General features: G+C 40.0%; 46 protein-coding genes (1 of these 46 running past the window's edge). 13 read left to right on the top strand and 33 right to left on the bottom strand.

Translation table 11 applies throughout. From position 1 onward, the window contains the following. The 10 genes from rnr to IW510_RS18820 form a co-directional block, all read right to left on the bottom strand. Positions 1-2,325, bottom strand: partial view of a ribonuclease R gene (rnr, locus tag IW510_RS18865; protein ID WP_202062297.1) — the 5' portion only. Its footprint begins 69 nt before the window's first position; the window shows 2,325 of its 2,394 coding nt (coding positions 1-2,325); the start codon lies at positions 2,323-2,325; its stop codon lies off the left edge, out of view. Beyond that, positions 2,325-3,089, bottom strand: coding sequence for an alpha/beta hydrolase (locus IW510_RS18860; RefSeq protein ID WP_202062295.1), 765 nt, complete (start codon positions 3,087-3,089; stop codon positions 2,325-2,327). Before IW510_RS18860 ends, rnr begins: the two co-directional genes overlap by 1 nt. 225 nt (positions 3,090-3,314) lie before the next feature. After that, on the bottom strand, positions 3,315-3,551 hold the full coding sequence (gene secG / locus IW510_RS18855; protein WP_202062293.1) for a preprotein translocase subunit SecG: 237 nt from the start codon (positions 3,549-3,551) through the stop codon (positions 3,315-3,317). 146 nt (positions 3,552-3,697) lie between these two features. After that, positions 3,698-6,742, bottom strand: a complete 3,045-nt coding sequence (locus IW510_RS18850; protein ID WP_202062292.1) for a pectate lyase-like adhesive domain-containing protein — start codon at positions 6,740-6,742, stop codon at positions 3,698-3,700. A gap of 345 nt (positions 6,743-7,087) precedes the next feature. Next, positions 7,088-7,363 carry a GNAT family N-acetyltransferase gene (locus IW510_RS18845; protein WP_202062290.1) on the bottom strand — a complete coding sequence of 92 codons (276 nt, stop codon included), beginning with the start codon at positions 7,361-7,363 and terminating at the stop codon, positions 7,088-7,090. A gap of 2 nt (positions 7,364-7,365) precedes the next feature. Beyond that, positions 7,366-7,638 (bottom strand): (4Fe-4S)-binding protein, encoded by a 273-nt coding sequence (locus tag IW510_RS18840; RefSeq protein WP_202062288.1) that lies wholly within the window; start codon positions 7,636-7,638, stop codon positions 7,366-7,368. A gap of 225 nt (positions 7,639-7,863) precedes the next feature. Next, on the bottom strand, positions 7,864-8,691 hold the full coding sequence (gene nadE / locus IW510_RS18835) for an ammonia-dependent NAD(+) synthetase (protein ID WP_202062286.1): 828 nt from the start codon (positions 8,689-8,691) through the stop codon (positions 7,864-7,866). A 14-nt stretch (positions 8,692-8,705) separates the two neighbouring features. Continuing rightward, complete coding sequence (locus tag IW510_RS18830) at positions 8,706-10,178, bottom strand: nicotinate phosphoribosyltransferase (RefSeq protein ID WP_202062284.1); 1,473 nt, start codon at positions 10,176-10,178, stop codon at positions 8,706-8,708. Positions 10,179-10,435: 257 nt separating this feature from the next. Next, positions 10,436-11,062 carry a response regulator gene (locus tag IW510_RS18825; RefSeq protein WP_202062282.1) on the bottom strand — a complete coding sequence of 209 codons (627 nt, stop codon included), beginning with the start codon at positions 11,060-11,062 and terminating at the stop codon, positions 10,436-10,438. Continuing rightward, positions 11,059-12,168 carry a sensor histidine kinase gene (locus IW510_RS18820; RefSeq protein WP_202062280.1) on the bottom strand — a complete coding sequence of 370 codons (1,110 nt, stop codon included), beginning with the start codon at positions 12,166-12,168 and terminating at the stop codon, positions 11,059-11,061. Before IW510_RS18820 ends, IW510_RS18825 begins: the two co-directional genes overlap by 4 nt. 440 nt (positions 12,169-12,608) lie before the next feature. On the opposite strand from IW510_RS18820, the gene IW510_RS18815 reads away from it, so the two are divergent. The 3 genes from IW510_RS18815 to IW510_RS18805 are packed head-to-tail and all read left to right on the top strand — an operon-like array spanning position 12,609 to position 15,918. Continuing rightward, positions 12,609-13,544: an ABC transporter ATP-binding protein gene (locus IW510_RS18815; protein WP_202062278.1), complete on the top strand. Its 936-nt coding sequence runs from the start codon at positions 12,609-12,611 to the stop codon at positions 13,542-13,544. A gap of 60 nt (positions 13,545-13,604) precedes the next feature. Continuing rightward, the gene (locus IW510_RS18810; protein ID WP_202062276.1) at positions 13,605-14,744 is read left to right on the top strand and encodes an ABC transporter permease; all 1,140 of its coding nucleotides are present in this window, start codon (positions 13,605-13,607) and stop codon (positions 14,742-14,744) included. Continuing rightward, complete coding sequence (locus IW510_RS18805) at positions 14,731-15,918, top strand: ABC transporter permease (protein ID WP_202062274.1); 1,188 nt, start codon at positions 14,731-14,733, stop codon at positions 15,916-15,918. Before IW510_RS18810 ends, IW510_RS18805 begins: the two co-directional genes overlap by 14 nt. 117 nt (positions 15,919-16,035) lie before the next feature. Here IW510_RS18805 and IW510_RS18800 read toward each other — a convergent pair whose 3' ends face one another. Together IW510_RS18800 and IW510_RS18795 are read right to left on the bottom strand one after the other, a co-directional pair. Further along, positions 16,036-17,709 carry a hypothetical protein gene (locus tag IW510_RS18800; RefSeq protein ID WP_202062272.1) on the bottom strand — a complete coding sequence of 558 codons (1,674 nt, stop codon included), beginning with the start codon at positions 17,707-17,709 and terminating at the stop codon, positions 16,036-16,038. A 235-nt stretch (positions 17,710-17,944) separates the two neighbouring features. Continuing rightward, positions 17,945-18,298, bottom strand: coding sequence for a DUF1827 family protein (locus IW510_RS18795; RefSeq protein ID WP_202062270.1), 354 nt, complete (start codon positions 18,296-18,298; stop codon positions 17,945-17,947). A 159-nt stretch (positions 18,299-18,457) separates the two neighbouring features. On the opposite strand from IW510_RS18795, the gene IW510_RS18790 reads away from it, so the two are divergent. Continuing rightward, a complete protein-coding gene (locus IW510_RS18790) occupies positions 18,458-19,216 on the top strand; it encodes a MerR family transcriptional regulator (protein WP_202062268.1) in 759 nt (252 codons plus the stop codon). Between the two features lie 253 nt (positions 19,217-19,469). Here IW510_RS18790 and IW510_RS18785 read toward each other — a convergent pair whose 3' ends face one another. Further along, on the bottom strand, positions 19,470-21,479 hold the full coding sequence (locus tag IW510_RS18785; RefSeq protein WP_202062266.1) for a HelD family protein: 2,010 nt from the start codon (positions 21,477-21,479) through the stop codon (positions 19,470-19,472). 129 nt (positions 21,480-21,608) lie between these two features. Between IW510_RS18785 and IW510_RS18780 the strand changes: the two genes are divergently transcribed. Further along, positions 21,609-22,370, top strand: coding sequence for a MerR family transcriptional regulator (locus IW510_RS18780; protein WP_330932672.1), 762 nt, complete (start codon positions 21,609-21,611; stop codon positions 22,368-22,370). Positions 22,371-22,466: 96 nt separating this feature from the next. Here the strand turns inward: IW510_RS18780 and IW510_RS18775 are convergent, their stop codons facing one another. After that, a complete protein-coding gene (locus tag IW510_RS18775) occupies positions 22,467-23,324 on the bottom strand; it encodes an HAD-IIB family hydrolase (RefSeq protein ID WP_202062264.1) in 858 nt (285 codons plus the stop codon). 199 nt (positions 23,325-23,523) lie between these two features. Between IW510_RS18775 and IW510_RS18770 the strand changes: the two genes are divergently transcribed. Both IW510_RS18770 and IW510_RS18765 read left to right on the top strand, forming a co-directional pair. After that, positions 23,524-24,282 (top strand): TraX family protein, encoded by a 759-nt coding sequence (locus IW510_RS18770; protein WP_202062262.1) that lies wholly within the window; start codon positions 23,524-23,526, stop codon positions 24,280-24,282. Between the two features lie 96 nt (positions 24,283-24,378). Continuing rightward, on the top strand, positions 24,379-24,606 hold the full coding sequence (locus IW510_RS18765; protein WP_202062260.1) for a hypothetical protein: 228 nt from the start codon (positions 24,379-24,381) through the stop codon (positions 24,604-24,606). A gap of 151 nt (positions 24,607-24,757) precedes the next feature. Here IW510_RS18765 and IW510_RS18760 read toward each other — a convergent pair whose 3' ends face one another. The 12 genes from IW510_RS18760 to IW510_RS18705 all read right to left on the bottom strand — a co-directional run bounded on the left by IW510_RS18760 (position 24,758) and on the right by IW510_RS18705 (position 41,698). Continuing rightward, complete coding sequence (locus IW510_RS18760) at positions 24,758-25,723, bottom strand: D-2-hydroxyacid dehydrogenase (RefSeq protein ID WP_202062258.1); 966 nt, start codon at positions 25,721-25,723, stop codon at positions 24,758-24,760. Position 25,724: 1 nt separating this feature from the next. Beyond that, positions 25,725-27,041: an APC family permease gene (locus tag IW510_RS18755; RefSeq protein WP_202062257.1), complete on the bottom strand. Its 1,317-nt coding sequence runs from the start codon at positions 27,039-27,041 to the stop codon at positions 25,725-25,727. A gap of 513 nt (positions 27,042-27,554) precedes the next feature. After that, the gene (locus IW510_RS18750) at positions 27,555-29,021 is read right to left on the bottom strand and encodes a response regulator transcription factor (RefSeq protein WP_202062321.1); all 1,467 of its coding nucleotides are present in this window, start codon (positions 29,019-29,021) and stop codon (positions 27,555-27,557) included. Positions 29,022-29,035: 14 nt separating this feature from the next. Then, on the bottom strand, positions 29,036-30,772 hold the full coding sequence (locus IW510_RS18745; RefSeq protein ID WP_202062255.1) for a sensor histidine kinase: 1,737 nt from the start codon (positions 30,770-30,772) through the stop codon (positions 29,036-29,038). Continuing rightward, entirely contained in the window at positions 30,762-31,379 is a 618-nt protein-coding gene (locus IW510_RS18740) for a YesL family protein (protein WP_202062253.1), read from the bottom strand. The genes IW510_RS18745 and IW510_RS18740 overlap by 11 nt, the downstream gene beginning before the upstream one ends. 174 nt (positions 31,380-31,553) lie before the next feature. Next, entirely contained in the window at positions 31,554-33,026 is a 1,473-nt protein-coding gene (locus IW510_RS18735) for an ABC transporter substrate-binding protein (protein ID WP_202062251.1), read from the bottom strand. 32 nt (positions 33,027-33,058) lie between these two features. Beyond that, positions 33,059-33,982, bottom strand: a complete 924-nt coding sequence (locus IW510_RS18730; protein WP_202062249.1) for a carbohydrate ABC transporter permease — start codon at positions 33,980-33,982, stop codon at positions 33,059-33,061. 13 nt (positions 33,983-33,995) lie between these two features. Beyond that, positions 33,996-34,937, bottom strand: a complete 942-nt coding sequence (locus tag IW510_RS18725) for an ABC transporter permease (protein ID WP_202062247.1) — start codon at positions 34,935-34,937, stop codon at positions 33,996-33,998. A gap of 409 nt (positions 34,938-35,346) precedes the next feature. Then, positions 35,347-36,747, bottom strand: coding sequence for a glycoside hydrolase family 1 protein (locus IW510_RS18720; RefSeq protein ID WP_202062246.1), 1,401 nt, complete (start codon positions 36,745-36,747; stop codon positions 35,347-35,349). Positions 36,748-36,837: 90 nt separating this feature from the next. Continuing rightward, the gene (locus IW510_RS18715) at positions 36,838-37,698 is read right to left on the bottom strand and encodes an ROK family protein (RefSeq protein WP_202062244.1); all 861 of its coding nucleotides are present in this window, start codon (positions 37,696-37,698) and stop codon (positions 36,838-36,840) included. Then, on the bottom strand, positions 37,698-40,379 hold the full coding sequence (locus IW510_RS18710) for an alpha-mannosidase (protein ID WP_202062241.1): 2,682 nt from the start codon (positions 40,377-40,379) through the stop codon (positions 37,698-37,700). Before IW510_RS18710 ends, IW510_RS18715 begins: the two co-directional genes overlap by 1 nt. A 29-nt stretch (positions 40,380-40,408) precedes the next feature. After that, a complete protein-coding gene (locus tag IW510_RS18705) occupies positions 40,409-41,698 on the bottom strand; it encodes a glycoside hydrolase family 125 protein (protein ID WP_202062239.1) in 1,290 nt (429 codons plus the stop codon). A gap of 166 nt (positions 41,699-41,864) precedes the next feature. Between IW510_RS18705 and IW510_RS18700 the strand changes: the two genes are divergently transcribed. Next, positions 41,865-42,893: a GntR family transcriptional regulator gene (locus tag IW510_RS18700; RefSeq protein WP_202062237.1), complete on the top strand. Its 1,029-nt coding sequence runs from the start codon at positions 41,865-41,867 to the stop codon at positions 42,891-42,893. Between the two features lie 15 nt (positions 42,894-42,908). Next, positions 42,909-45,047 (top strand): GH92 family glycosyl hydrolase, encoded by a 2,139-nt coding sequence (locus IW510_RS18695; protein WP_202062235.1) that lies wholly within the window; start codon positions 42,909-42,911, stop codon positions 45,045-45,047. Between the two features lie 119 nt (positions 45,048-45,166). Here the strand turns inward: IW510_RS18695 and IW510_RS18690 are convergent, their stop codons facing one another. Both IW510_RS18690 and IW510_RS18685 read right to left on the bottom strand, forming a co-directional pair. Beyond that, on the bottom strand, positions 45,167-45,811 hold the full coding sequence (locus IW510_RS18690) for a hypothetical protein (RefSeq protein WP_202062233.1): 645 nt from the start codon (positions 45,809-45,811) through the stop codon (positions 45,167-45,169). Positions 45,812-46,210: 399 nt separating this feature from the next. After that, a complete protein-coding gene (locus tag IW510_RS18685; RefSeq protein ID WP_202062231.1) occupies positions 46,211-47,737 on the bottom strand; it encodes an immunoglobulin-like domain-containing protein in 1,527 nt (508 codons plus the stop codon). 293 nt (positions 47,738-48,030) lie between these two features. Here IW510_RS18685 and IW510_RS18680 point away from each other — a divergent pair, with 293 nt between their 5' ends. Continuing rightward, positions 48,031-48,234, top strand: a complete 204-nt coding sequence (locus IW510_RS18680; protein ID WP_236674819.1) for a hypothetical protein — start codon at positions 48,031-48,033, stop codon at positions 48,232-48,234. Between the two features lie 116 nt (positions 48,235-48,350). Here IW510_RS18680 and IW510_RS18675 read toward each other — a convergent pair whose 3' ends face one another. From IW510_RS18675 to groES, 3 genes are all read right to left on the bottom strand, one after another. Next, entirely contained in the window at positions 48,351-48,794 is a 444-nt protein-coding gene (locus tag IW510_RS18675) for a hypothetical protein (RefSeq protein WP_202062229.1), read from the bottom strand. A 321-nt stretch (positions 48,795-49,115) separates the two neighbouring features. Further along, positions 49,116-50,744, bottom strand: a complete 1,629-nt coding sequence (gene groL / locus IW510_RS18670) for a chaperonin GroEL (RefSeq protein WP_202062226.1) — start codon at positions 50,742-50,744, stop codon at positions 49,116-49,118. A gap of 57 nt (positions 50,745-50,801) precedes the next feature. Then, positions 50,802-51,086, bottom strand: a complete 285-nt coding sequence (groES, locus tag IW510_RS18665) for a co-chaperone GroES (protein WP_202062224.1) — start codon at positions 51,084-51,086, stop codon at positions 50,802-50,804. Positions 51,087-51,348: 262 nt separating this feature from the next. Here groES and IW510_RS18660 point away from each other — a divergent pair, with 262 nt between their 5' ends. Further along, complete coding sequence (locus IW510_RS18660) at positions 51,349-51,522, top strand: hypothetical protein (RefSeq protein ID WP_202062222.1); 174 nt, start codon at positions 51,349-51,351, stop codon at positions 51,520-51,522. A 170-nt stretch (positions 51,523-51,692) separates the two neighbouring features. Continuing rightward, positions 51,693-52,358, top strand: a complete 666-nt coding sequence (locus IW510_RS18655; RefSeq protein WP_202062220.1) for a CPBP family intramembrane glutamic endopeptidase — start codon at positions 51,693-51,695, stop codon at positions 52,356-52,358. An 86-nt stretch (positions 52,359-52,444) separates the two neighbouring features. Here the strand turns inward: IW510_RS18655 and IW510_RS18650 are convergent, their stop codons facing one another. Next, positions 52,445-53,098: a redox-sensing transcriptional repressor Rex gene (locus IW510_RS18650; protein ID WP_202062218.1), complete on the bottom strand. Its 654-nt coding sequence runs from the start codon at positions 53,096-53,098 to the stop codon at positions 52,445-52,447. A gap of 197 nt (positions 53,099-53,295) precedes the next feature. Between IW510_RS18650 and abc-f the strand changes: the two genes are divergently transcribed. After that, entirely contained in the window at positions 53,296-55,233 is a 1,938-nt protein-coding gene (gene abc-f, locus IW510_RS18645) for a ribosomal protection-like ABC-F family protein (RefSeq protein ID WP_202062216.1), read from the top strand. A gap of 218 nt (positions 55,234-55,451) precedes the next feature. On the opposite strand, the gene IW510_RS18640 is transcribed toward abc-f, so the two are convergent. Then, on the bottom strand, positions 55,452-57,203 hold the full coding sequence (locus IW510_RS18640; RefSeq protein WP_202062214.1) for a choline/carnitine O-acyltransferase: 1,752 nt from the start codon (positions 57,201-57,203) through the stop codon (positions 55,452-55,454). Positions 57,204-57,671: the final 468 nt, after the last annotated feature.

Raw genomic sequence — 57,671 nt, 5'->3', positions numbered from 1 at the left:
ACCGCCTTTTTTATTGGCAACTTTCAATTTTTTTCCTGAAGAAGACTTCTGCGTTTCCTTTTCTTGCTGTTGATTTGGCTTTGCCCGTCCCTTATCTTTTCTTCTTCGGCTCTTTCGATTGTTTCCGTTTTTCGGACGTTGAATTTCCAGTCGTTCAAGCTCTTCAGCTTCAATAAGCTCAAAATCAATTTCTCTCGTTTCCGGATCAGATTTCATTACTCGTATCACGACTTTCTGACCAATTTTGAGCGTTAAGCCTGTTCGTTCTCCAACTAAGGCCAAGTGATTCTCCACAAAATGGAAATAATCTTGCTTCAGGTTATTGATATGAACGAGACCTTCGATTGTATTTGGTAATTCCACAAATATCCCAAATTTCGTTACAGAACTGATGATTCCATCGTACTCCTCACCAATCTTATCAGCCATAAATTCTGCTTTCTTCATACTATCTACTTCACGCTCGGTTTCTACTGCCCGACGTTCCATTTTCGAGCTGTGGTCAGCAATATCAGGCAGCTGACTGTTCCATTTCTCCTGCATCGCTTCAGAACGATCATTCTCATAGCTGCGAATCAGTCGATGCACAATCAAATCGGGATAACGACGAATTGGCGAAGTGAAATGTGTATAATACTCTGCCGCCAATCCATAGTGTCCGTAGTTGTCTTCTGAATAACGAGCCTGTTGCATACTGCGTAAAAGCATCGTATTAATAACTGCTTCTTCAGGCTTTCCGTCAATCTGGTGAAGCACACGCTGTAAATCCTTGGGCGTGATATCTGCCTTTGTTCCCTTAACTAAAATCCCCAGCATTGCAGCAAAATCAAAGAAGCGCTGCATTTTTTCTTCCTTCGGCTGCTCATGAATTCGGTAGATAAACGGCAGCTTCAAATCCGTGTAATGCTTGGCCACTGTTTCATTGGCTGCCAACATAAAGGATTCAATCAGGCGTTCTCCGACACCACGAGTTCGCATCAGAATATCCTGCGGATGTCCATCTTCATTAACAACTACTCGGGCTTCTCGATCTTCAAAGGAGATTGCTCCTCGACGCTCACGCATTTTTTCTAAAATTTCGTGCAGCTCCGCCATTTCCTGAAACATCGGAACCAGTGCTTCATAGCGAGCCATCGTTTCCGGGTTTTGCTCTTCTAAAATCTCATTTACAGCAGTGTAGGTCATACGCTCTGTTGTTTGAATCACACTTTGGAAAATATCATGACTCAGAACTGTTCCCTCCGGAGAAATCTCCATCTCACAGCTCATCGTCAATCTTGGAACCTTAGGATTCAGCGAACAGATGCCATTAGATAAACGCTGCGGCAGCATTGGAATCACTCGATCCGTCAGATACACACTTGTTCCCCGTTCATAGGCTTCCTGATTCATTTGGCTTTCCTCAGTGACATAATAGGAAACATCAGCGATATGAACACCTAAAAAATAGTTCCCATTATTCAGCTTTTCTACTGTAACCGCATCATCCAAATCCTTGGCATCTTCCCCATCAATCGTTACGATGACCGAATCACGTAAATCTCTCCGTCCTTTTAAATCGGCTTCAGAGATTGTATCCGGTACCCGATCCGCTTCGTCCATTACTTCATCGGGAAAAACGGTAGGAATGCCATGGGCTACGATAATTGACATGATATCCATGCCTGGATCATTTTTATGACCAACAACCTTTTTAACCAGCCCTTCCAAGCTCTTCGCATAGCCCTGCTCAGGATAATGTGTCACCTCAGCAATAACAATACTCCCATCAACCGGTCGAATTCCCTCTGATGCGATGAATACAGTCAAACCTGTCAGTTTTTTGTCCTTTGGTAAAACATAGCCGTACAAATCTGTTTCAGCAATCTCCTCTTCGTTGTAAGCCGTAAACTCGCCGACTACTTGAGTGATTGCCCGCTCTTTGATTTCCAGAACCTTCCCCTCTGCTACACGATCAGAAAAAGGATCGCCTGGTTGAATAATATCAATCAGCACTGTGTCGCCATTCATTGCAAAATTTGTATTTTCTTTAGAAATATACACATCTGGTTCTTCTTCATCAATGGTGACAAAGCCGAAGCCTCGTTCGTTTCCTCGGAAAATTCCTTCAACTGAAATTCCTGCCTCGACCAGCTTAATCTTACCTTTTTTACTAAACTCAATAAGCCCTTCTCTTTCCAAAGCAGCCGTCGTCTGCACTAAAAGCTTAAAATCTGCGCTCTTTTGCAGCTTCAAGCCCTCTGCCAGCTCCTCCATAGAAAAACTTTTCTTGCTTTGATCCTTGATATAGGAAAGGATCGTTTCCTTAATTGTTTGTTTTGTCATTATATCTCCTCATTCCAAAGCAGCGTGTCCAAATAATTGGCAACATCTTGCTCCAGTTCTTTATGTTCCGGTCCGACAGTTAGGACATGCCCGCTGTTCGGATACCAGTTAAATGTAATTTTGGTTGTTGTCAACGCTTCAATCGTCTGAAAAACACCAGCAGCATCAATCATTTCGTCTTTGCCGGCCTGTGCAGCGAAAACCGGCACATCAATATCCGACAACTTCTCTGCTGTACGAGCCGCGTATGCTTCAATTTGCCCCAACTGCTTCACCGACTGTTGTTCAATTTGCGGCATTCGACGATTGATTTCCGACTCTTCGATTTCAGCCATCTTTAGCACTGATTGCGCGTACAAAGCAAAATTCTCCGGTACGTGATTTTTTACCGGAAAAATCGGTGAACAGAAAAATCCGCCGCCAATGATTTCCTTACGCTTTTTCGTCAGTAGATTCATTGCAAAAACGCCGCCCATTGAAAGTCCTAATACAGCTATTTTGCTATAGCCACGAGCTTTTAGAAATTCAACTGCCTGCAAAGCATCCTGCTCCCATTGGGTAACAGACTCGCTCAAAATATCTTCCGGTGACAAGGTAGCATGCCCCGAGAAAATTGGCGTATAAACAGTGTACTTCCTTTTTTCTAAAAAACGGCACATCATGCGCACATCATTGCTGCTACCGGAATATGCATGGAATAAGATAACGGCCTTTTCTCCGTTTTCAACAAATAACGGCTCTGGTAGTTTGATTTTTCTTTCCACTGTCTTTCACCTCGTTTTCATTTTATCATATTCTGACAGTCTTGCCTTGTGAAAGAGAAGGTAAAAATTTCAACAAAAAAAGTCTGAAACGATTCTGTAATGAATACGTCCAGACTTAAAACTCAAAACACATCCTCTATGGGTTCCGTCAGCCTTTCAAGAATCAGAATCTTCTTGCACACCAAACGGAAAAATAGCCATAGAATGTCGATTGCTTTTTAGTGCTTATTTTGATGACATGATTGTTAAAACAAACAATAAAATCATCCATACAGCGCCGATAACCGTCGTTGCACGTTGCATTACGGCTTCGAATCCACGAGCTTTTTGCTTACCGAAAAGCTTATCAGCTCCACCGGTAAAAGCACTTGCTGCACTATTTTGCTTGCTAGGCTGCATTAAAATCGAAATAACCATAACTACTGAAAGAACGATTACAGTCGTTAAAATAAAATTATACATCTATCCAGACTCCCTTATTTACAAATTACATCTATTATACTTTAGCATAATTTGAGGTCAATTACTAGTTGTAATTTACTTTTTACTTCGATTAGAAAAATCAGCTCACCCAAATAAATTTTGTCTAATTTCTCTATTTGATGAGCTTATGGAACACTCTCCAACACCCAAGTCAGCTCGCCCTGATATTCTCCCATTTTAGGAATCATCGAAGCGTCCACTTCTATACCCAATCCACGTCCATCTGCTTCCCACTTTTCGCTGACATCATATTCTCCTGATGATAGATGGGTATGGGTTTCAACAACAATTCCGTGATTCGTTACTATATGCTCTGTTGAACCATCATCAAATTTGATGCTGTCTCTTAACACTTTGGTTGTATCTGAACTATTTGTCAGAGGTTTCGTTAGGTAGACCTTCAATGTCCATTCATTCCGATCTGCACGATTATCCCAGACCTTGATAGAACTTGAAAACTTTGGTGTATCATTTTTTATTTTCTCAACTCCTACCTCATGATAACCAAAATCCACATTATCCGGAGCTGAAAGTCCAAGTGTTCCTTTGAATAGGTAGTACACATCAGAATCAGTTGAATATACCTCTACTGCTGCCTCATTATCCGGACGTCGTACTATCGCATACCGTCTACTCAATATATTTTGAATTCCTGAAGTAACCTCTTGATTCCCTGTTAAGTCAACAGTGCTCCCTACATCTCCATTGATTGTAACTGTTTCATAAACTTTTTGATTATGCTCATCTTGGAAATGAACATGGATGTTTGCCTTTGCAGGGACAATTTTTGCTGTTATCGTTCTGGAAACCGCTGCTTGCCCTGCTCCATATGTTACCGTTACCGGATATTCCCCAACGATTGGCATTCCAACTGACGGCAACAAGCTCTTGTCGATTCCTATAGCAGTTACCGGCAGCTTTTGTCCTGTTTGAATATCCCAAAGAGCCAATTCTCCTTGACTTTGAATAAGTGCAGTTAACGCTTCTTCCGTTGTAGGGTACTGAGTAGTGATAACCGTAAAATCGACTGCCCGTAAAGCAAAATTTTTATCCGCAGAAATATTTGTGTCTGCATCTTTGATGAAGATTGGTATCGAAATGACAGAACTGTTCTTCGCTTCATCTGTGACAGTCACTTCAAATTTTGGAAGAACAGGTCCATAAACCGACAAATCCGGAATTGGAACTGTCCCATAATCGACTGTAACGGTTGGATGACTGGTTCCAATTGATTTATCGCTGATGTTTTCAACCAGTTGGTCTGCAGATGGAAATTGTTCTTTAGGTGCATCCTTCTCTATAATAGTTGTTACCGGATCTGCTGAAGGAGGTGTTACATCAACTACCTCTGTAGTAATAGGAGCTGCTGTACGGAAATCATAAAATACTTCTCCGGTGATTACCGTATATGGTTTTATATAGGCACCTGTGCTATCCGTCCTTTGAGGAATATCAACAGAATAATTCCCATTATTGTCAGCCAAAACAGTGAGCTTCCTTTCCCCTTCACCATCATCATACGTCAAAACCACAGTGGCAGAAGCAGTTGCTGTTCCTGTTATACGACTCGTCGCATCAGTTACTTCATCAATTCTAAGTTCCGGAACAATTCCCATTGAAACAACTTTCAAATAATCAAAGTCCATTGCTGCAGCATTGATTGTAGCAGGATTCGCGCTATGAATAGTCGTATCATATCCTCCATCGCGAATACGTGTCACGGTTGCATCAAAGTTGATATTGGATAAATCCTCTAATGAAAAATGATTATCCGGTGTTATGTCTGTTTCTTCAACAGGGACAGACGTCCGCCAAAGATTCATACTTTGGACTTCAGCAGTCAAATCGTTGGTATAATTATTGGTTGTTGCATTGATTATTTTGCCTTTTGGATTATAGAACAAGACACTCTTGGCATTATTGACAGATATTTTACCTCCTGAATTGTAAAAACGGAAAAACTCATCTGCCTGCCCTGAGCTATCGGACTTGTTATACACATATAAGCGACCGCCTGTCTCAACATTTAAATCTCCATTCATTTTGAATGTAGGCAAATTATTGTCGGCGCTATTCACAGACGTTGTGCGTACAATTTTCAAAGAAGCATCTTCAGCGACTGATAATTTTTTAAATGCCTGATTACTACTTGCAATATCATTTCGAATCAATCCGCCACCAGTGACTATTGATACATCAGCATTCTTCTCAAGCTCAAAAATACCATCTTTGTTTTCAAAATAGAAAAAACTTCTACCAGTAGAGGTAATATCTACCTTTGCATTCTCCTTTATTCGGAAATGACCACTTACATTCCTCACATTTCCCCCAAAACCAATCCAAGCAATACTATGCTTTCCTTGATGATACATGGAAAAATCCCCGTATATGTTTATAAAATGTCCTTCAACCAGCTCTTGTGTTTCTGTGGACCCTGATTTAGAACTTGGGATTGTGATGTCCATGTTATGATACTCTGTTGTTCCATTAAGATTGTGCGTAAGCTGGGGACCATCATATACAACGTTCGTGTAGGTTAGCGTTACATGATAAGAGCTGTCATTAACATTGATTGGTCCGTAATAATTAAATCCCTCAATATTGATATCTTCAAATCCATAACTAGTAGGAATATTTTGACTTGTCGTATTGCTTACATGAATATTATCATCCGACCAGCCCGACTTGTATTCAGTTAGCGTATGTATCTCACCTGTTTGCGGATTTTTTCCTGAAATACGCATATATTTTTTATCATAAGAAATTTTTTGTCCATATGCATCTAATGTGATATCTGCAGTCAGATAAATATAGTGAATCCCCGATGCACTAATCGCCGCTTTCAATTGAGCTAACGTACCTACCTCTGCTCTGTTATCTGCTGTTTCTGGAATCCCTTGATCTCTAAACATTGGTATCCCACTATTTGAATCATAATTCACAGCTGATCCATCGCTATACTCAAGATAATCAGCAGAACGTTGTATAGCTGTCTCATTATTTTTTATCGAAAAAGAAGAGCCAGTTGGAACCGTTGAATCAATTTCTACATCTATCTCGCCAGCTGAATCTAAAGCTTTTATGTTATCTCCAGTCCAAAAAATTGCTGTAGCCCCTATTAGTAATAGTACACTAAAAAAAAGAATACTATACCTATACCCTCTAAACATTTAGACATTCTCCTTCACTTCACAAAAACAAGTTATTTAATCAATAAAATAATACGTTTTGTTATATAATCAGTCAACACTCAACAAAAATCAAATTTTTTTTAATTTAAAAATTAATCATATCATTAACCAAAAAGCATGACAAAACAAACTTAAAGAAACGATTAAAACAACAAAAGTAAATCAAAATATTTTTTAGTCAATTTTATTAAAATTTTAACTCGAAATAGATTCATTAAATAAATAAAGTCTGAACAGAAAATAAATACAGCACGTTATTTAATGTCTAAAAAAAGAGCTTGGGATAAGAAACATCCCAAACTCTCGATTACTATTCATCTCAAATTATTTTCTCAACACATCGCCATACTCAGGCTTTGTATCAAATTCCTTTTTGGCAAATGGACAAAGAGGAATAATTTTCTTATTCTCCTTACGAGCTTTTTCAACACCGCTCAATACCAATTTCTCTGCCAAACCTTGTCCTCTATATTGCGGATCTACAAATGTATGGTCGATAATCATCATTTCTTCTCCGGCATTGGACCAAGTCATCTCTCCAATTTCCTCATTGCTATCGTTTAAAAGCACAAAGCGCTCTTTTTCTTCTTTAATTTCCATCTTTACTTCGCGTCCTTTCTAATATATTTAAGTGCACCGCTTGGACAAGTATTGATAACACGAATATCATCCTCTACTGTCCCGTTGTCTGCGATGATCCACGGACGTCTTCCCACTTCAAATACATCGGGATTTCCTCGAACACAGTTTCCTATGTGCGCACAGATATCCTTGCTGTAATAGATATCAATTCCTTCACCCACATATTTTCTGTAACCATTTTCTACAAGCATTTCTTCTGTCACAGTTTTACCATCAATTTTACTTCCATCCATCCAGGTTACCTCCTTAGCATTCAGCGGCGGCAATGTCACCAGCTTTATCACTACTATACTTGATTCTATCAAGGAACATTTTATATTACAAATAATTATCCTCCGTGAACAGCCTGTCTCATGGGTTTGCCACCGCTCCCTAATAAGTAGCTCCTTTATCCGATGAATAACAAAAAAGAGCTTTGCTGACAGCAGCAAAACCCTTTCCTTCTCTTCCTATCTATCCTATTTCCAAAAGTCATCAAATACAGTGATTGGTAAATGACGTTTATGCTGTGTCTTATTGTACCAACCTTCCAGCTTTTCTTCAGCCTGAGGAGAAATTTCCTTTCCTTCAAGATAATCGTCAATATCATCATAGGTCACGCCCAAAGCAACCTCATCGGCTATCAAAGGCTTGCCATCCTCCAAATCAGCGGTCGGCACTTTGAGATATAATGCTTCATCTGCCCCCAACTCTTTGAGTAATGCTTTTCCTTGGCGTTTGTTCAATCGGAACAATGGTAAGATATCAGCGCCGCCATCACCATACTTCGTAAAAAAGCCAGTGATATTTTCAGCAGCATGATCCGTTCCAATCACCGCACCAGCATTGTCGCCAGCTACCGCATATTGAATAATCATTCGTTGACGTGCTTTCATGTTGCCTTTATTGAAATCGCTGATTGATTGACCAGCTGCTTCAATTGCCTGAACACAGGCATCAACAGCAGGACGAATATCTACGCTTAATGAACGATCAGGCTTGATAAAATCTAACGCTTTTTGTGCATCGGCTTCATCCGCCTGTGTTCCGTAAGGCAAACGAATCGCGATAAACTGATATGCCTCATCCTTTGTTTCATTGCGCATTTCTTCCATCGCTAATTGTGCTAAGCGGCCTGCAAGACTGGAATCTTGCCCACCACTAATCCCTAAAACAAAGGTTTTCAAAAACGGGTGCTTATATAAATAGTCTTTCATGAAATCAATGCTTCTTCGAATTTCTTCTTGCGGGTCAATCGTTGGTTTTACCCCTAATTCTTCAATAATCGCTTGCTGCATCGGCTTCATATAAGATCCCTCCATTAATTGTTTTCGCTAAATGCCTTAACATCTTTTCTCACTTTTTCCAGTAACCGCATTTTATGATTCCAGCATTCTGTCGACAAATCAACTGGGTACTTCTGCGGATTCAAGTCACGTTTGTACTCTTCCCAAAGAGAACCAAGGTTTTCCTTGGCATAATGCTTGATTTCATCCAGTGTCGGCAGTTCATACACACACTTCCCATCGACAAAGATTTCTTGCAGGACAGGTCTTGCATCAAAATCACGAACAGTCTTATTGATAAAGGTATGAACCGGATGGAACATAAAGATTTCCTCTTCTTTTCTTGGGTCTTCATCCCATAAAGTAACGTAATCTCCTTCAGATTTCTTATCTGATTTGCGGGTAATTCGCCACACCTGCTTCTTACCTGGCGTTGTTACCTTTTCTGCATTACTGGAGAGCTTAATCGTGTCCTGCATCACACCTGCTTCATCTTCGATGGATACTAGCTTGAACACCGCACCTAACGCCGGCTGATTGTAAGCAGTAATCAGTTTCGTTCCGACACCCCAGACATCAATTTTTGCTTTTTGCATTTTCAAATTTAGAATCGTATTCTCGTCTAAATCATTCGAAGCATAAATTTTTGCCTCTGTATAGCCAGCCTCATCCAACTGTTCTCTGACACGCTTTGAAATATAGGCCATATCCCCACTATCAATTCGAACACCTAGGAAATTAATCTTGTCGCCCATTTCATTTGCTACTCGAATAGCATTTGGAACGCCTGATTTCAAGGTATCATACGTATCAACAAGGAACACACAATCTTTATGAGTTTTCGCATAAGCAAGGAAAGCCTCATAATCATTGCCATAAGATTGGACCAGTGAATGCGCGTGTGTACCGCTGACCGGAATACCAAAAAGCTTTCCGGCACGAACGTTACTTGTGGCATCTGCTCCACCAATGAACGCTGCTCTGGTTCCCCAAAGTGCAGCATCCAATTCCTGTGCGCGACGTGTTCCGAATTCCATCAAAGGGTCATCACCGATGACTGATTTTATCTTGGCTGCCTTTGTTGCAATCAATGTTTGAAAATTAACCATATTTAATAATGCCGTCTCAACCAGCTGACATTGTGCTAATGGTCCTTCTACCTGAATTAACGGTTCATTATTAAAAACTAAATCGCCTTCAAGTGCCGAACGAACTGTACAAGTAAAAGTAAAGTCCTCTAGATAAGCCAGGAATTCCTCAGGATAATCCTCCGCTTCTCTCAAATAAGCAATATCCGAGCTTGAAAAAGTCAGATTTTCAAGGTAGTTAACCAAACGCTCTAGCCCTGCAAAGATTGCATACCCATGACTGAAAGGCATTTCTCTGAAATAGCATTCAAATACCGCGTGCAAATCCGCACGACCCAACTCCCAGTAGGTCTTCATCATATTAATTTGGTAAAGATCCGTGTGCAACGTCAAACTGTCATCTTGATATTTTTTCTCCATCTTGAAACCTCGATCCTTTATTTTTAGCACTGGCTCCACTCAATCATAAATCATCCAGCACTTTATTCCCAACGATATATCACACCACAATTAAAATACTGAAGCTCAATGCGTTAGCTTATTTACTTTGCTCTTTTCTTCTTTCAGAAAGAGTTCTTTCCATTTTCAACAGTACTTTCATTTCATTTTATCAAAAAAGGAACAGAAAACCCAATGATTTTGAATCATTTCAGTGTTTTCTGCCCTTTTTTAAAGACTTAGTTCAAATGCTTATAATAAAAAATGGCCAGCTGGGTACGATCTCTCAGCTCCAGCTTCTCCAACAATACACTGATATAATTTCGAACAGTTCCTTCACTCAAGAACAATTCTTTCGCAATCTCCTTATTATTCAATCCCTCTGCAATCAATGAGAGGGTTGTCAGTTCTCTATCTGTTAAATCAATATGGCACCCTTTATGATTTTTTTCTGCTTGTAAAAGGTTTGGCAGTTTATCCACCACTGCATGACCAAATACCGACTGTCCATTTTTGGCTGCTTTGATTGACGGGACAATTGCTTCCATATTTTGCTTAAGCAAATAGCCTTTCACCCCTAGCTTCAGTGCCTCTACAATGTATTCATCATCTGAGAAAGTTGTCAGCAAGAGAATCGCTGCGTCTGGCTTCTCTGATAAGATTTTTCCAGCTGCATCCAAACCTGTACTACTTCCCATACGGATGTCCATTAATAAAATATCCGGTTGCAGCTCGTGATACAGCTTAACCGCATCCTCCGCTGAATGCCCAGTACCAACTACTTCAATTTCCTGACTGGCTTCAATGATTGTTTTCAAGGAAGTCGTCACTAAAAAATCATCATCCACTACAACTAATCGAATCATATATTCTCTCCTTCATATTTAGGAAATACAGCAATCAAAGAAAAACCCGTCTCTGTTTGATGGTGGTTCAGCCTTCCTCCCAATTTGGAAAGACGTTCCTCCATACTGGTCAGCCCAATTCCCCGCTCTGTGATATCCATTATTTTTCTTCGTGTACCATTATCAGAAATCGTCAATTTATAGAAGCCCGGTTGCTGCTTAAAGCTAATCGTTACATCGCTTGCATTACTGTGTTTCATCACATTTGAAAGAGCTTCTTTGACTATCATAATGCAGCCTAGCTTGCATTCTTTATCTAAGTATTCCGGAAATTCACCAACTAACTGGATATCACAAAATTGAAAATTCTCTACTATCTTTTGCATAGCAATGGATAAATGTAATGATTCATCATGTAAATCATGGACACTCACTCTGATGTTGTTCATTCCTTCGGTGACTGTTTCTTTCAGTTGATTCAATGGGGCTTGCAGAGTCTCTTGTTGACTGATTGTTTGAATCGCACCAATTTGAAGCAAACTGCTGGAAAGAAGATGCCCAACATTATCATGAATATCCCGAGCAATCCGATTTCTCTCATTCGAAACTTCCAATGAAATCAGCGTCTCCTGCCGTTTTTCCCGCTCTGCTTTTTGCTGCTGCAAAGAATAAGTTAAACTCAGCAGTTCATCCTCCAATTGCTGCCTTCGCTCAGCTAAGCGATTCTCTTCAATATGACGATAAGCCATATAAGCAGCAATAAAGCATAAACCGCCAATAAAAAATTTATTTCCCACACTATATTGTTCATTAAAGAGAAGAAAGACACTCAATAGTCCAGTATTTATAATCGATATTCCATAATTTTCATCGTAAAAACCATCATAAAATAGAAAGGGAACAAAGAAAACATACTCCTTCCACCAATAGGACGCTGCCAAAAGAATGAATATCGCTACAGCAGATAGCTTCGGCTGCTGCAAAACCCAAACAATCATACTAAGTAGCAGACTCAATAAAATAAAAATGACCCGTTCACTTTGGTAAGAGTCGCTTACCAGCAGCATGAAACCAAAGAAAAGCAGTACCCCTTTTTCTATAAAATTGCTTAACTTGAATGTATTCATCTATTTTTCCCCTTTCAAACAGGAAAACTCTTACGATCCAATCAAACAAGTTAGTCTTGCCATCGTCTTCCTACCTTGGCGTCAACATTGTGACAAATGTCACATCACTTTATGAGGATAGTCACTCACCAATCCCTGTTGACTCCTGTATAGTTACATTATAAAGGAAAACAAGAAAATCTGCGGAACTATTTTAGCTGTTCTACAAAATGAAAAAAGAAGGACTATTGCTCTGTTGTAGGAACTCCTAGATGCAATAGATATCGGACCTCAAAAATGATGAAATAGCTCAGTTATCTGTGCTATTTCTACAAAAACAAAAAGAAGGACTATTGCTCTGTTGCAGGAACATCTAGATGCAATAGATATCGGACCGCCAAAATGATGAAATAGCTCAGTTACCTGTGCTATTTCTACAAAATAAAAAAGGAGTGCACATTATGATTATCGAAATTAATGACCTTGTCAAACGCTATGGAAAGCTGGTTGCCTTAAACCATTTTAATCTTCAGGTACAGGAGGGCGAAATTCTTGGATTACTAGGTCCAAACGGCAGCGGAAAATCAACAGCAATCAACTGTATGCTTTCCCTTCTTTCTTATGATAAAGGGGAAATTAAAATTTTTGGAAAAGATATGGCTCCGGATCAATACGAGATAAAAAAACGGATTGGGGTTGTCCCTCAAGAGGTTGCTGTTTTTGAAGAGCTGACTGTTTTTGAAAATATCGATTACTATTGCGGACTTTATATCACGGATAAAAAAGACCGCAAACAGCATGTAGAGGATGTTATTCAGTTAGTTGGTTTGGAGGATTTCACAAAATTCTTCCCCAAAAAACTAAGTGGTGGATTAAAACGACGACTAAATATAGCCTGCGGTATTGCTCACAAGCCTGAGCTGATTTTTCTTGATGAACCCACAGTCGCTGTTGATCCTCAAAGTAGAAATAAAATTTTAGACAGTATCAAGGAATTGAACAGGCAAGGAGCTACGATTATCTACACAACTCACTACATGGAGGAAGTCGAGCAGCTTTGCGATAACATTGTCATCATGGAAAAAGGACAGGTTATCGCGAAAGGAACCAAAGAACAGCTGAAAGCAATGATCCATATGAATGAAAAAATAACAATCGAAGTACCGATGTTCCCAGACTCGGCCAAAGCGAAGCTGCTCACCTTATCCGGTGTCCTTGACGTAAGCTATGATAATGCCTATGTAACAATCAATACAGAGGAAACGAAGCGGGTATTTACACAGATTCTTAAGATTTTGGAGGAGGAACAGATTGCTTTTGGCAACTTCCAAACGCAGCAGCCGACATTAAACGATGTATTTCTTGAGATTACAGGGCGTGAACTACGCGATCAATAAATATATTTTGTCTTGTTTCTATGAGGAAGCAGGATTTCATGATGACAAAGGAGGATAAGTATGTTTACTCATTTATATGTTTACCGGCTAAAGGTTCTTCTAAAGGACAAGCCGTTAATGTTTTGGACCTTTCTATTTCCAGTTTGTATGGGAATTTTCTTCACTGCAGCTTTTAGCGGCTTAGACGATCAAACCTATTTTGACCAAATACCTGTCGGCATCGTTGAAGAAAGTCATACGCAATCAGATACATTTTTCGACACAATAAAAGCAATTGAAAGTGATGAAACAAAGATGTTCAAGCCAGTTACTCTCACAAAAAAGCAAGCAGAGAAGCAGTTGAACGATGGAGCTATCTATGGCTACTATGTAATCACAGATTCTGATATCACTTTAAATCTAAATCAACAAGGGATTCAGCAAAGCTTACTAAGTGTTTTCTTGAATCAATATAAGCAAGCACAGCAGACAGTCGGTGTACTTCAGGAGGAAGCCCCGGAACTCTTAACGACTGAGTTAGCTGCGTCTATTGGAACCCAACAAAATTTCATTCAAGTGGCAAATAAAACGGCTAGTAAAGGCAGTACAAAAAGCTTCTTCTTTTTCACGCTCGTTGGCATGAGCTGTATGTTCGGCTTTTTCTGGGGATTGTCCAACACGAATGATGAACAGGCGAATCAGTCAGCTAATGGCATTCGCTTAAGTATGGCGCCACAAAATAAAATGACCATCGTTTTAGCCAACCTTGCTGCAGCTTTCACAGTATTTGTCACAGAGCTTTACATCATTCTGGCAATTTTTCGCTTTATCTATCAGGTCGATTTCGGTACCCGCTGGAATTTGATTCTGCTCACTTGTACGATTTCGGCACTGACAGCAATCTCGATGGGTGCATGTATCGGTAATGTCTTAAAAGTACCGCTGGAACAAAAAATTTCACTAGGTGTGACCTTCCAAATTGTTTGCAGCTTTCTTGCCGGTATGATGGTGCCGGATATCAAACACTTAATCAGTAAACATGTGCCGATTTTAGGTCAAATCAACCCTGTGAATCTGGTCAGCGAAAGCCTTTATAAGCTTTACTATTACGAAAATATTGACAGTTTCTACATCAACCTGGTCTGTCTGGTTATACTGACTGTTATCTTTGTGTTGTTGAGCTTTGTTTACGAAAGGAGAGCCCAGTATGTCAGTGTTTAAAACCTTTTACTATATTCTAAGAGAAAATAAAATCAGTGTCATACTTGGTTTTGCTGTAAGTATCGGAATCTCTTTCATGTATGCAGGAAACCTGAATTCTAATGAAAGCTCCTTTGAAGCGACAGAATCAAAAATTGCTGTTTTCAACAAGGACAACTCACCGGAAGCAGCTGCTTTAGTTGACTACCTTAAAGACACGATGGATTATGTTCCTTTCAAGGGAAGTCAGGAAGCCATTGATGATGCTCTTTATTTTGAAGAACTGAACTATGTACTGGAAATTCCCAAGGGCTTTGGCACCTCATTACAAGCAGGAACTAGTGACTTGAAGCTGGATGTTCAGGTGAAAGCAGGAAGCTTTAATCAGGTCTATGTAGACAACATTATTAACCATTATCTTTCAACCTATCAGTTTTACGCAGCAGCCTTTCCCAATAAAACAGCTGAGCAAATCAACCAGCTGACTACTGAAAATGTGACGGTTACAGGACAGGTCAATTTTGATAAAAACTTTAATCAGCTTGAAAAAAATCAAGGAACCGCCGGTGTGTTCAGCGTGATTTCCTACGGGTTGTTTATGACTATTTTTAGCGGAATATCCATCGTAAACCTTGCCTTTAATCGAGATGAGATTCGTCGTCGAAACAGCTGCTCACCCGTTTCCAAAAAAAGTTTCTCCCGCCAGTTGATGACAAGCAGTCTCTTGTTCTCCGGTGTTGTTTGGGCGGCTTTCATTGCATACACACTCGTCTATACACGAATTGGCTTCAACAGCCATACAATGTATTTCCTTCTAAATTCACTCGTCTTTTTAGCCGCAGTAATTGCCTTCAGCATCTTTATTACAGGACTGATTAAGAGTTCAGAGCTGATTGGAGCAGTCAATAATACATTTATTTTGGGGAGCTCCTTTATCGGAGGTGTTTTCGTTCCATCTGAAATACTACCCGATGTTGTAAACAAAATTGCCTCGTTCACACCGACCTATTGGTTTGTTCGAAACAACAAACTCATTGGAGGAAGCCTAAAGCTGGACAGTATATTTTTAAAAGATTTTCAATTCAACCTCTTTGTTTTACTGATATTTGCATTGATTTTCTTCCTACTTGCCATGCTGACGAAAAGAGAACGTGGCGGACTAAAGGTTTCGCTATTTAGAAAAGCAGTATCTTAATCAATAATCGTTTCAACACATAATTTCCATTCAAAAAGCAGCTAAAACTTCAGTAGAAATGAAGTTTTAGCTGCTTTTATTTCCAATCAATTTCTTACTGATTCTTCAAACTGAATGCTATACTTTGCTATTCACTGCATGTTTTCCTTTTTTTGCAATGAATGACTCTTTTAGCCAGAATGCGAATAGTCCCGTGGCTGTCAAAAGAGATACCCAAACAGAGACATGCTGGATAGTTGTTCCTGAATAAACAACCTTAACATCGTGACTGCCGGCTGGAATATCAACAGTTAGAAGCCCGTCCTTTTCATAATTAGTCATGCGTTTATCATCAACAAACACTGTATAGCCAATATAAAAGAATTTTGGTAATTGAACCACTGCGTCATTTAGCAGCTCGATTTGATAGTCACTGGTTTTGTAGCTGTGCTGCTGTGTAGAATGGCTTAAGTAGACTGTGTTGTCAATCTTCGGCGTCGTGTTTTGGAAATATGTAGAAGTATCCGTGTCCTTTACTAGATATTCTCGTCCGTGTCCAATTTCCCCCTGCTGAAATTCTGTATAGTTTTCATTGGTAACAATATAGCTGTTTTTACTGGCCGAAATCTCCATCGTCTGCACATTAAAGCTGTAAGTAAGTACAAAAATCAAAAACGCAGAAAATAAGAAGATAGTTTTTTCCGGCTTCTTTATCTGTTGGAACAGCAGCCTCGTTGCCAAAATACTTCCGAATAAGCTGACAAAAATCAATAGTCGCCATTCGAACTGAATCACAGACAAAAAGGTATTCTGGAATGAGGCCCAAAAAAACAAATTCGTTGAGGCAATAATTAGTGCAACCGTTGCAATAGTCAGCCTTTTTTCCGAGTCCTTCAGCTTTTTATAGTTCAGTAATGCATAGATAATTACACAAAGGATAAGCAAGCCGAAGTTAGGTTTCAGCGTCTCTGATGTTTTCCCGATATTTGACAGGCTGTTTCCCAATAAATCTGCCAAGGTAAAATCTAACCCAATCAGCCAAAGTTTGGCTTTGGTGAAATTGAAGGTCAGCTGTAAAGTCTGTTCAAGATAAGGCAAAAGAAACCATGCAGATAAAAGGGCACTTGCAACGCCTGCCTTGAGAAATGAAAAGAATTTGCCTTTATTCAATAGATTGATATGCGTAAAAAGAAACATTGCGATAAAAATGGTTGTATAAAAAGCAGTAATCAAATGACTCGCAATCAACAAGCTCATCCCCACTGCCAAGGGCAGCCAGCTATCCTTTTCATCGTAGACAATTCGATAGATAGCATACACGATGAGGGGCAAGAAACAAAACGCCATCGTCTCTCCAAGAGCCCCACGTATCGACTGGTCAATTAAACGATAGGTTGCTGTTGTATAAAAAATTGAGAAGAACAGACCTTGATAGGTTGAGCCGGTAATCACCTTCATCACTTTGTAGGCAATCACAGCAGTCGTCAGACTTAACAAAAACTGGTACAGAAAAAACGAAGTGACGAAGGACATCCCCAACAAACGAAATACAGCAAATGGCAACGTCAGAATCGAAGGGTAAAAAAGGTCTGCCGCATACCCATAATTTTCTCCCATCCCTGAAAATACTCTGGGGAAAAAGTCCAGCTGCTTTACAGCTTCATAATAGCTTTCCAAACGCGTTCGATGAAAAAAAATATCATCTTGATGATAAATAAAATTATTTAGAAAGTATGGAAATACTGTTAGTAAACTAAATAGAAGCAGCACCCCAATAACCCGATAGTCAATTTTATTTCTGAATCGTTTCATATCCTTCACCCATCCTTACCAAACAGTTCTATATGTAGAAGCACCTGAATGCTCTTTATCTCTATCGCTCCAATAATGCAATAAGTCCATCGTATTTTATTCCCCTACAGATGTCAATTCCAAACAGTCATTTCACAGCTCTTCGTATTCTCTTATCTGCTGGAAAGTCCTTGACTAAAAAGGCCCCTCAATGAAAAAAATCAAGTTCAAGAAAAAATCTCAAACTTGACTAATTTTACTCCTCTGCTTCCATCTGTATCAAAATAAGATCCTTCACAGGCTTCGATGGCGTAAAGCCTTTCTTTTCCATAATAGCTTTCATATCCAGATGGATATCTACATGTTCTCTTGTGGTATCTAACAAACGCTTGATAACATAATCAATTTCCTGTTTAGAAATCTTCTTCTTGCTGTTAACCAGAACAATATTAATCTTATCGAAGACATCCGCATAAATGACCTGCGTTCTATCTAATGAGTAAAGCTTGTAATATTTGATTGGTTTCTTGCTTGAAAGGTAGCCTGTTACATTTGGATATAATGTTCCTAAATCCAGGTTACTGTGAAGTGGAGTTTCTACTAATTTCATCTGATACATCTCCTCTGTTATTCTTCTATACTGTCATTTTATTCTACTCCTTTTCCCTGTATTTTGACAAAAATTTTTCTAATCTTAATTTTTTTTACAATTTCACTTGACCTTGACGTTACGTAAAGGTTTATTATAAGGATGTCAGGAGGGAACAAGATGGAATATACGATCAATAAATTGGCACAACTATCCGGGGTCAGCACTCGAACATTGCGATACTACGATGAAATTGATTTATTAAAACCTGCGCGGGTAAATTCATCCGGCTATCGTATCTATGGTCAAAGTGAGGTTGACCGGCTACAACAAATCCTCTTCTATCGTTCACTTGATATGAAGCTGGATACCATCAAAGGGGTATTGGCGAATAAAGAGTTCAATTTTGAGACTGCCCTTAAGCAGCATTATCAGGAGTTAATCAAAAAAAGAGAACAGATCGACCAGCTTCTTCTGACTGTCGAAAAAACATTGAGTTATCAAAAAGGAGAGATACGCATGAGCGATACAGAAAAATTTGCCGCATTCAAAAATGAAAAGCTGGCTGAGAATGAAGAAAAATACGGTCATGAAATTCGAGAAAAATATGGCAAAGAAACAATTGAAGCATCTAATAAGAAGTGGAGCAATATGAGTGAAGCAGACTTCAAAGCAATGACTCAAACAGAAGAAGAGCTGTTTACTGCTTTGAAAGAGTTAGTTTTAACAAATGACCTGCACTCTGACACAGCAAAAACAGTGTATGAAAAGCATAAAGAGTGGTTAAGCTACACATGGCCGAGCTACTCAGCGGAAGCACACCGTGGACTGGCTGACATGTATGCAGCCGATGAACGCTTTGCTGCCTATTATAATGAACGCGACGGCAAAAATAGTGCTGAACTACTTTGCCAAGCAATCAAACAATACGCTGTTTAAACACCTTAGCTATCAAGAGGGCATACAGCTGTTGAAGCGAGATAAAACAAAGCCTACAAAAACAGCGCAAAAAATAATGAATCATTGAACACTCCTTGATTCATTAAAAAACAGAAATGCAACCTCAGTAAAAAACAAGCTGAAAGAAAAGATGTGCTCCATCATTCTTTCAGCTTGTTTCGTTTGTATTGACAGCAAAGCTCTCAACACCTTGTTGTCGCTATCCATTCAGCTTTCGATAGAGAGAATTGCCTTATTCGCCACTTGTAACAAGCACGGTCAAGCCATGCAGCGCTCTGGAACAGCTCGTATAAATGGCATTGCTTTTCTTGGTCAGCTGTTTTTTTGTGATATCAGGAAGAATCACTTCATCAAACTCAAGTCCTTTCGCAAATTGTACCGTTGTCAAAATAACGCCTTCGGTCATTTTACTCGTTCCCTCACTAAACTTGGATAAAGAATAGTCAGACAGCTGACGTTCAAGAGCCTCGACCTCTTCCCAGCTTTGACAGATAATGCCGCAGCTTTTATGGTCGCTGGTCAAAAAATCCGCAATCGCCGCCGTCAGCTTACTTATCTTCTCCTCTGAAGTCGTTATCGTTTGAATATTGACGGGTTTACCATGGCGTTTGACAGCCGTTATCTGTTGGTTTGTTGTAAAGTTCTTTGCAAATTCAATAATTTCATAGCTGGAACGATAGCTCATATTAAATGCAGCAAGTCTGCTTTTAGGCAGCTGATTCTGAAGTTCATTCAAAAATGCAGCATTTTCTTCTGCAATATTTTGATTAACATCCCCACAAATTGTTTTATCATTAGGAAACAATTGATTAAGGACATAGAGCTGCAGCAGTGAGTAATCCTGCATTTCATCGATGACCAAATGCTTAATCGCCATCATCGGCTCGATTCCTTCAATCCCCAGCTTAAAGAAAAGAAACGGAAATAGATCGCAATAAAAGAGGAAGCTGCGTTTTGTTGAGGCCTGGTATTTCAGAGGGAACTGCTTAAGAAATCCCTTGTATTCCTGTAAACTATTTTTGATGTCCAGCCGCTGCTTCAGCTTCTGCTCAATTATCTTCTCAAGCATAGAAACCTTTGAAGACCGTTTACTGTTGACGGTATTACTCAAAGCAGATGATACTTCCTTCACTAAAGGGAATAACGCTGTTTCCCGACATTGCTCAATCACTGATTGAATGACTGACTTCTCTATTTTCAGCGTTTCAGAAAGCTCCAAATCATCAATGTAAAAACGTTCTTTGAGCTTTTCAAGATGCGCCTTTGCCAGTTCGAAGAACTCGGTGGAGCGCTTATAGCTGAAGTTCAGCCCTTTATCGGACAGTGGTCTTTCAAGAAGCTCAGCTACTTCTTCCTGACGACTGGATACTTGAAGCTTTTCTTCAATAAATCGTTTTCCCAAGGTCGTGATGTCCACTTGCTGCAGCTCTTCTTCCCCCAGTTCAGGTAGCACGGTAGCGATATAATCGGAAAACACACGGTTTGGTGACAAAATCAGGACCTGCTCAGAGGTCAGCGTTTCTCTCTGACGATACAGAAGATACGCCATTCTATGAAGAGCAATCGATGTTTTTCCAGAGCCTGCCACGCCTTGAATAATTAAATTTTTTGTTTGTGTGTCTCGAATCACTTCATTCTGTTCCTTTTGAATCGTGTGAATAATCGTCTTCATTTCATTTGTGGTGTTTCTCCCCAGCTCCTTCAAAAGGAAATCATCATTCAAGGATTCCTCTGTGTCCACCATCCACTTCAGGGTTTGATTTTCTATTTCATATTGCCTCTTTTGCTTGAGTTCTCCGGGAAATGTTTTTCCAAAAGATTCGTAAAATGCAGAACCAAGGGTGAAGTCATAATAGAGGGAGGAAATTGGCGCCCGCCAATCATAAACCAGTTGTTCTTCGTAGTCATCTGCGAAACCAAATCGACCGATGTAAAAATCCTCCTGCTCATTTTCCCCTGCAAACTGAAAGCCGATTTTAGCAAAATAAGGAACCTCTTTCTGATAGGCTAATTTTTTCAGCACACCCGTTTCCAGCACACTTCTCTTATCAATGTAATTCATGTTTTGATGAAAGTTATATACCTCGTACTTGTCCAATTCGTTTTTGTAATCGACTGTGTATTTTTGCATACTCCTGTAGCTTTGCTCATTAGATTCAATCGTACTTTCCAGTTCCTCCATTCGCTGTTCAATCGCAGCAGCCACATGGGCTAAATATTTCTGCTCCTTTGTTTTGTCCATAACAACCACCCCTTTCGTGGCATTCAGTATAGCACCTCGCTGAACGTTGGTGGGTTAGTGTAGGGTTTGACCGTCGCATTTCATAAATGAATCTGATAAACTGATGATGATTCTGTTACTCTGAGAGAGGTGTTCACTATCAAAACATATAAAACAGCCGAAGTTGCAAAGCTAGTCGGTTTACACCCCAATACCATACGACGCTATGAAGAATGGGGGCTAATCCCAACACCCAAAAGAGCTGAAAATGGTTACCGGATTTTTACTGACTATCACATTGACACAATCAGGATTGCACGTGTTGCCTTTCAAATCGAAGTACTACAAGCCGGCTTGAGAAGACAAATGGTTCTTGTAATCAAAGCATTAGCTGCCTATGCCTTCAAAGATGCCCAAGAAGCACTTGATAGATACATCGTGTTAGCTGACCGGGAAATGAAACGAGCCGCAGAAGCAATCACTATCGTTGAGGAGACTTTAGCAAAAAAAGAAGAAACAGCACACATCGAGCTCACTCGAACAGAAACGGCCAATAAGCTGAAAATCACCACCGATGCCCTACGAAACTGGGAATTGAACGGTCTGCTTACTGTCAAACGAATGAAAAACGGGTACCGTGTCTATACAGAAGCCGATCTCCAACGCTTGAAAATCATCCGCACATTACGTACAGCTAATTACTCTCTTGAAGCGATTCTACGTCTGCTGCATGCTCTTGATGCGCCAAAAAAGCCCAATATAAAAAATGTGCTCGATACTCCTGACTCCTCTGAAGATATTGTCAGTGTCTGTGACAAGCTGCTTTCTTCTTTAGAACAGGCCAAAACCAATGCTCGTAAAATAAAGAAAGAGATTGACCAGCTTGAAAGAAAGTATAGCAAGTCTTTATAACAAAAATACTGTGTACAGCACTCGGTCACAGACTGATTTCCTCAGTTGCGACGGCCTTTCTGTACACAGTATTTTCAGCTCTAATCAGCTGTTTATTTACGCAGGATTTATCAGGTGCTTAAAGATGAACTGTCCGACACCACCCTCAAGACACTCCGGAGCAATAATATCCGCTTGTTCCTTGACACTTTCTTTAGCATTTTCTACTGCCACAGCAACATCGACAGCCGCCAGCATTGCCAAATCATTTTCACCATCACCAATGCCGTAGCTTTTGGCTTCAGGGAATTCTGTCATAAAATGGTTCACTGCATGACCTTTACTGCTGATTGGGTTAACGATTTCCAGACACTGGAAATAAGAGGAGAAGACATAGGTATCCTCTCCATTAAGGGCTGCTCTCAAATAGTCAAGCTCTTCGTTACTCGCTTCCATAATTTCTATTTTCAAGGCCTTCAGCTCAGGATGAGCCTGTAAATATTCAATGGGATCTTCAACATGAAGACACTCTTCTTTAAAGAACTTTTCTTTAAAGTCCATAATTTTCGTTCCGATTTCTCCCATTGGCTCAAATGTTTCTCTTAAAGCGGTAAAATGGTTCGTATATCGCTCATACGGCTTCATAATAATTCCTTCGTCGGTATGAATAAAATAGAAAATTTCACGCTGATCAAGAAAAGCCGCTGCTTCTTGGCATTTTTCCAGCGACAGCCATGCGCGGTAGACAGGTTCTTCACCCATTAGACGATAGCCTGCTCCGTTACTGAAAATGACGTCACAATCGCCTTTCAGCATCCCTAAAATCTCGTGAAGCTGATCGTAGCCACGCCCACTGATAAAAACAAAATGATCACCTTGCTTTTGTAAAGCCTCTATGGCATCGAAATTAACAGCAGGAATATCCCCGCCAATGTCTTGAAATGTACCATCAATATCACAAAAAACTACATTCATTCCCTTTTCTCCCTCTCTTTCAATCCCCTCAAGTATACCATAATTGAAAAACCCACATTGACTTTCTCTCAGCAGTAAAAACAAACTATGGTAAAATAGTAATGCTATGTATCGGGGACACGATTAGTGAAAAGCTCTAGTTGATTTTGAGATTTCAAAAACACCGATATGCCATTAACTCATTAAAAGGAGCTATTTTATGGAAAAGAAAGGGTATTTTTCCGGAAGTACACTAAAATGGATTGCTATTATCACCATGTTCATGGATCATTCAGCTAAACTGCTTTATGTTCCACAGAGTCTGATTAATACGTTTACTCCTGGAATGGCTACATTCTATACAGCCTTAATTAAGGTCTTTGATGTATTTTTAGTTCTTGGTAGGCTCGCCTTTCCACTATTTTGTTTTTTATTGGTACAGGGCTTCATCCATACCTCAAATATAAAAAAATATTTTATTCGTTTGTTTGTCTTCGCATTAATTTCGGAGGTCCCTTATGATATGGCCTTTCGCCTTTCCTATTTCTCGTTAGAGAAGCAAAATGTCTTCTTCACCCTGTTAATTGGATTGGTCGTGCTAATAGGTCTCAAAAAATTTGAGGAACGAACGCCCCTCAACCTATTGATTTCACTTGGAATCATCGGCTTGGGAATTTTCACTGCAGAGTTTCTCCAAACCGATTACGGCGGCTGGATTGGTATTTTGATGATTTCGGTTTTGTACCTTTTAAGAGATTATCCCCTCGTTCAAAGCTTGGCGGGCTGTGGGGTTATTTTACAAAATAGTATCGCGGGGATGTTTTCCTTTCTTTTTATCTATTTTTATAACGGGAAAAGAGGGAGACAGTGGAAGTATTTATTCTATTGGTTCTATCCTCTTCATCTTCTATTGCTGTTATTCATTCAGCAGCAACTTTTATTGCCATATGTTCGCTCTATTCTTACCGCTATTCCTTGATTTAAGCAGTCGTAAGAACTCCATCCTACTGTTCGTTTAGAGGCTATGGTATGCTATACTTCTTTTAAACACATGTATTGGAATGGAGGAAACGCAATGACTGTCGCAGAAGCAATCAATCATTACTATAATAATAAAGACTACACTCAAGTTGTGGTTACTTACAAAATGGGAGAAGGAGACTTTACCGATCAAGTCAAAATTACCGAGCCTGCTGAGATGCTAGGTAATCTAGTTGTACTGACTGAGAAGAATAAGTCTGTCCACCTATTTCCAGAAAAAAACCTAATTAGAGTACTGGCTACGGCAAGAAAAGGAATCTAAGAAATTACTATTTATAGCTAGAAAAAACATCAACGGACGAAAAGCTTTTATTTGCTTTCATTCGTTGATGTTTTTTTATAAAGCCAACTACAGTAAAAATAGTATTGTCAGACATAAATTAATCATTACTATGCTTATCCAACCCATCAAGTCATCCGTTTACTTTATTTTCTATCGTTCCTTCCAAGAAGCTGCAAAAATTAGCAACAGCAATCTGCATCAATCTTTCTCTGGTCTCAACAGGAGCCCACGCAATATGGGGTGTCAGATAGCAATTCTTTGCATGTAGTAGCGGATTGTCCGCTTCGATTGGTTCTTTTGAAACAACATCTGCACCTAACGCGGCCAGCTTGCCGCTGTCCAAAGCTTGAGCAACAGCCGATTCATCAATCAACCCACCTCGTGAGGTATTCAGAAGAATAACCTGTTCTTTCATCTTTTCAATCGCTGCCTGATTAATCATTTTCTCAGTTTCAGGCATTTGCGGAATATGGAGACTGATGATTTCGGCCTCTTGATAAAGCTCATCCAAGGATACCTGACGAAGCCATGCTGCTTGAGGCTGCTTGGGACGATGATTATAGTAAATAACGTTCATTTGAAAAGCATGGGCAATCTCAGCCACCGCGTGGGCGATTGCACCATAACCAATCAACCCTATTGTTTTTCCTGATAATTCCATCAATGGCGATTTCCAGTAAGTGAAATCTTTGCTTTTTTGCCAATCGCCTTCATGCACGGATTGGTTATGACGTCCAACCTGACTGACGATTTCTAAAAGCAAGGCAAAGGTAAATTGAGCAACCGCATCTGTTCCATAACTTGGTACGTTTGTCACCGGAATGTTTCTTTTGGCAGCCGCCTCACAATCAACGACATTATACCCAGTCGCTAAGACGCCAATATATTGGACTGTCGGACAGGCCGCCAGTATAGTTTCTGTGATTTGTGTTTTATTGGTAAAGACAGCTTGTGCAGTACCAATTCGCTCGATAATTTCCTCTTCATCCGTATAAGATGTTCGATCATAAATCGTCACTTTCCCTAATGCTTTCAACCCTTGCCAGCTAATGTCTCCGGGATTTAATGCATAGCCGTCTAAAACAACAATATTCATCCTACTCACTCTTCCCTTTTTGATAATAAAATACAGGAATACCTACACAAGTAATTCCTATCCCTACTAAAGCTAAAAGAGGTGCAGTAACCATCGTCATTATCAAGATGAAGCCGCCGCCCAGCATCGCAATTAAAGGGATAATTGGATACAAGGGTACCTTATATGGACGAGTTAAATTCGGTTCTCTCTTGCGAAGCAGAAGAACACCATAAAATAAAAGCAGGCTGAAAAACCACATCACGAATACCAGCATGTCTGTCAGTAAATCAAACGTTCCGAAAAACATCATGATACAGGCAATGCCCAGCTGAACACAGGCCGCCACGTAAGGCGCATTAGTTCGCTTCGTCATTTTTGTAAACGCCTTGCTGAAGGGCAGCTCATTTTCCAACGCCATTGCATAAGGCACTCGAAGTCCTGTCATCGTGTAGCCATTCAATGCACCATAGACGGAAATCAGAATACCGATTGTAACCAGTTTTCCGCCAAAATTACCAAAAATTACCATCGCTGCTTCTGAAGCACTGTTCAGATTTCCGGCAATCGAATCAATTGGTAATGTTTTTAAAACAACAAAATTGATTAAAACATAGACAACTGTAACAAAGCTCAAACCAAATATAATCGCTTTTGGCAGATCCTTCTCAGGATGCTTCATTTCGCCGGCGATATTGCCGACGCCCAGCCAGCCATCATAAGCAAAAAGTGTAGCCAACAGCGCCGCGCTCACTCCGGCAGCTAAAGACCCGCCTTGCCCGGAAGAAAAGGGTGTAAATGAGACTGCAACTTCCCCCGGAGTCAACAAGCCGACAATGATGATTAATGCAATCGGAATCAGCTTGATTGATAATGTAAAGGACTGCACCGTCGTTGCTGCTTTGGTACCAAGCAAATTGATTCCTGTGATACTGGCCGCTGTTACTATTGACAGCGGAAATAGAATACCTTCTGATAAATGAAATAAATTGATTAATTGCGTGGCAAAAATAATACTTAGAGCAGCAATATTCGCCGGAAAATAGATGATACTCTGGGCCCAACCCAATAAAAAGGAAGGCAGCTTTCCATAGATTCTTTCAATATAGCGAATAGGTCCCCCTGTTTCAGGAATCGCCGTCGCCAGTTCAGCAACCGTTAAGCCGCCGCAGATAGTCAAGAAGCCTGCCAACAGCCACACCAGTACAGTTAATCCCGCTGACTGAGTATGGGCAACGACCGCAGCTGCTTTAAAGAATACGCCGGCACCAATAACCGTCCCCATGACTGTTGAAAGAGCTCCGAAAAATGAAATTTCTTTTCTTAATTGGTTTTTCACTTAGTCACTCCTCATTTCCATAATACTCAAAGTATACTGGATAATGAATGGAAATTCCATGCTTGATTTGAAGTAAGAAAAGCTTTACGAGTTCGTCCAGCTCTCGAGCAATAAGCTCGAGTCAGACACATGATGCTTTCTATCATGAGGCTGATTCGACTTATTGCCGAAGAGAGCTATGCCAGTTCGACTTATCTGTTACTTTAGTCGAATGGTATGCGTGACGTCAATCAGACAAAATTTTCTTCTTTAAAAGTTTTGTACTCATCTTAAATGAGATAGCTGCTCGTAAAGCTAGACAGTCAGAAAAGCCGATCAAGCCCGAGTAGCTTCCGAACAATAAGACGAAACTGCGCGTGGCGTTCTTTGCCGCGAGACACGTTTTGACTTATTGTTGAGAGAAGCTGGCTTGTGAAGCTAGACAATCAGAAAAGCTGAACGAGCTTATGAAGCTAGACGAGTAAAAAAGCAGCCATGAGTCTGCATACTCATAACTGCTTCCACTGACGTTTTCTATAAAGAGTCATAGCCTTCTCGATAAGTATCACGAAACTCTTTCGGTGTGATACCATTCAGTTTTTTGAACATCTTTGAAAAATAATTTGTATTATTGTAGCCAATTGCCTCAGAGATTTCATTAATTGTCTGCTGTGTATGCAGCAGCAAATGCTGCGCTTTCTTTATTCGAACATGATTCAAATACTGATTGAAGCTAAGCTCTGTCTCCTTTTTGAAAATCTGGCCTAGATAAACTACGCTCAGATGCAAAGATTCAGCAGCCGATTTCAACGAAATTTCTTCTGTATAATCATTCGTGATGATATCAATCGCATGCTGAACCGTCTCAGAATAACGTTTTTGGTCTGTCTGTCCCTTCGTTTTTTCTAATATCTCATCGAATAGGCAACGCAGTTCAACAATTGTATTGCCTTTTCTAATTTCGGCAATCATTGTCTCGTAATCATCGACTGAAAGTGCAGGTGACTGACGATAAATATCCGTAAATAATAAAAATGAAACATATTTTACTTGCTCCGGATCAGCCTGCGCAGCTAAAAGCTGATCAAATATTCTATCCAGTTCTTGACAAATCGTTTTTATGTCTCCTATCATCAGAGCTTTATTGAAGGAGAGAAACGGCAGCTCCTCTTCCTTGTTGACTGTATCTACCTTCAAGACTCTTTCGTGGGGGAGAAGATCCGGATAGAAGGCTTGAAGAGACTGAATCTGCTTGATTTTCTCATAGCTTTTATACAGCGTCTCCCACTCCTCAATCGTTTCACCTACGATAATCTGCCAGTGTTCCCCACTAAAATGCTGTTCCAGCTCTCGAATTAGCAGCAACAGCTGTTGTCGGCTGCCACTGTAGATAAGAATCAGCTGATCCTCATTCAGTCTGCCATAAACAGCCATCTGCTGTCCTCGATTCCAAAAATACTCTGCAGCAGTCTCCACGATTGCTTTTTCGCTGCTGAAAAGCAATGGAGTATACGGTGGCTGAGTTCCTGAAGAAAACTGCTTTAACAGACCTTGGAATTCTCCGTCGTTTAACTCATTATTCAGCCACAAAATCAGACCGGTTTCTCTGTACAATTCTTTTTGCTCCTGCTGCTGACGTTTTTCCAGCTCCGCATGAATCTCAAGAACGCTCCTTTTTAGCTCTTCCTTATTGACAGGCTTCACCAAGTAATTCTTTACGCCCAATTGCATCCCTTTTTTTACAAACTCAAACTCCTGATACCCCGATAAAATAATCGTAAAAAAATCTCGATTCTTTACCTGAGCCTGCTTCACCAGCTCAATTCCGCTCATTTCAGGCATGTTGATATCTGTAATCAACAAATCAATGGCATGGCTTTCCAGATATTGCAGCGCTTCCGTCGCACTTTTCACCGTTTCGACGACCTCGAAGCCCAGAGCAGACCAGTCAACAATCATCTTCAGACCTTCTAAAATCATGTACTCATCATCCACAAACATTACCTTGTATTTTGTCACGCCTTCAGCACCTCTTCATCCAGTATGATTGTCACATTAAATCCCTGCCATAGGGTAGAGTCAATATGCATTTGATAACGCTCGCCGTAGAAGCCTCTCAAACGTTCGTGAACATTTTTCAATCCAATCGAATTTTGCAGCTCCACTTCTTTATCTGCCAGCTTCTCCTTTACAGCAGCTAACTGTTTTGTGTCAATTCCTTTTCCATTATCAGATACCTGAATATAGATTTTTCCCTCAGCCAAATAAGCTTTAATACTAATCGCATTATCATTTCTTCCATAATCTATCCCATGAACAAAATAGTTTTCAACAAGCGGTTGTATCGCAAACTTAGGAATAACCAGCTCCTTCAAGCTGTCTTTAATGGTTACAATGTATGCAATTTTATCCGGATAGCGCATCTGATACAGATAGACATATTTCTCACAGAAATCCAGCTCCTGCTGTAAGGTCGTCGTTTTTTCCTGAGTCGTATTGTTTCGCAGTAAAGCAGAAAAGGCATAGACGACATCTGCCAATTCCTCCTGCTGACGACTTAGTGCATACATGCGAATATACTCCAACGTGTTATATAAAAAATGAGGATTAATCTGAGATTGCAAGGCACGCATATGCGCGTCCCGCTGCTTAATCTCCAGAGTATAAATATCCTCGATATAGTCATTGATACTCACCGTCATCTGGTTAATTGCTTCAGCAATTTCCTTCAGCTCCTGTTGCACACTATCCGTGTCAATCTGTTCTTTAAAATTCCCTTGGCTCACTCGTTTGGTCGCAGCAACAATATTGCGAACCTGAGAAGAATAACGTTTAAACGTCCGATGCAGTACCAACAGCAAGAGAGCAATAATCAGAAACCCAAAAAAGAAGATCATTCCGGTAAACGAAAGAATCTCTTTCCAAATAATTTTCTTACTGAGCAATACTAAAATTGTTCGGTCTTCACGACTTGCAATTTCCTTAACATAATAATCTTCTTCCAACGAAGCAAGTGGAACTTCCCGCCCTTGCTGCATCTGCTCATCTAGCGTTGACAGCTCCTCTTTCGTCATGTGTGCACTATTATCATAAAGTCGTTGACCATTACTTGAATAGAGAAAACTGTTGATTCCTTTTTGAAGATTCTCTTTTCCTTGCGTTCCCAGAACCATTGAATCATCAAATGCAACAAACAGCTGCCCAACAACTTGCGTTAAGTTTCCGGGACTGTAAATGGAGCGAATCAAATACAGACTTTCATCCATCTCAATCGCAGTTCCCACCATCTTTACCCCTTCCGGGCGTTCCTTCGTTGCTTTTAAATAATGATCACTTTCCTCAAGACGAATCGCAATCTCCTTGATTTCTCCATGAATATTGAACAATCGGGAAAGCGTCGTTGGAACAAAGATACTTTCCCCGGTTGTGCGATAGACTTCATTAGTGTACTCAAAATACTCTGCCGGACTCAAATTCAAATAATTTCGTAAGGTTTCAAACTGACGATCAGAATTCGTAAATTCTCCCAAAATATCTGTCATCAGTCCACTTTTATCTTGCGTGTAATTATCCAGCTGGACACCTGTATTTTCCACCATTTGCCAACTGCTGTGAAATCGCTCGACTCCTGTATAGAGACTGAGTGTCAGCATAATGAAAACAGAGACTAAAATCAGCAGCAGACTATAAAGCTGCATCAGCTGATTGATTAGAAAATCACGCTTGAAAAATGCTGTTATTCTATCCTTCATACGTCAGCTTTCCATCAATCAGCTCACGATTTTTCCGACTGACAAAAGAGGCCCATAGCACCATCAGACTGAAGCTGCCAAATACGAGAAGCCCCTTCATACTAAAAGTAAACAGTACGATTCCTACCAATCCAAGAATGATTTTCAGGAAAACACCAAAATTCAAGAAGATACTGACAAACGAAAGCTTCAACAAATTAATTAAGCTCAACTCATAGCTTGATTCATTCATTAGCATATACAGATAATAAACAAACAGCAACAGACCGACAAACAGCAGAATAAAATCAATAACCAGCCAAAGAAGACCTTGAAGCCCTGTGGAAAGATATAAATTATAGCTAACTAAAGCAAACAGTGCTGAAAATAAATAAAAGTGAATATTTCCTTTGATGAAATTTGCTTTCCAACGATCGAATCCCAAACGCCAGCTCGACTCTCGATAATCCAGCTGATTTTCCTGAATTAAGTCACTGATTGTTTGAAACGCAGGACCAATACCAAAGAATACCCCTCCAAGAATGGTAAATGCAATAAACATTAAGTTAAGCTTTACAATGGCCCAAATCATCGAAAATCCTTTATCCAATCCTGAACTAATCATCATTGCTTCCTCCTTTTAATTTTTAAACTATCTTGTTGCACTGTTTATTATATCGTTGATACTCATTTTGACAATGTTTTCAGATTATGTAGAAAGAGGCAGAGGCAATTTATTGATGCTATTGCCTCTACCTCCTATAGCAGATACAATCGTATCCTTTGCTTTATTATTTAAAAACTATTCATTTGCTTTACGAAATTCATCAAATTGTGTTTGCATTTCTTCACCGACTTTTTCCCAGCCGGCAGTTTTCAAATCTTCCAATAATTTAGGAATGTTTTCTTCCGGATCAATCGTTCCTGTTGCCAAGCTTGATTTGTAACGATTCATCACATTTGCGATATTGGTAATTTCTGTCTTCACATTGTCCGTCTTGAAGTTGAAACCAAGAATCGGAGATGCTTCAGATGCAGCAATATTTTCATCGCGTTCCTTAATCATTTCATCAGTAATCGTATCTTGTGTATAAAGAATCAGGTTGTTCCCAGTGTTCCAAGCAGCCATGTGATTGTTTGGTTTGTAGCCGTCCAACAGTTTAATTTTGCTGTCCTCACCATCAATTTTCTCCCAAGCTTCTCCTTCGACACCATAAACCAACCCATTCAGTAATTCTGGGTCGCTGTTTAAAAGACCTAGAAACTCCATTGCTTTTTCTTTGTTTTTAGAGACATTGGAAATCACAAAGTTCGCCATTTGTGCTTGAGCTGTCGATTTCAACGGTGTCGTGATTGGACGTGATACCAATTCCTGCCCAGCGGCATTTGTTAAAATCGTATCACCATAATCCATTGGTCCTTGTGTTTCTTCACGCATGAACCAAGTGTTTCCTTCCAGTGGGAAACCAGTTGTATTCGTTGCAGCATCCGTTGGAATCAAACCGGCAGTATACCATTTGTGCATTAGCTTGAATTTCGCCATTTGATCCTTGTCTGCATACTGATTGACAATTTTTGTTGTGTCGCCATCCAGCTTCACAGCAAACGGATATTCTTTCCCAATGACATAATCAAAATCTCCGGACATTTCAAAGGTTTGTCCGATTGCAAATGCCGGAATATTTGGCTCATTTTCGTGGAAGGTGGTCAATGCTTTTTCAGCATCTGCATAAGAGTTAACAGAACTGATATCAATATTGTATTTATCCAAATATTGCTTGTTGAAGGTCAGCATCTGCTGTGCATAGATATTGCCGTTGACAGGAAAGGCATACAGCTTGCCGTCAATGGTATTTCCTTTGATATAGGCTTCATCTAATTGTTCGTAAGCCTCTTTTGCATATTTTGGTGCTAAATCTGTTAAATCCGCATAGGCACCCTTTTGCGCGTTGGCTACATAATCCGAAGCGAAGGACAAATCATAATTTTCACCGGAAGCGATAATCGTACTCATCTTCTGGTTCCAATCTCCCCAGCTGATATACTGCAAATCAATTTTCGCATTGATTTTCTCTTCAATCCGCTTATTCGCAATATCCATCAGTTCATCATAGTTATCAGGCTTATCGCCTACCTGATACATCAATAGCGTCGTTACACCATCGGAATCTGAGCCTGAGCTGCCAGTACCGCTCTTACTTGATCCGCAGGCTGCCAGACTAAGTGTCACTGCGGCTGCCCCTACAAAAGCTGCTGTTTTTTTCCACGTTTTCATTTATATTCCTCCTATGGATTTATATCTCTCATTTATTCTTTGACGCCGCCGATTGTCAAGCCACCGACAAAGTATCTTTGGAAAAATGGATAGGTCACTGCAATTGGCAGTGTCGAAACGACGACAATTGCCATACGGGCTGATTCGCTTGGTAAAGCAGCGAGTCCCCCTTGAACCTGTGCGGCCATTCCGGTACTCTTCGCTAGATAATCCAGATTATTCTGGATACGCATCAGTAGTGCCTGCAATGGAACTAGAGAATCCTTTTGAATATATAGTAATGCATTGAACCAGTCATTCCAGTAACCTAAAGCGGCAAAGAGACTAATTGTTGCAATGCCCGGCACAGCTAAAGGTAACACGATGGAGACAAATATTCTCAGCTCACTTGCACCATCAATCCGTGCTGATTCAATAATACTATCCGGTACGGTTTTTTTGAAGAATGTTCGCATCACCAGAATATTAAATGGACCTAAAGCAAGCGGTAAAATCAAGGCCCAAATCGTATCCTTCAGTTGCAGCAGATTGGTCATTACCAAGTAATTCGCAACCATTCCCGGTGAAAACAGCATCGTAATCAATGCTACCAAGGTGAAGAAACGACGAAACGGAAAATTGGAGCGAGAAATGGCATACGCATAAAGAGAGGTCATCGTCGCATTAATCAATGTACCAAAGACCGTAACAAACACGGTGACACCAAACGCTTGAAAAATTTTACTGCTCATTTGTCCACTAAACAAATACGTATACGCCGCTGTAGAAAACTCTCCCGGCCAGAAACGATAGCCATTCTCTGCCAAAGAGGTTTCACTGGTCAATGAAATCACAATGACGAAGAAAAACGGTAAAATACAGGAAATGGCAAACAATGCAATCACTACATTGAAAATCAAGTTGATGGTCGGGTTGAACGAACGGACTTCAACTTTTTTAACTTTTTTCTTATTCATGTTAAAGCCCTCCTTAGAATAATGCTGAATCCGGTTCAAGCTTACGAACAACAAAGTTCGCTGCGAGAAGCAGACAAGCCCCAACGACTGATTGATATAGCCCCGCTGCTGCGGTCATTCCCAAATCACCTGTAGCAGTCAAGCCATTATAGATGTACGTATCCAATACCGATGTCACTTGGTATAAGGCACCGGAGTTTTTCGGTACTTGGAAGAACAAACCGAAATCTGCTCGGAATATCCCGCCGATGTTCATGATTAGAAGAACGGTCATCATCGGGATTAGCTGAGGAATCGTAACATTTTTAATCTGCTGCCATTTGCTGGCCCCATCAACCATTGCGGCCTCATAATAAGTCGGGTCAATTCCCATAACCGAAGCATAATAGATAATGCTGTTGTAACCAAGACTTTTCCAAACATTCAGTACAACGAAAATCAATGGCCACCATTTAGGATCAGCATACCAATTAATTCCTTCGCCTCCGGCATTCGTTATCCATTGATTTAGAATCCCTTTATCAGGACTCAAAAAGGCATAAACGAAATAGGAGATAACTACCCAAGATAGAAAATACGGTAATAATGACATGGTATGATAGACTTTTACAGCCTTCTTATTTCGTAATTCACTCATGACGATGGCAAATGCGATAGCAAAAAATAAGTTAAATGCCAGAAACACGATATTGTAGAGTAAGGTGTTTCTTGTTATCAGCCAAGCATCACTGGATGCAAATAAAAATTTGAAATTTTCAAAACCAACCCATGGACTGTTTCTCAAACTGGCAAGAAAGCCGTCCGGAGAAATGTGAAAATCCTTAAATGCGACTACATTGGCTAAGACTGGTATATAGAAGAAAAAGACAAACCAGATAAATCCCGGCAAAGCCATTAAAATAAGTGCCTTAAACTGCCAGACCTTTTGCCAAAAGCCCTTCTTTTTTTTGTTCATTTTTTCGCTCCCTTCACTGATATAAATCCTGTTACTAAACAAAACAATTGTTTATACTTATTCCCCAAGTAACTTTTTACGTGTAAAAGAACATATCAGGATTTATATAAAGGATAACGCTTTCAACGAACGAACATAAGAAACAAATTATAGGTCTTTCGCAACAAATTAAAGATATTGATATATCAATCAACAATTTAGCCCAATTCACATTAGAAAAACAGACAGAACGAGCGACCCAATTTTAAAACACCAGATACTAAGGTAACAACTGCAAAAAACTTTCTTATCTCTTTAGCGCTAAAAAGCAAAACAAGGATACGAAAAGTGACAAAGCTTTCCGTATCCCCGTCTTATATTTCAAAGCAAGTAGCGTCTATCTAACTCTATGATAGAACACATCCGCTTGTTATTCCTCTGTGAAACCATTTGCTTCTGAAACCTTCTTAAACCAATGACCAGATTTTTTGATTGTCCGCTGACCATCTTTTTCTAAATCTACAGATATGAAGCCATAGCGATTTTTATACGCATTCAGCCAAGACCAGTTGTCCATACAGGTCCACATATGATAGCCCAGACAATTGGCACCTTCCTGTATCGCTTGATGAACATATTTCAAATGCTCAGAAACAAACTCGATTCGATAATCATCTTCAATCATTCCATCCGCATTCAGGAAACGTTGCTCATCTTCAACACCCATACCGTTTTCTGAAATGTAGCAGCGAATATTTCCATAGTTATCGCGTAGATTAATCAGGATATCATAAACCCCTTTTTCATAAATCTCCCAGCCGCGATAAGGATTGATTCGTTTTTCCGGCCAATCGTAATAATCAAAGTAATCTTCAGGCATCGGACCGTTGCTGTGATCAACAGCGGTTTCTTTTGCCTTTACCCGTCGAGGTTGGTAGTAATTTACACCAAGGATATCAACTGTATTGGCTTTGATAATCGCCAAATCTTCCTCCTGATACTCAGGCAGAATTGCCAGCTCTCTGCAAATTTCTACTAATTCTGACGGAAACTCCCCTTTTACTGCGGGATCAAGGAAGGAGCGGTTAAAGAAAGCATCGGCAATTATTGAAGCCTTCACGTCCTCCGGATTATTCTCATCTCTCGGATAACTTGGTGTCAGGTTCAAAATAATCCCAATCTCTCCATCAAGACCGGATTCTCGATAGGATTTGACTGCCAAAGCACTAGATAACGCTTCATTAAAACCAACTTGTACCGCATGTTTCAAGTTAATTTCTGCCGGATAATGTTGCAAATAAAGATAGCCCATCTCCACTGGAACAACTGGTTCATTATGGGTAAACCAATGCTTCACTCGATCACCAAACAAACGGAAACAAGCTTTTGCATAGTCGACATACGCATCAACTGTACCACGAGCCAACCAGCCGCCCTTTTCCTGTAACGGCATCGGCATGTCAAAATGATATAAATTAATAAACGGCTCAATGCCATTAGCAATCAGTCCATCAATATAGTCATTGTAAAAATCAACAGCTTGTTGATTCACTTCACCTGTTCCCTCGGGAAACAGACGGCTCCATTGAATGGATGTTCGAAAGCTATTGTGCCCGGTGTCCTTCATTAATTGAATGTCTTCTTTATATTTCGTATAAAGCTGTGAGGTCTTTTCAGGACCTACACCATTGAAAAATTTTTCAGGGGCAATCTCATACCAGTAATCCCAGATATTTTTTCCTTTACCGTCGCCCGGAACAGTTCCTTCTGTTTGAAGACCGCTGGCTGCCGATCCCCACCAGAAGCCATTAGGAAATTGATAAGTTGTCATGATGTTCCTCCTTCTATTTGAAGCAGATTGTACTTTTTTATTCAGCTCCATTTTAGCAGAAGTTGTCGGCTTCCACACGAAATAACCTTCTTAACGTGCTGCTTCTTTTCCCAACAGCAAGCTGCCGATAATTCCGCTTTGATTCGGTAATGCCCAACGAACAATATAGTCATCGATTTCCGGCGTTTCCATATAACCGGCCATTTGCTCAATAAACTGGTGGCGAACTTTCTGCAATAAGTGATCCTGATTCATTACACCACCACCCAGAATAATTTTTTCCGGTGCCAATGTCAATGTATAGTTCACCAATGCTTGAGCGATATAGTACGCTTGAATGTCCCAGATAGGATGCTCCTGATTCAACTCCTGTCCTTTGGTTCCAGTCCTATGCTCCAAAGAAGGTCCGGCTGCCAAGCCTTCCAGGCAATCCCCATGATACGGACAGGTTCCTTCGTAATCATCCGAAGCATGGCGTTTTACTCGAATATGTCCCATCTCGGGATGAGCGTTTCCTTGGAAAATTTTTCCATCCAAAACGACACCGGCACCAATGCCCGTTCCTACTGTCAAATAGACACAGCTCTTCTTTCCTTGAGCAGCCCCCCGCTTCAGCTCACCATAAGCGGCCGCATTAACATCCGTCGTCCAAGCAAAAGGAACATTGTAGTGCTGTTTCAAATTTCCCAGAAAATCAACATTGGCCCAGCCTTCTTTAGGCGTTGCCAGAATATGTCCGTAATTTTCTTTCGTAGGATCAATTCCAATTGGACCAAACGAACCAATCCCCATAGCTTTCAACGAATAGCGATCAAAAAAGGCTATAATCTGTGCGATGGTTTCCTCCGGTGAGGTTGTTGGGATAGCCAGTTGCTCAACAATCGTCAACTCTTCGTCGGCAACCGCACAAACCATTTTAGTCCCGCCTGCCTCGATTCCACCATAATACATTAGTTTTCCTCCTTAAATCCGACCGTTCGAATTTCGTAAGGCTGTAACTGCTCTGCAATCCCCTGTTCTTGTTGTTCCTCCAATAAATTCAATAATTCAAGCCCGCAATTATCTTTTTGAATAACCAAATCAGACGGATCTGATGACAAACTATACCCTCTAAGAACCAGCTGATTATCTGCTTTTCGACGTTTTAGCGCGGTTATGGCAAAGGCCTCACCATCTACAGCTAGAAATTGATGCGTTGCCGCCAATGTTCCAGTCTGATGCTCCAGCTGTTTTGTTATAAAGGGAACCTGCAAGCTTTGCGCATGTTTATATGTTTCATAACGGGTTTCCTGTGCCCCATGGCATTCAATACCATACGTAAAAGTATGTTGCCCTTGGCACTGCGCTTCCGGTGTCGGGAACCAGCCCCAATCGCCCAGTTCACCGGTACAACGAATCAAGGTCAACGCAATGGTATCCTCAATAATTTCATATTCATTTAGACCAAAGTTAGATATCGTTACCCCAAATGAGTCATCATGAAGATTCGCAAATGCATGCTGATGCTGAGGGTTTGTCGGATTTTCCCAATGACTGGATACTTGGTTAGGACGAGTCACTGCTTCGTAGATACTGTCCGCTTCATGTGTGTCAACATGAATGCCTGTTGGAAACAGTGCACGTAAACGATGATCTTTGACCTGATTATCAATCGTTGTTTCAAAGGCTACATGCTTATTCTGGCGATCTAATGTGATAATTGTTTGAATAGTGAATGGTACCAGCTCTTTTGAACGTTGTGCTTTGCGATAACGGAAATCAATGACTGCTTTTTGTTCCTCCTCCAGCAAGTCATCTGCCGATTTTGGTACTTCCAACGTTTGAGTCAAAAGAATTCTTCCGACAATCTCTGTATTTTCCAAAATTTCAACGGAATGAGGAAAAGCTGTAGAAAGAATCGCCTGATCGCCTTCCGGCTGCTTGAAAATATACTCATTGGCAATATCTCCAACATCCTCAAAAACTAATAGGTTCTCTAAGGTTTTCCCTGTTTGTTTATCGGAAATTGACAGGCTGCCATTTTCGGTGACCACAACCTTTACCTGTTCATTTTCCAATACTCTGCCATTCTCTGAAATGATTCGTTTGTTATTGCCTTGCGCCTCTCCCTCTACAAGAGCCAGCGCTTCCCATGAAAATTCTGCCATGTCTGAAATTTCTACGGTTACTGTGACAAAGCGTTTCATAAACGGAATCCGGAAAGCATCCTTAGGCAGCTCATAATCAAACAGCACCTCTTCCGTACTAATCACAGCTTTCACAGGCTGTCCCTCTTGGTTAACCACGTGATAACTCTTTGAAGGGCGCTCCTTCAATTCCTGATAAAGCTTCACCGGAATTCCTTCTTTAAAAGTTTTTCGTTCCAGCTCAATTTCGACAGTTGCAGTACCAGACCGTTCCAGTCCCACCGTATTAAAAATCACAAACGGCTTGCTGTTTTCCGGAAACATAGATGTATCCATCGCCTGCGTTAACTGTCTAACTGCTTCATCAGCCACAAATTTACCGACCTCATCTGCTTTTTCAAAGCGCGGCATCATTTCTCTATGCACCTCATCAAGTGAACAACCGCAAATACTATCGTGAGGATGATTTTGCATCAAGGTTTTCCATGCATAATCCAACATATCATGATCATAGCTGCCTGTTACTTCATAAGCCATCGCCGCCAATGGTTCACTGATATTCTCCAGCTGTCTGGAAACTCTTGTGTTCCATTGCTTTAGATAAACCCTTGAAGAAGCGGTGTTTGCCAAGGTATACCAACCATCTGTTTCCTGACTGGTCAGCTCACCTGTGATGGTTCCAATATCTTCCGGCAGCTCTTGCTGAACAGCCTCAAGATATTCCGTAAAGCCGGCATGAATAAACTCATATTCAGGGAACAACTTGTTTGCGGTGCGAATTGCCGCTGAGATGTCCTTTTGTACCGGCTGATGGTCAACTCCATTCATCATTAAATAATGGTTGGTTGAACCAAACTTTTCAACATCTGCCAGCTTTTGCTGCCAGAAAATTGTTGCTTCTCCTTCATCAACCGGGATTTCATTCCCGTTAGAATACCAGTTGGCAAAAAGCAGTCCAAAGATTTTGCTGCCATCCGGACCTTCCCAAAACATCTCAGAATATTGAGAAGTAAAATTGTCGTCCGCCAACACTTCATTATCAAAGCCGATTGGTTTTACCCCTCGACCATATGCTGCGCTCTCCAAGCCTGCCTGCAGCATCATTTGCGGTGTCTGTCCCATATTACCGAAGGTGTCCGGGAAATACCCCAACGCTACCGGTGTGCCCCACTTTTTACTTTCTTCCATCCCAATCAGCATATTGCGTGTATTGGATTCTGAACTAATCAGAAAATCATCCTGTAAGATGTAAAACGGGCCAATTTGCAATTTCCCTTCATCAATTGCCTTTTGAATTGCGGCTCTTTTCTCAGGTCGCACTTGCAAATAATCATCCAAAATAATCGTTTGACCATCTAAATGAAAGCTTTTAAATGAGGGATCTGTTTCAAACAACTCCAATAAATCATCCATTAGCTCAATCAATCGCATGTGATGTTGTTCATAGGGCATATACCATTCACGATCCCAATGACTATGAGATACAATATAGACTTTTTTCTTCATTTCTTCCTGTCCTCTCTTTTTCTAATCGGTTATTTTTCCACTCGAATATCAAAGTAATCCATTACTAATTCACAAAACATCATATTGGCCCACGAGAACCATTCTCGTGTGTATTGATTCGGATCATTCACATCAAAGCCTTCATGCATCAAATGAGTGCCCGCATCCGTCGCTGTAAGAAGATTCAAAATTCGCTCTTTTTCCTTTTTGTCTGAAGTTGTCATGCCTTCCATCGCTAAAGCAATTGGCCAAATGTAATTCTCAGGTGTATGGGAGCTGCCAATTCCCTTAGCAAATGTTCCCTCATAAAAATATGGATTTTCCTTACTCAGTAAGGTTTCGCGAGTATTTTGGTAATACTCATCCTTTTCGGAAATATAACCAAGGTAAGGTGCCGCAATCAGATTGGGAACATTACTATCATCCATCACTGTGGCATTCCCTTTTCCGTCTACTTCATAAGCAAAGATTTTCTTTCCCTCTTGATTTGTCGTCATACCGTATTGAACAATCCCCTGCTGAATCTCGTCCTTCAATGCTTTCGCCTGTTCTGCAAGAACTGAGTCTGCGAGCACTGTTGTAAACAGCTCTTCCAGATAGCCAAGAATCACCACCGCAAACATATTGGAAGGTACAAGGTAGCCATATTTACAGGCATCGTCGCTTGGCCTAAACCCAGACCAGGTCATTCCTGTCGGTACAACCTCAGCGCCTAATCCCTCATTAATTAACGTATCTTCGCCTCTTGTTGTGTCGCGTGTAAAGCGATATGGTGAGAGGGAATGATCCTGTTCTGTACGGAAAACCATCAAAATTTTCTTCACGCCCTCAATAAAATCGGTATTGAACTGATCTGTACGTCCAGTGTTTTTATAAAGAAGATAGGCAAGCTGTACAGGGTAGCAAAGTGAGTCAATCTCATATTTTCGTTCCCAAATCCAGTCATTCATTTCTGTATGATCGGACTGATGTCCTGCACCATTTGCCTCTTCATTAAATGCATTGGCATATGGATCTATATTGATATAGTAAAATTGCTTCTTCACTAACCCACTAATCATATCCGCCAGCTCTGCGTCTTCTTTGGCAATGACCAGATAAGGTCGTACCTGTGCAGTAGAATCACGCAGCCACATCGCCGGAATATCTCCTGTTAATAAAAATGTTGTACCATCTGAATGTCTTTTCACTGTTGTCAGCAGTGTATTAGCAAACGCCGCATTAAAGTTTTCCGCCCAATCTTTATGAGCTTCTCCACAACGTTCTGTAATGGCTTCCATAAATTTTTCTACTGAATTAGGTATGCTTTTATATACCATGTTATCACCTATCCTTATAATTTGATATATCATTTTAGCACACTCAGTATACCTTGCTTTTTTCTCTATGTCTAGTAGTCAATTAAAAATTTAAAAGGGTTTTCATTTTTTTTGTGATATGTTATCATCTCAATATGATATATCAACTTAAGAGGTGTAATCGATTATGAAACAACCTTTATACAAAATAATTTATGGGGATCTCCAACAAATGATTGAATCCGGAAAGCTAGCTCCGGATAGCAAAGTACCAACAGAAATGGAACTTTCTGAAAAATATCAGGTAAGTCGTATCACATCTAAACGGGCACTAACCGAATTGGAAAATGAAGGCTATATCTATCGGGAGCAAGGTCGCGGCAGCTTTGTCAAAAGTCGAGAAGCGGCAACAGAAAAAACAGGAAAAATTCTTTTTGTCCTGCCCTTTGCGAACGATTTATCTCTAGGGAATTTTACGGAAGGAATCTATCCTGTTATTCAGGAACAGTCCTTTGAACTGTTGATGACACCTTCAGATTATTTAGAGCAGCGTTCTGCTCAGATGATTATGCAGGAATTCGACGGACTTATTTATTATGCAATTACAACAGATGCTCAGCTAGATTTGCTCTTTGAACTGGCAGCTCTTGATTTTCCCGTGGTTACCTTGGATAAAAAGCTCTATGATTTTTCTTTTCCGGCAGTTCTCTCGGATAACTTTCAAGGGGGACAGCTTGCGACTCGTCAGTTAATCAGTAACGGTCATCAGAAAATTGGCTATATCTTTGGTGAAGCACATCATCCGCAATCGGTCAGACAACGTTATTTGGGCTATGTTGATGGTCTGAAAAAAGACGACCTTACCTTTCGAACAAAGCTGGATGACCCTGATGCAACGATTGAAACAGCTATTGCCTATATCCGCACACATCAGCTGACAGCGGCTGTCTGTGAAAATGATTTAGTTGCTATTGCACTCATGCGCCAGCTGAAGCAAGCCGGTTTTCAATTGCCGCAAGATTTTTCAGTCATCGGCTTTGATGACATTCAAGCAGCCTCGTTAGTCGATCCTCCGTTAACAACGATTGCTCAGGATTTTGCTGAGCTCGGTCGACTTGCAGGCGAAAAAATCATTGCACTCATCCAACAAACGCCGACTCCTGATGAGAAAGTTCCTGTAACGCTTGTTTTGCGACAATCCACTATCAACAAATAAGGAGCTCACTTTGTCATGAAAATTTCAACAATTGATACACGACACGGAACAGATAACCAATACAGCTTTTCTCACGGCAATTGCCTGCCCTACACCGGAGTACCATTCGGCATGAACTTTTTTGCCCCGCAAACCACCAATCAAAAGGGCAGCTGGTGGTTTCATCCTCAGGATCACACGTTCCAAGGCTTCCGTATCACTCATCAGCCAAGTCCTTGGATGGGTGATTTTAGTCAGTTCGTCTTGCTCCCAATCAATGGAGCGCTCAGTGAAAATAATCTATTTCATGCTCAAAGCTCTTACCGCCCTGAAGAAAGCACCTTCAACCCTGCATGTCTGGAAATCACCAGCTGCCGTTATCAAATTACCTCGCAGCTGATTCCAAGTATGTATGGTGGTATCCTCTCTCTTTCCGGCATGAAAGAGAACGGTGGGTTAGCTTTATCTCTTCCCGGTCGTTATAAGCTGAAGAAGTTAGACGAAACCACTGTTTTAGGACAAATCATCAACTATGCCGGCTGTGAAGACGAGCAGTTCACGTTCTATTTTGTATTGAAATTTGAAAGTCCGTTAACGGCTATCGAAGGCGCCCCTGAAGGCGAAGATGGTTTTGTCATTCTACGTTTTAGCGGTGGTTCTACTCAGGAAATCCGCTTAGGAACCTCATTTATCTCTGAGGATCAGGCACAATTGAATCTATCCAGAGAAATGGGCTGGGAAAAAACAGACTATCTAAAGCATGCTCAAACGGCTTGGGAGGAATACTTAAGCAAAATAGAGATTACCCATCATGACAAGGAGCAAGTTGCTACTTTCTACCATTGTCTCTATCGAACCTTTTTGTTTCCACAAACCTTTTACGAATGGGACGAGGAGAACAAACCCATTCACTACGATACCTTCAACAAATGTGTTCGTGAGGGTGTCTTTTATACAAATAACGGTTTCTGGGATACTTTCCGAACAGTGTATCCTCTCTATTCATTGATAGCTACGGATAAGTACGGAGAGATGTTGGAAGGCTATTTGAACAGCTACAAAGAGACCGGCTTCTTACCAAAATGGCTCTCTCCTGATGAACGGGGTATGATGCCCGGCACATTGATTGATGCAGTGATTGCAGATGCAGCTGTCAAAGGTATTCGACCTGATTTAATGCCCGAATTCTTAAGCGCAATGAAAAAAGGGGCAACAGATCAGAGTGAACATGCTAATTACGGTCGACGCGGAACCTACGACTATTTAAGTCATGGCTATGTGCCGAATACACATCACGAATCTGTTAACCATACACTGGATTATTGCTACAGCGACTTTTGTATTTATCAGGTCGGAGCAATCCTAAATGACAACACGGTTGCTGAATATAGAACTCAGGCAAAAAATTACGTGAATATTTTTGATAAAGAGTCCGGCTTTATGCGCGCAAAGGATACGGAAGGCAATTTCAGTGTGAACTTCGATTCTCATCGTTGGGGAACGGACTATGCGGAAGGCAGCGCATGGCAAAGCAGTTATGCAGTCTACCATGATTTTGCTGGATTAATTGAAGCACATGGAGGAAAAGAAAAGTATCAAACGAAACTGGTTGAGCTTTGCAATCAAAAACCTCTTTATCATACAGGGGGATATGGCTTTGAAATTCATGAAATGAGTGAAATGGCGTCGATTGAATTCGGACAGGTCGCTTTGTCTAACCAACCAAGCTTCCATTTGCCATACTTATTCAACTATCTCGGCAAACCTGAGATGGCTCAACCAATGATTAAACAACTGATGACTCAGTGCTTTAGTGCTTCACCACAAGGCTATCCTGGAGACGAGGACAATGGCAGCATGTCTGGCTGGTTCATTTTCAGCTCGTTAGGCTTCTATCCTGTCACAGCAGGAAGTGGTGAATACGTGATTGGTATTCCATTGTTTGATAAAGCAACCCTTCATTTATCAAACGGAGAAACACTAACGATTTCCAGCTCACCAAACTGTGTACAGCAGCAGTTTGTTCATGAAATAAAACGAAACGATAGCAGCTATACTTCACTATTCTTTTCACATGAAGATTTACTGCAAGGCGGAACAATCGAGTACCAATTAGGAGTTGTTCCAAACCCAAGAGAATATACAGAAGAAGAGCTTCCCTTTAGTTTGAAATAAGAAAAAACCTCCGTCAAGATGCAATCTGACGGAGGTTTTTAGTATTTTACTCAAACATAATAGAAATTCTATCGTTCAAAACAGAATGCACCTATTCAAAGCACCCTTCATTGAATGCTTCAACTATAGTCTTCAAAAGTTTTCATCTTCTTCATTGTTGATTTCGTGCGCCAAAAGAATCTCTGCTCTCTAATTCTGTCCAATACATACTCCTTATTAATTTTTTCCGGCTCCGTTGGATAATTATCTCGAGTAATGATGTTTTTGAAAAATGGGTCCTTTAAAAACATGTGATAATATTTTTCACCATTCATTCTATCTTCCGCAAGAAAACAGAACATTGATTTTATATATGGATTCCAATTACTGTCATCAAGCTCCTTTATCATATAGTTCTTCGCATGGTTGATATCTTGGAACATTCTATACTTCAAAATATACTGACTCGCACGTTCAATGTATTCTTGTATTTCATTCTCAAACTGTCGTTCATCTCTAAACTCAATAAATTCGCGACCCACTCGAGTATTATTGTTGTACGCGTATGAAAAGGATAAATAGTCTGTATTACCAAAGAGGAACGACAACCCTATATTCAGAAAAGTCCCTTTCTTTAGCGAGTAAGGTTGAAACTCTATCATTGTAAAGTAGTACCCATTATCATCTAAGTAGACTCTGGAGCTTCCTTTTTGAAAAACATCAACAGGAAATATCTCTTTACAGCTTCTTTTAATGATTTTATTGATCATCGTGCTTTCATTCACTCTAGTTCCCCCATTTTTTTCACAAAAGAAAGGTTTTGACATTCAAAAATCACATGTTGGTTAGGCCAAAATATTGTTGCATTTGCTATTCGCATTACATACTGTTTGGATTAAGCCTCGCCTATTTTCAGACCTTATATACCAAGAGTTGTAGCGGTCATTTCTGTCGACCTCTCATTTTCTTGTTCTTCTTTTACTATTTTACCTGACAAAAAGAAAGGAGGTCAATATTGGCTGATGATTTTTTTGCTTGCTTATGGGTGAAAAATCTTATATGCCCGCCTTTCTAACTGTATATTGAAAGAAATTTTTAATTAGAAAAAACTGCCGACCTCCTATATTTTTCTCAATATCGGAGGTCAACAGATTATTAATATGATAAATTAGTTATCGCTCTTATTAATTGCGGATCTCCAACTCAGTCAAATGACTTAGGCTATCCATATTTGTCACTGGTGTTTCCCAAATTCGTAACTCTCTTAAGTTAACTAAACCTGCTAAAGGAGAAACATCTTCAAAGCTATTCTGACTCAAATCAAGAAACTCAAGGTTTGTCAGCCCAGCCAGCAAGGAAATATTCTCTAAGCCATTGTCACTCAAATTCAGATGCTCCAGATTTGTTAAATATTCTACCCCTTGTATATCGCTAAACTGAGGGTTGCTGCGCAAATCTAAATAAGTTAGATTTGTCAGATTTTTAATCCATGACAGATTTTGCAAATCACCGGACCCATGAATTGTCAGCGATTCTAAATTTGTTAAATTTTTAAGCAAATCGAAATCAATACTCATACTTGTACCATCGCCTCTATCACCATGGAAATTCCCCAAGTACAATGTTGTCAATCCAGTTAAATACTCAATCCCAGTCAAATCAAATACCCAGTTCTTATCTATTAAACTAAGATCCGTAATTTCAGTAAGATCAGCTTTTGTTACCATGGTATTGCCATTCTCGTACCTATTTAGCATCATAGCCATATAGCGCGCAAACTCAGTATCAGGGAAAATATCACTAATTTCTTGTGCAATATTTACTTGATAACGTCCCAACTCTTCGCCATCTTCAGTTAGGATAGCCACTTTTACATCATCTTTGAATGTTAGAGAAAGACGTTCTGTTGCTAAAGAAAAGCCACCATTGCCATCAATTGCCACTTCACTTGTACGACGGCGATTTACAAACAATCGTGCAGTTTTTGCTTTTGCCAATCCCTTGCCGGAAACAGTTCCAGTCACAGAATTATCAACTCCGCTGGCAAATGTATTAATTGCCGCACTTAAATCAATAGCGTTTACAGGAATAACGATTCGAGCAAGCTCTTTCCCAAACAATGACCCTACAACCTCTACGTGGTCCTCAAGCTCGATGATATCGCCGGATTCCACAGGAAGTGTATAAGAACCATCATTGTTGACAGCTGCAGAACGCATCAAATCACCATTGACCAATAAGCTGACTACGCCCATATTATTACCTGCAACACCACGAATTTCATTATCAAATAGTGTATATTCTTCCGCAGATAAAAGAATATTTTCCTGTTCGATAGATACCTTCTGACGTTCCAGTTCATTGTTACGTCTATCCATTCCCACGATTTCTACATCATCGTTAACAGAAGTGACAGCATCACTTGCCTCTACTTCAAAGCTGCCATCTGAATAAACAACCCCATTTCGAACAAAGCTACCGTTCACATAAAGAGCGACCTTTTTAATAGTCGTATCACTTAAACCGGTAATGAAGTCGTCCACACCTAATCGATAAGAATCAGGAGTCAGTAAAGAATAGTTTTGACTCAATAAGGCACGAGGTACCATCAACTCATCAGCGATACTCCCCTCCGCAAAAGTTGCCATTGGTGCTACCGCCATAGATAAACACAATGTAGAAAACAAAAGACCAACAAATTTCTTTTTCATTTTTTCTCTCCTTCAATATTTATTTTTTACTCAATAATGATAACATCTAAAATTAATGTTTTCCATTCTTTTTTTATCATTTTTATGACATTTATGATGTTTTTAAGATAAAAAAACGGTTGTAATATCTCTTATTTTTCTGATATAGACAGTTTAACCGAAAATGAAAATCACTCGTAAAGAATATTTTTAACATCAAAATGTTTATAGAAAAACATTGTCTTTCACCTCTGCCTTTTGAAAAAAACAAATTATTTTTTAGTTCTCTGCTATAATCAGAAAAAAGGAAAGTGGTGTTCCTCATAGATTATCAAGAATTTTTAGCTAAATTATCAAGACCGGCACAACGCGCATTGCTTCATGAAAAAGTGAACTCCTTTGAAAAGCTGTCTTCACTAACTGAAAAACAAGTACTCTCTTTTCACGGGATCGGTCCATCTTCACTACCTGTGATGAAAGATTGCTTAAGAGCTGTCGGTCTGACATTTGCAGCTTAACCCGCACTATCAGATTAAGAGCTATTTTTCAGAAAACAAAGAACCTCGAAAAATCTTCGAGGTTCTTTGTTTGTTTCTACTAACACATGTGCTGTCCGGATCAAAACACAAGATTATTAATCAATCCTTCTATACTCCATTGGTTTGCTTAACCCTGTCATTTCCGGATTGGTTGTACCAAAGTTTAAAGTAATATTTCCATTCTTCATTAAATCGATGTTGTACCCAAGTTCAGCCTCTTTATTTTCAAAGCGGTAGTAAATAGTTTCTGCTTCTTCAGACTTAGAGACAAATTCCGTTTCGTAACTGTCACTATCCGCATATGCAATCGTTAAACGATTGTCATTCTTAGTTATATGGACCTTTTCCCCTTTGTCGGCTTCATCTAAACACTCCCAGGTTCCAATCAAAGAGGCATATTCTTTTTCAGATATACTTGCTTTAGCACTGCTGCTTGTAGTTTCAGTATTACTGACTGTTGTTCCCTTACTGCTGGATGAACAAGCTGCCAGAGTAATAACAACTACCAAAAATACCGCACTTAAAAATATTTTTCGCATAGAGAACTCCTTTATTTTCTAGTATATCAATTAGTCAAAAGAAATAAAATATAATTCTTGTTACTGATTCATCAACTCATTGCTCATTTTTGGTTCAAATTAAACACCGGAAGATTTGGTAATCCTTAACAATCTTTTGATGAGTCTGATAGCTTCTATTACTCCTAGCCAATCTATAATCGTATAACTAAAAAATCTAAGCAAGAGGTAAGTGATAAGCTGTCAATATTTCCAAAAAGTTCTGTCTCTTTCCAAAAAAAGCTATTTACAAATTAAAAAGAACCTCGAATAATCTTCGAGGTTCTTACACTTGTTTCTATTTTACATCATGCCGCCCATTCCCATTGAAGGGTCCATTGGAGGAACAGCAGCGCCTGCTGGTTCTGGTTTGTCAGCTACAACTGCTTCAGTTGTCAGCAATAACGCTGCGACAGAAGCTGCGTTTTGCAGTGCAGAACGTGTTACTTTTGTTGGATCAACGATTCCTGCTTCTAACATGTTTACCCATTCGCCGTTTGCCGCATTGAAGCCTGTGCCCAATTCGATATTTTTCAGTTTATCAACAATCACAGAGCCTTCATAGCCGGCATTTTCTGCGATTTGACGAATTGGTTCTTCCAATGCACGGATAACGATTTTCACACCAGTTGCTACGTCACCTTCAGCTTCTACTTCAGAAACTTTTCCGATTACGTTTACCAGTGCAGTACCACCACCGGATACCATACCTTCTTCAACAGCCGCACGAGTTGCGTTCAGGGCGTCTTCGATACGCAGTTTTAATTCTTTTAATTCTGTTTCAGTTGCTGCACCGACTTTGACTACGGCAACCCCGCCAGCCAACTTAGCCAGACGTTCCTGTAGTTTTTCACGGTCAAAATCAGAAGTTGTATCAGCAATTTGGTTTTTGATTAATTGAACACGAGCATCGATTGCTTCTTTGCCGCCCGCACCTTCAACAATTGTTGTATTGTCTTTATCAACAACAACCTTGCTTGCATTTCCAAGGTTTTCAATTGTTGTATCTTTCAATTCAAGACCTAAGTCTTCAGTAATTACTGTACCACCAGTTAATGTAGCGATATCTTCAAGCATTGCTTTACGACGGTCACCAAAGCCTGGTGCTTTTACAGCAACAACATTGAATGTTCCACGGATTTTGTTCAATACCAATGTTGGCAATGCTTCTCCGTCTACATCATCCGCAATGATTAGCAACGGACGTGATTGTTGTAGGATTTGTTCCAATAACGGAAGAATATCCTGAATGTTTGAGATTTTTTTATCAGTGATTAAGATATATGGATTTTCTAAAACAGCTTCCATCTTATCATTATCTGTCACCATGTATTGAGAAAGGTAACCACGATCAAATTGCATACCTTCCACAACGTCTAACTCAGTCTCGATTCCTTTTGATTCTTCAATTGTGATAACGCCGTCGTTACCTACTTTTTCCATTGCATCAGCAATCAGCTGACCTACTTTTTCAGAGCCGGATGAAACAGCTGCAACCTGTGCAATTGCTTCTTTAGAATCAACGACAGCTGAAATGTTGTGTAATTCTTCAACTGCAGTTTTTGTTGCCAATTCAATTCCGCGACGGATGCCTAAAGGATTCGCTCCGGCAGTTACGTTTTTCAACCCTTCACGAACGATTGCTTGTGTCAGAACTGTTGCTGTTGTTGTTCCGTCACCGGCGATATCATTTGTTTTAGAAGCAACTTCTGAAACTAGTTTTGCCCCCATATTTTCAAAGTGGTCTTCCAACTCGATTTCTTTAGCGATTGTTACACCATCATTTGTAATTAGTGGTGAACCGTAAGATTTTTCCAAAACAACATTACGCCCTTTTGGTCCTAAAGTCACTTTGACTGTATCAGCTAAAATATCTACACCGCGAAGCATTGCTGCACGCGCATCTTCTGCAAATTTAATTTCTTTTGCCATGATTATTTTCCCACCTTATCTTTAGTTATATTAATTGAATTCTATGACTATCGAGGCTTACTCGACAATTGCAATGATATCTTTTCCGGAAACGATTAAATATTCTTTGCCATCATATTTAACTTCTGTTCCAGAATATTTTTCAAACATAACAGTATCGCCTTCTTTAACTTCTGCAGGAACTTTTGTACCGTTATCAAGAACACGGCCTTCTCCCACTGCGATAACTGTTCCGTTTTGCGGTTTTTCTTTGGCAGCTGAAGCTAGAACAATGCCTCCTACTGTTTTTTCTTCTTCTTGAGCGACTTCAAGAATCACGCGATCGCCTAATGGTTTTAACACAATAAATCCCTCCATAATAGAAATAGTTTTTATTTTTAGCACTCTTATATCGAGAGTGCTAACTCACACTATTTATAATACTCATTTCTCTTTTGTATTGCAAGTCTTTTGTATGGAAAAAAATTTTTTCTTTAAACTCAGGCTTTTAATTACTGTTCTACTATATCCTCTTCGCAGCTTCATGGTAAAATAAGACCAGTAATATGGTCATAAAAAATGACGTCGTACTTCAAGCTATAAAGACAGTGAAAGGAGGACCACAATGAAACAACGATTGGCTCAAACGATCGGATTGACAGCTCTCTATCTTTTAGTCGCCAACATTGGAAACTTTTTTTTCGATGTAGACAGAGAATTTAATTGGACATCCACCTTATGGGAAGCTCTGTTTTTTGGCGTATTTATTTTTCTGCTTTTAGGCTACCGAAAAAAATAATCTTACGACAGCTTTAGAATCCTTTTAATCTTCACATTCGGTAAATAGTCAGCTGCCAGAAGTATTTAACAAGAATTTATAGGTAACATCTTTTACGGAATTTCTATACAGAAATTGTTTTCCCTGTGCTATACTTCTAAGTAATTGCAAAAATTGAAAGGAGGTTCTCCATGTCTGCAAAAAAGACGAGCATCACAATGATTCTGCTTTATCTGGCCGTTTACCTATCACCTTTAGTGGTTGCGCCCTTTTCCCAAAGCCTAGTTATCACAGCATCCACGGTTGCTTACATTTTAGGTGCCGGATTAATGATTTATCTCTACTTTAAGGACAAACAGCCGACAATGATTGAAAAAGAAGGAAAGCTGTCTTCACCGGTATTCATCTTGTTACTAGGTGTCAGCGGCATTTTAATCGCTATTTTCCTGCAAGCAATTGTGATGGGGATTCAAACAGCCATTACCAATACTGAGCCAAGCTCTGAAAATACCGAAAGCATTATTTCAATCATCGTTGACAACAAGTTATTTATTCTGGCAACAGTAATCGGCGGACCGATTATGGAAGAATTTGTTTTCAGACGTTCATTGACTGAACTATTCACATTTGAAAAAACCGGCTTCTGGCTAGCTGCACTTATCAGCTCTGCACTATTTTCAATTATTCACTTTGATGGAAACTTTTTTGTCTATTTCTTCCTAGGGTTGTTCTTTGCAATTCTATATAAAATGACCGGAAAAATTTGGACATCCATTATCAGTCATTGCGGAATGAATACACTAGTCGTTGTCGTTCAATTGATTGTTCATTATGGCATTATAGAATTGCCGAAGTGAACCCTACCTTTGGACACAAAATCTATAGTTATCATGAAAAACAGTAAAACGGCTGAAGCAAATCGCTTCAGCCGTTTTTGTTCTTATTATTCTTTTTCTTCTGTTTCAACAAGATCGTCATTATGCAGGAAATAAATCAATGTCTGCAGCTCATTTGTCAAATCAACATTTTGAATCAGCACATCTGAAGGGGCCGCTAAACGAGCAATCGTAAAGTTTAAAATCCCTTTGATTCCTGCTTCTGCCAACTGATTCACCACATCTTGGGCTTTTCTTGCCGGTAAGGTCAAAATCGCTACCTCAATTTGTTGAATCTTAATCTGCTCCATCATGTCATCGATTGGATACACGGGAACACCGTCCACGATTCTGCCAACGATATCTTCATTGATGTCAAAAGCACAACTCACTCGAATACTGTTGCTTTGATGAAATTTATATTTCAATAAGGCACTTCCCAGATTACCAACACCAATCAACGCAACATTTGTCAATTCGTCATCGTTCAGTGTTTTACCGAAGAAGTTCATCAAGTTTTCAACATCATATCCATAACCGCGTTTGCCCAGTTCTCCAAAATAAGAGAAATCTCGACGAATGGTCGCACTGTCTACTTGAACAGCTTCACTCAACTCGGTTGAAGAAACTTTGCTTTTACCTGCATCGTATAAAATACGTAAATACCTATAATATAAAGGAAGCCTACGAGCTGTGGCTTTTGGTATCGTTTGTTCTTTCACATTCATACCTCCAACTATTCAATATCTCCACATTTAATAATAGCAGTTTTACAAGCTAAAAAGCAACGTTACTGCTCATAAAATACTATTTATTTCTAAAATGGAACATATTCTCAAACTGTATCATTTTACAGACCTGAATTTTTCCACTTTTTATGCTACACTGAGTAGGATTAAACTGAAATGAGGACAAATTTATGATTCTACTACAGGCAAATCAAATTGCCCGCTACTTTGGGGCTGAGACTTTGTTTGAAAATATACAAATGGAAATTGCAGACAACAGCAGGATTGCATTGGTTGGCCGAAACGGGGCCGGAAAATCGACACTTCTGAAAATTATAGCTGGAATTGACCCTACAGATGCCGGTACAATTGCTAAAAGCAAAACAGCAACATTGGGCTACTTAGCGCAGGATACTGGACTTGATTCCGATAAAAACGTTTGGGATGAGATGCTGCAGGCGTTCTCTGCTCTGATTCAAATGGAAAATCGAATGCGGGAACTGGAACAGCTGATTAGTCAAACTGACCCAGAAACAGCAGAATATCCTAATTTAATGAAGGAATACGACCGTTTACAGCAGGAGTTTGCTGATGGTAATGGTTATGGCATGGAGAATGAAATTCGCTCTGTCTTACACGGTTTTGGCTTTGACGAGAGCTTTTATAATCGACCAATTAATGCCCTTTCCGGTGGTCAAAAGACTCGACTTGCGTTGGCACGTATGCTGCTGCAGAAACCGGATATTTTAATTTTGGATGAACCGACAAACCACCTGGACATCGAAACCCTTTCCTGGTTGGAGGGCTATCTGCCTAATTATTCCGGCGCTTTACTGATTGTTTCACATGACCGTTACTTCTTAGACAAAGTGGTCACTGAAATCTATGAGCTGAGCCGCAGAAAAATGCATTACTATAAAGGCAATTACTCAAAATATTTGAAGCTTAAAGCTGAGCAGCTGGCTAGTGAGTGGAAAGCTTTCGAAAAACAGCAAACAGAAATCCAAAAATTAGAGGATTTCGTCGCCCGCAATCTGGTACGTGCTTCTACAACCAAACGGGCTCAAAGTCGTCGCAAGACCTTGGAAAAGATGGAACGATTGGATCGACCGCAAGGCGATGAAAAATCAGCCAATTTTCTTTTTGGAATTGAGAAAACCTCTGGGAACGTTGTCTTACAATTAGAAGATGGTGCAATCGGCTATGATGATAGTGTTTTGTCCGCTCCTATTAATATGGATGTTCGCAGGCAAGAAGCAATTGCGTTAGTCGGACCTAATGGAATTGGTAAATCCACATTACTTAAATCAATCATCGGCAAGCTCCCCTTCATCAAGGGTGACCTCTCCCTTGGTACAAATGTTTCCATTGGTTATTACGATCAGGAGCAGGCAAATCTTCATGGGAATAAAACGGTTTTAGCCGAGCTTTGGGACGAACACCCGACAACACCGGAAAAGGATATCCGTAATGTGCTGGGGAGCTTTCTATTCAGTGGTAACGATGTAGAAAAAACCATCCCTTTACTTAGTGGTGGGGAAAAAGCACGCGTGGCACTTGCCAAGCTGTCAATGGACAAAGAAAATTTTCTGATTCTCGATGAGCCTACGAATCACCTTGATATTGATAACAAGGAAGTACTGGAGAATGCCTTGATTGACTATGAAGGCACGCTGCTTTTTGTTTCCCATGACCGATATTTCATCAACCGTATCGCAACGAAGGTCATTGAACTATCTGAAAATGGTAGTAAATTGTACTTAGGTGATTACGATTATTATTTAGAAAAGAAAAAAGAGGAAGAAGAGCTGGCCGCATTGGCAGCAGCAGACCAAGCATCGGAAGAAGCAGTTGCTACTACTACCAAAAATGATTTTTATCTAAATAAAGAAGCACAAAAGCTGATTCGTACTCTGAAAAGAAAAGTTACTCAAGTCGAAGAAAATCTGGCTTTACTGGATGAACGAATTGATGAGTTAGAAGCAGAAATGAGTCGACCTGAGATGGTAGAAGACCATGTTCAGCTAATGGCCTTGAACAAAGAGCTGGAAGAAAAGCGTGCTGAGCAAGAAGAACAACTGAATGCTTGGGAAGTGCTTAGCTTAGAACTGGAAGAAATGGGCGGGTAATTTTTCTCAATAACCTTGAATGAACGTTTAAAAAGACAGTGAGTACTCACTGTCTTTTTAATATAGTATTTGCATTTTTATATAACAAAAAATGTATCATGGTAATTGTTAAAATGACGCGGCTAAGCACAGTCAAAAAAATTCTTTAATTTACTGATGATTTCTCCAGACAAAAACATGATAGGAATGTTGAATACTTGATTGGCTTTATATCATTATTACTTTACGATATCCAACAGTGCCAACAAATAATACTCCAGCTTTTGGACCAGCTGCTCCCCTTCATGCATTCTTTCTTTTCTTGAAGAAAGAGTCAAAACAATCCTATCTTCAAGAATGCCATAATACAAGCCAAATCCTTCTGAGTCTACCGGACAAAAACTGAACGATTCCAACAGCTCATTTGGAATTCCTGTTGTCGAAATAAAGTTCCTTGTCAGCTTCTTAATGCCTTCTGACTCGAAAAAATAAGTAGCATTAAGTGACTCATCTGCCATCTTTTCCAAACCGAACAAATGTCTCTCCACACCTAACCCTTTTTGGCATCTGACCAACCGATTCGAGTGTGCGGTTATGGCTTGCTGAAATAAATCAGCCAGTTCAGCAGGTTCAAGGGGCTTTTCTTGATTCAGGAACGCTTCTGAAAACTCCTTTTTTTCTTGACTCAAGGAACGTGCGCATTCAGTCCGACCACCATAAAAGCCGCGCATTGCAACTGGCTCGTACACAGATTCCAGCCTTCCAAATACATCCTTTTGGGCTACCGCCAAAGCAACATGGAAATAAGCATCAGGGCTGATTCTGAGCTCCTTTAACTGATTTTTCCCCAGCCCTTCTATCACTCGATGGTAGATATGATAAGCCTTGGATTCTTCCTCTACAGCGAGGCGGCATTGTGCTAAAGCTTTAAGCAACTTTGGCGTGAACTGCCAGGAAAGTTTATTAACCAACAACTCTGTTTGTTCCTCGTTGTCAGCCAGCGGTTCATTATCAAAGTCAGCAAAAGCCTGCGCCAGTATGTTCATGGTTGGTACACCATCTACAGCGGTATGCTCGATATTAAATCCAATGGTGCCATTTTCAGTAATCAGCGCCTGAATTGTTTTCGTAAAAATCTGATCCTGTCCATTTAACAACATCGTTGACACTCGGTTTTCCGGACAATTATCTTCTCCATCCGTAAAGCTTACTACGAACAAAGCATTTTCAATCAGCTCACAATTTCTTTGATTTCCCTCTATTTCTATTAATTGTTGATACACTAGATGAGCGGTTTCTCTTTCCACACCTGTTAAATATGCCAGATTTTTCTCTCCATCATCAGCGGATTGCTCCTCTGCCAAAATATAGTGAATAGCTTCAAGAATATTTTTCACCGAATATGGATTACCTGACTGATCTATAACGTTAAGCTGATAATAGCTTCCTCTATTTAAAACAATGATATGACTATTCTTTTCTTCACTTTTGAAAAATGAATCCTTTTCAAGCCCAGCTATTCTGCAGCTCCCAAACAAATTTCCATAATAGGACATATCTAAGTGCTGACCATTTCTTGTATATTCTAACGGAAAGCTGCCTTCCTCAAGAGCAAGATGAACGTTCGTCAGTTGATAAATTAACTGTGCGGCCTTTTCAGCTCGAGAGAACGCTTGAGTATGGTGCTCCTCTTTAATAACCAAACCAAAATTGGTTTCACTCTGCACACAGCCTCGCCCGCCTAAATAACTGTCCTGCCAAAAATCAGCCAACCAGCTGTCCTCGGTTTGCTGCCAATGACCCTGCAGCCGTTCTTGCAGCTGTAGTCCATCTTCCGCTTGGAAACGCTCCACCAGCTGCTTGAACTCTTCCTGTTCGTAATTACTAAGAAATGGAGCGGCCCATTCCACCAGCTCTCTCATTGTATCGTTCAGTTCCGGTACTGGCAGTTTTTCCAATAGCGGTAATAATTCCTCTTTATAGTGTCTCATTGATACCCTCCTTTTTGTAACCGTTTACCCGATAGCTTATTATACTTGATTCTTAGTGATAAATATAGAACACCTTTATAGGAAATATAGAAACATTCATACTTTCTGCCTCCCTGAGAACCAAATAGGAACCATTCCAGACGCTATGTGCTTCGACAATCGCAACAGAATCCATCAAAGGCTAAATGGTTGGATTACTTGGCTCTTGAAACATACCATGGTGAAACTCGTAAACGAAAAGCGCCTCGATATGATTACAGCTGCCTGAACAAAATGAATAAAACCGACAGATGGTTTCCTTATCAAATACTAAAACTGCCTTCTACTCACGAATCTTCGTAAATAGGCTCTATAATATTTTGTGTTGGTGGAAATTCCTAAAGGAAAACTCACTAACACTTTTTTGAGTGTTCAAACACAAAAAAGGAACAACTAACTGATAAAATGAAATCGACTAAAAACCAAATC

It is taken from the genome of Enterococcus sp. BWR-S5 (assembly GCF_016745255.1).
Taxonomy (GTDB): Bacteria; Bacillota; Bacilli; order Lactobacillales; family Enterococcaceae; genus Enterococcus_L.
The sequence above is the reverse complement of the archived record's forward strand: the minus strand, read 5'-3'. Positions and strand labels throughout refer to the sequence as shown.

Coding starts and splice junctions, on each gene's coding strand:
- nadE (WP_202062286.1), bottom strand. CDS start 8,691: ATGAAGCCGATGCAGCAAGCGATTATTGAAGAATTAGGGGTAAAACCA.
- IW510_RS18850 (WP_202062292.1), bottom strand. CDS start 6,742: ATGTTTAGAGGGTATAGGTATAGTATTCTTTTTTTTAGTGTACTATTA.
- IW510_RS18765 (WP_202062260.1), top strand. CDS start 24,379: ATGACTGTCGCAGAAGCAATCAATCATTACTATAATAATAAAGACTAC.
- IW510_RS18730 (WP_202062249.1), bottom strand. CDS start 33,982: ATGAATAAGAAAAAAGTTAAAAAAGTTGAAGTCCGTTCGTTCAACCCG.
- IW510_RS18845 (WP_202062290.1), bottom strand. CDS start 7,363: ATGGAAATTAAAGAAGAAAAAGAGCGCTTTGTGCTTTTAAACGATAGC.
- IW510_RS18660 (WP_202062222.1), top strand. CDS start 51,349: ATGAAACAACGATTGGCTCAAACGATCGGATTGACAGCTCTCTATCTT.
- IW510_RS18745 (WP_202062255.1), bottom strand. CDS start 30,772: ATGAAGGATAGAATAACAGCATTTTTCAAGCGTGATTTTCTAATCAAT.
- IW510_RS18710 (WP_202062241.1), bottom strand. CDS start 40,379: ATGAAGAAAAAAGTCTATATTGTATCTCATAGTCATTGGGATCGTGAA.
- abc-f (WP_202062216.1), top strand. CDS start 53,296: ATGATTCTACTACAGGCAAATCAAATTGCCCGCTACTTTGGGGCTGAG.
- IW510_RS18770 (WP_202062262.1), top strand. CDS start 23,524: ATGGAAAAGAAAGGGTATTTTTCCGGAAGTACACTAAAATGGATTGCT.
- IW510_RS18735 (WP_202062251.1), bottom strand. CDS start 33,026: ATGAAAACGTGGAAAAAAACAGCAGCTTTTGTAGGGGCAGCCGCAGTG.
- IW510_RS18740 (WP_202062253.1), bottom strand. CDS start 31,379: ATGATGATTAGTTCAGGATTGGATAAAGGATTTTCGATGATTTGGGCC.
- IW510_RS18790 (WP_202062268.1), top strand. CDS start 18,458: ATGGAATATACGATCAATAAATTGGCACAACTATCCGGGGTCAGCACT.
- IW510_RS18750 (WP_202062321.1), bottom strand. CDS start 29,021: ATGTTTGTGGATGATGAGTACATGATTTTAGAAGGTCTGAAGATGATT.
- IW510_RS18675 (WP_202062229.1), bottom strand. CDS start 48,794: ATGCGAAAAATATTTTTAAGTGCGGTATTTTTGGTAGTTGTTATTACT.
- IW510_RS18700 (WP_202062237.1), top strand. CDS start 41,865: ATGAAACAACCTTTATACAAAATAATTTATGGGGATCTCCAACAAATG.
- IW510_RS18715 (WP_202062244.1), bottom strand. CDS start 37,698: ATGTATTATGGTGGAATCGAGGCAGGCGGGACTAAAATGGTTTGTGCG.
- IW510_RS18705 (WP_202062239.1), bottom strand. CDS start 41,698: ATGGTATATAAAAGCATACCTAATTCAGTAGAAAAATTTATGGAAGCC.
- IW510_RS18800 (WP_202062272.1), bottom strand. CDS start 17,709: ATGAAACGATTCAGAAATAAAATTGACTATCGGGTTATTGGGGTGCTG.
- IW510_RS18725 (WP_202062247.1), bottom strand. CDS start 34,937: ATGAACAAAAAAAAGAAGGGCTTTTGGCAAAAGGTCTGGCAGTTTAAG.
- IW510_RS18795 (WP_202062270.1), bottom strand. CDS start 18,298: ATGAAATTAGTAGAAACTCCACTTCACAGTAACCTGGATTTAGGAACA.
- IW510_RS18825 (WP_202062282.1), bottom strand. CDS start 11,062: ATGATTCGATTAGTTGTAGTGGATGATGATTTTTTAGTGACGACTTCC.
- IW510_RS18640 (WP_202062214.1), bottom strand. CDS start 57,203: ATGAGACACTATAAAGAGGAATTATTACCGCTATTGGAAAAACTGCCA.
- IW510_RS18720 (WP_202062246.1), bottom strand. CDS start 36,747: ATGACAACTTATCAATTTCCTAATGGCTTCTGGTGGGGATCGGCAGCC.
- IW510_RS18815 (WP_202062278.1), top strand. CDS start 12,609: ATGATTATCGAAATTAATGACCTTGTCAAACGCTATGGAAAGCTGGTT.
- IW510_RS18830 (WP_202062284.1), bottom strand. CDS start 10,178: ATGGAGAAAAAATATCAAGATGACAGTTTGACGTTGCACACGGATCTT.
- IW510_RS18655 (WP_202062220.1), top strand. CDS start 51,693: ATGTCTGCAAAAAAGACGAGCATCACAATGATTCTGCTTTATCTGGCC.
- IW510_RS18685 (WP_202062231.1), bottom strand. CDS start 47,737: ATGAAAAAGAAATTTGTTGGTCTTTTGTTTTCTACATTGTGTTTATCT.
- IW510_RS18810 (WP_202062276.1), top strand. CDS start 13,605: ATGTTTACTCATTTATATGTTTACCGGCTAAAGGTTCTTCTAAAGGAC.
- secG (WP_202062293.1), bottom strand. CDS start 3,551: ATGTATAATTTTATTTTAACGACTGTAATCGTTCTTTCAGTAGTTATG.
- IW510_RS18840 (WP_202062288.1), bottom strand. CDS start 7,638: ATGGATGGAAGTAAAATTGATGGTAAAACTGTGACAGAAGAAATGCTT.
- IW510_RS18760 (WP_202062258.1), bottom strand. CDS start 25,723: ATGAATATTGTTGTTTTAGACGGCTATGCATTAAATCCCGGAGACATT.
- groL (WP_202062226.1), bottom strand. CDS start 50,744: ATGGCAAAAGAAATTAAATTTGCAGAAGATGCGCGTGCAGCAATGCTT.
- IW510_RS18820 (WP_202062280.1), bottom strand. CDS start 12,168: ATGAATACATTCAAGTTAAGCAATTTTATAGAAAAAGGGGTACTGCTT.
- IW510_RS18775 (WP_202062264.1), bottom strand. CDS start 23,324: ATGAATGTAGTTTTTTGTGATATTGATGGTACATTTCAAGACATTGGC.
- IW510_RS18785 (WP_202062266.1), bottom strand. CDS start 21,479: ATGGACAAAACAAAGGAGCAGAAATATTTAGCCCATGTGGCTGCTGCG.
- IW510_RS18695 (WP_202062235.1), top strand. CDS start 42,909: ATGAAAATTTCAACAATTGATACACGACACGGAACAGATAACCAATAC.
- IW510_RS18805 (WP_202062274.1), top strand. CDS start 14,731: ATGTCAGTGTTTAAAACCTTTTACTATATTCTAAGAGAAAATAAAATC.